The sequence below is a fragment of the Actinoplanes sp. NPDC049316 genome, assembly GCF_040677315.1.
In the GTDB taxonomy this organism is placed as follows: domain Bacteria; phylum Actinomycetota; class Actinomycetes; order Mycobacteriales; family Micromonosporaceae; genus Actinoplanes.
On the sequence record NZ_JBFAQM010000047.1, the window covers coordinates 1 to 43,565 of the forward strand.

The 43,565-nt window shown below is 73.3% G+C and carries 41 protein-coding genes and 1 tRNA gene; 21 read left to right on the plus strand and 21 right to left on the minus strand.

What is annotated here, in order from left to right; genetic code table 11:
• Window positions 1-52: 52 nt before the first annotated feature.
• Window positions 53-343 (minus strand): hypothetical protein, encoded by a 291-nt coding sequence (locus AB0K03_RS39025; protein WP_364696512.1) that lies wholly within the window; start codon window positions 341-343, stop codon window positions 53-55.
• 3 nt (window positions 344-346) lie between these two features.
• On the opposite strand from AB0K03_RS39025, the gene AB0K03_RS39030 reads away from it, so the two are divergent.
• Window positions 347-1,126 carry a recombinase zinc beta ribbon domain-containing protein gene (locus tag AB0K03_RS39030; protein ID WP_364696515.1) on the plus strand — a complete coding sequence of 260 codons (780 nt, stop codon included), beginning with the start codon at window positions 347-349 and terminating at the stop codon, window positions 1,124-1,126.
• Here the strand turns inward: AB0K03_RS39030 and AB0K03_RS39035 are convergent.
• Window positions 1,091-1,175 (minus strand) — tRNA-Leu (locus AB0K03_RS39035). The genes AB0K03_RS39030 and AB0K03_RS39035 overlap by 36 nt on opposite strands.
• A 654-nt stretch (window positions 1,176-1,829) precedes the next feature.
• On the opposite strand from AB0K03_RS39035, the gene AB0K03_RS39040 reads away from it, so the two are divergent.
• Window positions 1,830-3,443: an NAD(P)/FAD-dependent oxidoreductase gene (locus AB0K03_RS39040; RefSeq protein WP_364696518.1), complete on the plus strand. Its 1,614-nt coding sequence runs from the start codon at window positions 1,830-1,832 to the stop codon at window positions 3,441-3,443.
• A 12-nt stretch (window positions 3,444-3,455) separates the two neighbouring features.
• Window positions 3,456-4,406 carry an alpha/beta hydrolase gene (locus AB0K03_RS39045; RefSeq protein ID WP_364696521.1) on the plus strand — a complete coding sequence of 317 codons (951 nt, stop codon included), beginning with the start codon at window positions 3,456-3,458 and terminating at the stop codon, window positions 4,404-4,406.
• 48 nt (window positions 4,407-4,454) lie between these two features.
• Here AB0K03_RS39045 and AB0K03_RS39050 read toward each other — a convergent pair whose 3' ends face one another.
• Both AB0K03_RS39050 and AB0K03_RS39055 read right to left on the minus strand, forming a co-directional pair.
• Window positions 4,455-5,447 (minus strand): alpha/beta fold hydrolase, encoded by a 993-nt coding sequence (locus tag AB0K03_RS39050; protein ID WP_364696524.1) that lies wholly within the window; start codon window positions 5,445-5,447, stop codon window positions 4,455-4,457.
• 98 nt (window positions 5,448-5,545) lie between these two features.
• Complete coding sequence (locus tag AB0K03_RS39055) at window positions 5,546-5,791, minus strand: hypothetical protein (RefSeq protein ID WP_364696527.1); 246 nt, start codon at window positions 5,789-5,791, stop codon at window positions 5,546-5,548.
• A gap of 60 nt (window positions 5,792-5,851) precedes the next feature.
• Between AB0K03_RS39055 and AB0K03_RS39060 the strand changes: the two genes are divergently transcribed.
• Window positions 5,852-6,376, plus strand: coding sequence for a helix-turn-helix domain-containing protein (locus tag AB0K03_RS39060; RefSeq protein WP_364696530.1), 525 nt, complete (start codon window positions 5,852-5,854; stop codon window positions 6,374-6,376).
• 3 nt (window positions 6,377-6,379) lie between these two features.
• Here AB0K03_RS39060 and AB0K03_RS39065 read toward each other — a convergent pair whose 3' ends face one another.
• Window positions 6,380-9,595 (minus strand): heavy metal translocating P-type ATPase, encoded by a 3,216-nt coding sequence (locus AB0K03_RS39065; RefSeq protein WP_364696533.1) that lies wholly within the window; start codon window positions 9,593-9,595, stop codon window positions 6,380-6,382.
• A gap of 176 nt (window positions 9,596-9,771) precedes the next feature.
• Here AB0K03_RS39065 and AB0K03_RS39070 point away from each other — a divergent pair, with 176 nt between their 5' ends.
• From AB0K03_RS39070 to AB0K03_RS39080, 3 genes are read left to right on the plus strand one after another with little or no spacing between them, the layout of a single operon-like run.
• Entirely contained in the window at window positions 9,772-9,966 is a 195-nt protein-coding gene (locus tag AB0K03_RS39070) for a heavy-metal-associated domain-containing protein (RefSeq protein WP_364696536.1), read from the plus strand.
• Window positions 9,966-11,039, plus strand: coding sequence for an NAD(P)/FAD-dependent oxidoreductase (locus AB0K03_RS39075; RefSeq protein ID WP_364696539.1), 1,074 nt, complete (start codon window positions 9,966-9,968; stop codon window positions 11,037-11,039). The genes AB0K03_RS39070 and AB0K03_RS39075 overlap by 1 nt, the downstream gene beginning before the upstream one ends.
• A gap of 39 nt (window positions 11,040-11,078) precedes the next feature.
• Window positions 11,079-13,946, plus strand: coding sequence for a BTAD domain-containing putative transcriptional regulator (locus tag AB0K03_RS39080; protein ID WP_364696542.1), 2,868 nt, complete (start codon window positions 11,079-11,081; stop codon window positions 13,944-13,946).
• Here AB0K03_RS39080 and AB0K03_RS39085 read toward each other — a convergent pair.
• Window positions 13,943-14,143, minus strand: coding sequence for a hypothetical protein (locus tag AB0K03_RS39085; RefSeq protein WP_364696545.1), 201 nt, complete (start codon window positions 14,141-14,143; stop codon window positions 13,943-13,945). The two genes, AB0K03_RS39080 and AB0K03_RS39085, sit on opposite strands and share 4 nt — an antisense overlap.
• A 131-nt stretch (window positions 14,144-14,274) precedes the next feature.
• On the opposite strand from AB0K03_RS39085, the gene AB0K03_RS39090 reads away from it, so the two are divergent.
• The 3 genes from AB0K03_RS39090 to AB0K03_RS39100 are packed head-to-tail and all read left to right on the plus strand — an operon-like array spanning window position 14,275 to window position 17,774.
• Window positions 14,275-14,433, plus strand: a complete 159-nt coding sequence (locus tag AB0K03_RS39090) for a hypothetical protein (protein WP_364696548.1) — start codon at window positions 14,275-14,277, stop codon at window positions 14,431-14,433.
• 12 nt (window positions 14,434-14,445) lie between these two features.
• Window positions 14,446-15,237 (plus strand): ABC transporter ATP-binding protein, encoded by a 792-nt coding sequence (locus AB0K03_RS39095; protein WP_364696551.1) that lies wholly within the window; start codon window positions 14,446-14,448, stop codon window positions 15,235-15,237.
• Window positions 15,238-15,242: 5 nt separating this feature from the next.
• A complete protein-coding gene (locus AB0K03_RS39100) occupies window positions 15,243-17,774 on the plus strand; it encodes an ABC transporter permease (protein ID WP_364696554.1) in 2,532 nt (843 codons plus the stop codon).
• A gap of 40 nt (window positions 17,775-17,814) precedes the next feature.
• Here the strand turns inward: AB0K03_RS39100 and AB0K03_RS39105 are convergent, their stop codons facing one another.
• On the minus strand, window positions 17,815-19,371 hold the full coding sequence (locus AB0K03_RS39105; protein ID WP_364696557.1) for a GGDEF domain-containing protein: 1,557 nt from the start codon (window positions 19,369-19,371) through the stop codon (window positions 17,815-17,817).
• A 238-nt stretch (window positions 19,372-19,609) separates the two neighbouring features.
• Between AB0K03_RS39105 and AB0K03_RS39110 the strand changes: the two genes are divergently transcribed.
• Window positions 19,610-20,620, plus strand: coding sequence for a polysaccharide deacetylase family protein (locus AB0K03_RS39110; protein WP_364696560.1), 1,011 nt, complete (start codon window positions 19,610-19,612; stop codon window positions 20,618-20,620).
• Between the two features lie 153 nt (window positions 20,621-20,773).
• Window positions 20,774-21,082 carry an EAL domain-containing protein gene (locus AB0K03_RS39115; RefSeq protein WP_364696563.1) on the plus strand — a complete coding sequence of 103 codons (309 nt, stop codon included), beginning with the start codon at window positions 20,774-20,776 and terminating at the stop codon, window positions 21,080-21,082.
• Here the strand turns inward: AB0K03_RS39115 and AB0K03_RS39120 are convergent.
• The 4 genes from AB0K03_RS39120 to AB0K03_RS39135 all read right to left on the minus strand — a co-directional run bounded on the left by AB0K03_RS39120 (window position 21,073) and on the right by AB0K03_RS39135 (window position 25,406).
• The gene (locus AB0K03_RS39120; protein WP_364696566.1) at window positions 21,073-21,771 is read right to left on the minus strand and encodes a response regulator transcription factor; all 699 of its coding nucleotides are present in this window, start codon (window positions 21,769-21,771) and stop codon (window positions 21,073-21,075) included. The genes AB0K03_RS39115 and AB0K03_RS39120 overlap by 10 nt on opposite strands.
• Before the next feature lie 355 nt (window positions 21,772-22,126).
• Window positions 22,127-22,591, minus strand: a complete 465-nt coding sequence (locus AB0K03_RS39125) for a DUF6098 family protein (protein WP_364696569.1) — start codon at window positions 22,589-22,591, stop codon at window positions 22,127-22,129.
• 69 nt (window positions 22,592-22,660) lie between these two features.
• Window positions 22,661-22,987, minus strand: coding sequence for an STAS domain-containing protein (locus AB0K03_RS39130; protein WP_364696572.1), 327 nt, complete (start codon window positions 22,985-22,987; stop codon window positions 22,661-22,663).
• A gap of 40 nt (window positions 22,988-23,027) precedes the next feature.
• Window positions 23,028-25,406: a PAS domain S-box protein gene (locus AB0K03_RS39135; RefSeq protein WP_364696575.1), complete on the minus strand. Its 2,379-nt coding sequence runs from the start codon at window positions 25,404-25,406 to the stop codon at window positions 23,028-23,030.
• Window positions 25,407-25,505: 99 nt separating this feature from the next.
• Here AB0K03_RS39135 and AB0K03_RS39140 point away from each other — a divergent pair, with 99 nt between their 5' ends.
• Window positions 25,506-26,312, plus strand: a complete 807-nt coding sequence (locus AB0K03_RS39140; protein ID WP_364696578.1) for an SAM-dependent methyltransferase — start codon at window positions 25,506-25,508, stop codon at window positions 26,310-26,312.
• Between the two features lie 99 nt (window positions 26,313-26,411).
• Window positions 26,412-27,575 carry a non-homologous end-joining DNA ligase gene (gene ligD, locus AB0K03_RS39145; protein ID WP_364696581.1) on the plus strand — a complete coding sequence of 388 codons (1,164 nt, stop codon included), beginning with the start codon at window positions 26,412-26,414 and terminating at the stop codon, window positions 27,573-27,575.
• On the opposite strand, the gene AB0K03_RS39150 is transcribed toward ligD, so the two are convergent.
• From AB0K03_RS39150 to AB0K03_RS39160, 3 genes are all read right to left on the minus strand, one after another.
• Window positions 27,554-27,724 (minus strand): hypothetical protein, encoded by a 171-nt coding sequence (locus tag AB0K03_RS39150; protein WP_364696583.1) that lies wholly within the window; start codon window positions 27,722-27,724, stop codon window positions 27,554-27,556. The two genes, ligD and AB0K03_RS39150, sit on opposite strands and share 22 nt — an antisense overlap.
• 71 nt (window positions 27,725-27,795) lie before the next feature.
• Complete coding sequence (locus AB0K03_RS39155; protein WP_364696585.1) at window positions 27,796-29,040, minus strand: MFS transporter; 1,245 nt, start codon at window positions 29,038-29,040, stop codon at window positions 27,796-27,798.
• Window positions 29,041-29,150: 110 nt separating this feature from the next.
• On the minus strand, window positions 29,151-30,326 hold the full coding sequence (locus AB0K03_RS39160; RefSeq protein WP_364696587.1) for an erythromycin esterase family protein: 1,176 nt from the start codon (window positions 30,324-30,326) through the stop codon (window positions 29,151-29,153).
• Window positions 30,327-30,385: 59 nt separating this feature from the next.
• On the opposite strand from AB0K03_RS39160, the gene AB0K03_RS39165 reads away from it, so the two are divergent.
• Window positions 30,386-31,099, plus strand: coding sequence for a TioE family transcriptional regulator (locus AB0K03_RS39165; protein ID WP_364696589.1), 714 nt, complete (start codon window positions 30,386-30,388; stop codon window positions 31,097-31,099).
• Here AB0K03_RS39165 and AB0K03_RS39170 read toward each other — a convergent pair.
• On the minus strand, window positions 31,068-32,519 hold the full coding sequence (locus AB0K03_RS39170) for an MFS transporter (RefSeq protein ID WP_364696591.1): 1,452 nt from the start codon (window positions 32,517-32,519) through the stop codon (window positions 31,068-31,070). The genes AB0K03_RS39165 and AB0K03_RS39170 overlap by 32 nt on opposite strands.
• Before the next feature lie 49 nt (window positions 32,520-32,568).
• Between AB0K03_RS39170 and AB0K03_RS39175 the strand changes: the two genes are divergently transcribed.
• Entirely contained in the window at window positions 32,569-33,180 is a 612-nt protein-coding gene (locus AB0K03_RS39175) for a TetR/AcrR family transcriptional regulator (RefSeq protein WP_364696593.1), read from the plus strand.
• Window positions 33,181-33,247: 67 nt separating this feature from the next.
• Complete coding sequence (locus AB0K03_RS39180; RefSeq protein ID WP_364696595.1) at window positions 33,248-34,807, plus strand: serine hydrolase domain-containing protein; 1,560 nt, start codon at window positions 33,248-33,250, stop codon at window positions 34,805-34,807.
• A 6-nt stretch (window positions 34,808-34,813) separates the two neighbouring features.
• Here AB0K03_RS39180 and AB0K03_RS39185 read toward each other — a convergent pair whose 3' ends face one another.
• Window positions 34,814-35,038, minus strand: coding sequence for a hypothetical protein (locus AB0K03_RS39185; RefSeq protein ID WP_364696597.1), 225 nt, complete (start codon window positions 35,036-35,038; stop codon window positions 34,814-34,816).
• A 47-nt stretch (window positions 35,039-35,085) separates the two neighbouring features.
• Here AB0K03_RS39185 and AB0K03_RS39190 point away from each other — a divergent pair, with 47 nt between their 5' ends.
• Together AB0K03_RS39190 and AB0K03_RS39195 are read left to right on the plus strand one after the other, a co-directional pair.
• Window positions 35,086-36,060 carry a lipoprotein gene (locus AB0K03_RS39190; protein ID WP_364696599.1) on the plus strand — a complete coding sequence of 325 codons (975 nt, stop codon included), beginning with the start codon at window positions 35,086-35,088 and terminating at the stop codon, window positions 36,058-36,060.
• A gap of 97 nt (window positions 36,061-36,157) precedes the next feature.
• Window positions 36,158-36,784 carry a DoxX family protein gene (locus tag AB0K03_RS39195; protein ID WP_364696600.1) on the plus strand — a complete coding sequence of 209 codons (627 nt, stop codon included), beginning with the start codon at window positions 36,158-36,160 and terminating at the stop codon, window positions 36,782-36,784.
• Between the two features lie 74 nt (window positions 36,785-36,858).
• Here AB0K03_RS39195 and AB0K03_RS39200 read toward each other — a convergent pair whose 3' ends face one another.
• The 5 genes from AB0K03_RS39200 to AB0K03_RS39220 all read right to left on the minus strand — a co-directional run bounded on the left by AB0K03_RS39200 (window position 36,859) and on the right by AB0K03_RS39220 (window position 42,207).
• A complete protein-coding gene (locus AB0K03_RS39200) occupies window positions 36,859-37,890 on the minus strand; it encodes a LuxR C-terminal-related transcriptional regulator (protein WP_364696602.1) in 1,032 nt (343 codons plus the stop codon).
• Between the two features lie 109 nt (window positions 37,891-37,999).
• Window positions 38,000-39,031, minus strand: coding sequence for a GAF domain-containing protein (locus tag AB0K03_RS39205; protein ID WP_364696604.1), 1,032 nt, complete (start codon window positions 39,029-39,031; stop codon window positions 38,000-38,002).
• A 46-nt stretch (window positions 39,032-39,077) separates the two neighbouring features.
• Window positions 39,078-39,275, minus strand: a complete 198-nt coding sequence (locus AB0K03_RS39210; protein ID WP_364696606.1) for a hypothetical protein — start codon at window positions 39,273-39,275, stop codon at window positions 39,078-39,080.
• A 2-nt stretch (window positions 39,276-39,277) separates the two neighbouring features.
• Window positions 39,278-39,751 (minus strand): hypothetical protein, encoded by a 474-nt coding sequence (locus AB0K03_RS39215; protein ID WP_364696608.1) that lies wholly within the window; start codon window positions 39,749-39,751, stop codon window positions 39,278-39,280.
• Window positions 39,751-42,207, minus strand: a complete 2,457-nt coding sequence (locus tag AB0K03_RS39220) for a molybdopterin oxidoreductase family protein (RefSeq protein ID WP_364696610.1) — start codon at window positions 42,205-42,207, stop codon at window positions 39,751-39,753. The genes AB0K03_RS39215 and AB0K03_RS39220 overlap by 1 nt, the downstream gene beginning before the upstream one ends.
• Window positions 42,208-42,388: 181 nt before the next feature.
• On the opposite strand from AB0K03_RS39220, the gene AB0K03_RS39225 reads away from it, so the two are divergent.
• Both AB0K03_RS39225 and AB0K03_RS39230 read left to right on the plus strand, forming a co-directional pair.
• Window positions 42,389-43,111, plus strand: coding sequence for a hypothetical protein (locus AB0K03_RS39225; protein ID WP_364696612.1), 723 nt, complete (start codon window positions 42,389-42,391; stop codon window positions 43,109-43,111).
• Entirely contained in the window at window positions 43,108-43,527 is a 420-nt protein-coding gene (locus AB0K03_RS39230) for a phage holin family protein (RefSeq protein WP_364696614.1), read from the plus strand. The genes AB0K03_RS39225 and AB0K03_RS39230 overlap by 4 nt, the downstream gene beginning before the upstream one ends.
• Window positions 43,528-43,565 lie beyond the last annotated feature (38 nt).

Below are 43,565 nucleotides of genomic sequence, written 5' to 3' on the forward strand. Positions count from 1 at the left end.
ACCAGCATCGCCCGGGCCAGCCGCCGCGCCAACCACCGCCCACACGATCTCATCACAGCCGTGACCAGCAGTAACGGGACAATGCAATGACCCTGCGTGCCCGGTAGATCTCAAGGTTCGTGACGGTGCGTAGCAGGTCCGGGAAATCGGAGATCCGGCCGCGGTAGCCGAGGTCGAGGATCTTCCAGTTGACCAGGTGCGAGATGGCGCGTTCGACGAGGTCGCCGCACTGCTCTTCCCGGCCGCCGAGGCCGGGCTCCGTAGTGGTGAGAGGATGGTCAACGATGACCTGGACGCCTTCCTCTGCCCAGCGCCCAAGGGCCGGGCTCCGCAGTAGCGACATGCGATGCGCTCGCGGTCATCTCGTAGGTCAGTTCGCCGTACGCGGGTAGCTGGCCGCCCCCCGGGGCAGGGCCGAGCGCCGCGCCGCAGCACTTGCCCGTACCTGTTCCGCGGGCTCATCAACTGCGGGCTCTGCGGACGCCACATGGTCGGCAACCTCAACCACGGCCGCCTGTACTACCGGTGCAAGGCGTCACGCGACTTCGTGCGCCAACACGAGGTCGCCCACCCGCCGATGCTGTACCTGCGTGAAGACGCCATCACCGATCCCGTTGACCGGTTCCGTCGCCAGGAACTCAACGGGCGCACGCTGGCCGCGAACCTGCGCGCCCTGGCCGACGCTCACCACCGCGCCGAGCTGGCCGCCTATCGCGCGAATGACGAGACGGGGCGACTCCGTCAGACGATCACTGATTGCGATGCCAAGATCGGGCGCTACCGCGCGGCGCTGGACGCTGGGGGAGACCCCGCGCTCATCGCGAGCTGGATCCGCGAGGCGTCGACCGTTCGGGTCACCGCAGAGGCCGCGCTACGCGTGAGCGAGGCACCACCGCAGCGGCTCAATGATGATCAGATTGCGGCGATCGTCGACGGCCTGGGCAGCTTGCTCACCGTCCTGCGCGGCGCAGACCCCCGGGACAAGGCGGAGCTGTACAGCCGGATCGGCCTGCGGATGACCTACAAACCAGGCCCGAAGACGCTGAAGGCCGAGATCGTGTCTACCGATCTCGGCCGTGTGCTTAATGTGTGTCCGAGGGGGGACTTGAACCCCCACGCCCGATAAAGGGCACTAGCACCTCAAGCTAGCGCGTCTGCCATTCCGCCACCCGGACCTGCTCCGTACAGCCTAGCCGGGCCGATCCGCGGTTGGCATCCGCGTTCGGTAGGCCCCGGTGGGCCGCACAGGAGAGAACTTTACACGGCGCTGTTCTGGGGTCGCATGCACCCCACCCCGGCGCGCCGGTGGGGGGAGCGAGGTGGCGGGGCGCCACCTCGGGAGGGATCTTGAGCTGGGGTTTTACCGGCGGGAAACATTGACCGAACGCAGAATGCATCCTATGTTGTGGTGCAGGCCACTCATTCCGCGCCGCCCTCCGATCTCCCGGGGCGGCCCGTGGGATCGGGGTGGGTGGGCCTTGCAGATGCGCTTGCGCCGGCTCCCCACCGGCTTTCCCCGACCCGTCCTGTAGTCGACAGAGTTGACCGCCTTCGGCAGGCCGGACGCCGACCGGCCGGATGGACGGCGACCACGTGTACGGCCCGCATGGCCGCGGCATTGCGGGTTCACCTCTCTCAGTCAGCCATCACGCTGCACGCCGGCGGCATGCCGGTCGGCGGCCCGATGACGCCTGGGCTCACGGAGCCCCCGCCTGGCCTTTGGCCGGGTGGTCATGGAGGCCGGAAGCAGGCCAGACCACCGGAAGAACGGCCCGAGGAAGGGCGACCCGGCGAAACCCCCGGAAGCAGGATCATCCCAGGAGGCCATCATGAGCCACCCCCGTACCGTCCCGCCCTCCGTCGACGTCGTCATCGTCGGCGCTGGGTTCTCCGGCATGTATCTGCTGCACAAGTTGCGGGAACTGGATCTGACCGCCGTCGTTTTCGAGGCCGGCGCCGATGTCGGCGGGACCTGGTACTGGAATCGGTACCCGGGAGCTCGCGTCGACGTCGAAAGCCTCGCCTACTCGTATTCGTTCTCCGACGAGTTGGAGCAGGAGTACGAGTGGCAGGAGCGTTACCCGACCCAGCCCGAGATTCTCAAGTATGCGCGCCACGTCGCCGACCGGTTCGACTTGCGGAAGGACATTGTGTTCCGTACGCGGGTGAGCGCCGCGACCTGGGACGAGGGTGCGAAGTCGTGGCTGGTGCGTACCGAGCACGAGGATGCGGTCACGGCCCGGTTCCTGGTCATGGCCACCGGGTGCCTGTCCGCGTCGAAGATGCCGGAGATTCCCGGGCTGGACACCTTCAAGGGCGCGACGTACCACACTGCGCACTGGCCGCACGAGGGTGTCGACTTCTCCGGGTTGCGGGTGGGGATCATCGGGACCGGTTCCTCCGGGGTGCAGTCCATTCCGGTGATCGCCGAGCAGGCCGCCGACCTGACCGTCTTCCAGCGCACTCCGGCTTACTCGTTGCCGGCTCGGAACCGGCGGTTGCGGCCTGACGAAATCAAGACGATGAAGCTGAACTATCGCAAGTTCCGGCAGGCTCAGCGCGAGTCCGGGTTCGGGGTGCCGACGCCGGTTCCGACGAAGTCCGCGCTCGAGGTGTCGGAGGCCGAGCGGGATGCCGCTTTCGAGGTCGCGTGGGAGAGCGGGAGCCTCGTGAACCTGCTGACCGCGTACAAGGATCTGGCCGTCGACCAGGCCGCCAACGACACCGCGAAGCGGTGGATCCACCGCAAGATCCACGACATCGTCTCCGACCCGCAGGTGGCCGATGATCTGAGCCCGGAGTATCCGGTCGGGACGAAGCGGCCGTGCCTGGACACCAACTATTACGAGACGTACAACCGGCCGAACGTGCATCTGGTGAATCTGCGGCGTACGCCGTTGGTCGAGGTCACCGAGAAGGGCATCCGGACCTCCGAGCGCGAGTACGAGTTCGACGCGATCGTGTACGCGACCGGATTCGACGCCATGACCGGCGCGCTCACCAACGTGGACATCCGGGGGCGCGACGGATTGTCGTTGAAGGAGACGTGGAGTGCGGGGCCGCGGACGTATCTGGGGATCGGCACCGCGGGTTTCCCGAACTTCTTCATGATCACGGGGCCGGGCAGCCCGTCCGTGCTCTCCAACATGGTCGTGTCCATCGAGCAGCACGTCGACTGGGTGACCGACGCGATCGCGCATCTGCGGGAGCAGGGGCTGCGGGTCATCGAGCCGGTCCGGGAGGCGCAGGACGCCTGGGTGGACCACGTCAACGAGATCGCGAGCTACACCCTCTACCCGAAGGCGAATTCCTGGTACATGGGCGCCAATGTGCCCGGCAAACCGCGGGTGTTCATGCCGTACGCCGGCGGGGTGGGCGAATACCGGAAGAAGTGCGACGAGGTGGCCGCGAAGGGCTACGAGGGCTTCGAACTGACCGTCTGAGAGGAGAACACCATGTCCCGTCGTGACCTGATCGACCCCGAGGTACGCGTACCCCTGGATCAGTTGCTCGAAGCGATGCCCGGCGGTTTCAACGCCATCGCCGACATCGTGCAGCGCCGCGCCGCCGTCACCGAGATGCTGAGCGCCATCGAGGTGCCCGAGAACCCGAATGTCGTCAAGGAGGATCGGACCGTTCCGGGCCCGCAAGGCGAGCCGGACATCAGCGTACGGATCTATAAACCGGTCAATGTCGCGGCGCCGCTGCCGGGCATCTTCTTCATCCACGGCGGCGGGATGATCCTCGGGTCCGTGGAGGGCGAGGACCCGGTCGCGACGCTGATCTGCGACCAGGTCGGCGCGGTCGTGGTGTCGGTGGAGTACCGGTTGTCGCCGGAGAACCCGCACCCGGCGCCCGCCGAGGACTGCTACGCCGGCCTGCGGTGGACCGCCGAGCACGCCGAGGAGCTGGGCATCGACCCGCAACGGCTGGCGATCTACGGCGCCAGCGCGGGTGGCGGGCTGACGATCGCGACCGCGCTGATGGCGCGGGACCGGGGCGGCCCGGCGCTCGCATTCATGATGCCGATCTACCCGATGGTCGACGACCGGAACGAGACCGCGTCGAGCTACGAGATCACCGACATCGGGATCTGGGACCGGGCCGGCAACCTCGAGGCGTGGGCCTGGTACCTGGGCGGCAAGCCGGCCGACCAGTACGCGGCCCCCAGCCGCGCCGAGGACCTGTCGGGGCTGCCGCCGGCGTTCATCGACGTCGGCACCGTGGACCTGTTCCGCGACGAGGACATCGCGTTCGCGCAGCGGCTCATGGCGGCCGGGGTGCCCACGGAACTGCACGTGCACCCGGGCAGCTACCACGCCGCGGAGACGTTCGCCGCGGACGCCGCGCTGGCGCAGCGGATCTGGGCGCTGCGCATCGACGCCCTCAAGCGGGCCCTGGCGTAGCGCCGGATCAGGCGGCGGCGAGCCGGTTGCGGCCGGCTCGCCGCCCGCTCAGGAGGCCGGGGCCTGGTCGGTCAGCCACGTGGCCACCCGGTCGAGAAGGCCGGGGTCCACCGGGCGGCGGACCTCCTCCTTGTAGGCGCGGAGCGAGGGCGGCCCGGGCTGCGTACGCAGCATGTGCGTGACTTCCGGGGCGAGCCAGGTCTGCACCGGGCCGGGCACGATCTCGGCGATCGCGGCCAGGTCCGCGGGATCGACCTGCAGGTCCTTGCTGCCGGTCACGGCGAGCACCGGGATCCGCAGCCGGGCCAGGTCGGCGCGCGGGTCGTAGCCCAGGTATTCGCGGAACCATTTCGCGTTGAGCCGCGCGCCGCCGACGCGGGCGATGTCGGTGCTGGTGGCTCGGATCTTGTCGTGGTTCCGGCCGACCTGGCGGACCAGGTCGGTGCGCAGCAGCTTGAGCAGGCCGCGGACCGGCGCCGGCAGGGTGGGAGCGAGCATGCCGGCCTGCCGGCGGAGGACGGCGTCGCCGGGCCGGGCGGCGCCGGCCAGAAGCACCACCGCGGCCGGGCGGGGGCCGGTCGCCGCGTCCGCCATCCGGGCCGCGGCGATGGTCACCAGGATCGCACCCTCGCTGTGCCCGACGAGGAACAGCTGCCCGGCTCGGACGTCGGGACGGGCCGCCAGCGCGGTGAAGGCGGCGGCCACGTCGTCGGCGTTGTCGAACAGTCCGACCCGCATCCAGCCGTTCCTGCCCTCGGTGGCGCCGTCGCGCAACAGCCGGCTCTGACCGACGCCCCGCTTGTCGTAGCGCAGCGTCGCGATGCCGGCGCGGGCCAGGGCGTGCGCCAGCTGCCGGGTGGAATCGATCGCCAGTCTCGGCGCGTTCGAGTCCCGGTCGACCGGCCCGGACCCACTGACCAGCACCGCCGCGGGGAACGGGCCGGCGCCGCCGGGCAGCGTCACGGTGCCCGCGAGGTCGCGGTCCACGCCGGGGAAGCGCAGCTCGATCTCGCTGACGGCGGTCGCGGCCGGGGTGGTCATCGGGCGCTCCGGATCCGCTCGGCCAGCGACTCGGCGTCGTCGTCGCCGATCAGCACCGAGGCGAGCCGGTGGCCGGTGAGGGTGAGGCGCACCCCGGCCTAGCCGCGGCCGGCCAGGACGAATTCGGCACCGCTCCTCGTGCGCCAGGTGCCGATCTTGCGCCGCCCGGGCAGCGCCAGGCCGGGGGCGCGCAGCCCGCGTGCGGCCGTCAGCGCGTCCGGCACGACCTCGACGGAGGTGATCGCGGTGAGCGGGACGGTGACATCGCCGCGGAGGCCGGCGACCTTCTCGGCGGTGGTGAGGCCGATGGTCAGGGTCGACGGGGTCATGGACACAACGCTCATGGATTCAGTATTCTCATGTCTGAGAATGATGTCAAGCATGAGAATGATCTAGGGAGCGTGATGGCGACGACGCCGGAGCTGCTGCTCCACCCCGTACGGCTGCGAATCGTGCAGGCGTTTCTCGGCGACCATGAGCTCACCACGCTGCGACTGCGCGAGCTGCTCCCGGACGTGGCGACCGCCACCCTCTACCGGCAGGTGGCCACCCTGGCCGAAGCCGGCGTGCTCGAGGTGGTGGGGGAGCGACGGGTACGCGGCGCCGCCGAGCGCACCTACCGGCTGCGCACCGGAACCACGGTCATCGGCCCCGAGGCGGCCGCGCAGCTGACCGTCGAGCAGCACCGCGCCGCGTTCGCCGCCTTCGCCGCCGGGCTGCTCGCCGACTTCGACCGCTATCTGGCGCGCGGCGACGTCGACCTGGGCCGTGACCTGGTCGGCTACCGGCAGGCGGTGCTGCACCTGACCGACGACGAACTCACGGAGCTCATCACCGAACTCCGTGAGCTGGTCGCCCGGCGGATGTCGCTACCGCCCGAGGGTCGCACCCGCCGCCTGCTGTCCACCGTCCTGATGCCGGCGGACTGAACCCTACCGACCGACCTCGACGGTGAACGCCGTCGTGCGTACGGTCCCCGAAGGGTCCCGGAACTGCCCCCACATCCGGTAGAGGCCCGGCCGGGGCAGGTCCGCGTGCACCGTCAACTCCGGACCGAACCGCGCCGACGGCAGCGCGAACACCGGCCTGCCGCGCCCGTCCTCGGCCTCGGCGTGCTCGTGGGCGAAGCCGGAGCCGTCCAGCGGCATCACCACGACGTGGCCGGCCGCCCCCAGGTACGGCCGCAGCCCCGTCACCGGAGCGCCGGTCGCGGCGTCGGTGAACGTGTACGAGAAGGTGTTCTCGCCCAGCTTCGCGTCGCCGTCGAGGGTGACGCGCAGGCCGCCGGCGACCTGGGTACGCGGCGACGGCCCGGTCTCCGCGGCCGGCCGGGGCCGCAGACCGTCCACCACGACCTCGTGCCGTTCGATCAGGTCGCTCATCGCGCCGCGGCGGCGGAACTCGGTGTGGATCAGGTAGCGGCCGGCGGTGGGGAACGTCAGCCCGGTGCGGAAGACGCCGGGGATCCCGGTCGGCTCCGGGTGGATGTGCAGGAACGTGCTCAGGTCGTCGCGCGTGACGATGAAGTGCATCCACGCCGCGTGGCTGCGTCCGACGTCCTCGATCGGGCGGCCGGTCGCGGCGTCGGTGATCCGGATCAGCGCGGTGGCCGGCTCGCCCGGCAGCGTGCCGGCCGGCACGTCCAGCAGCACCCGGACGCCGTCCTCGGCCGCCGGCCGCGGCGGGGTGTCGGTGGTCATCATGACGCTCATCGCCGGCCGCATCGGCATGCCGGTGCTCTGCACCCAGGCCAGCACCCCGTTCATGCCCCGGCTCGCGGCCTCGGTACGGCTCAGCGCGGTCAGGCCCGCGCCGACGGCCACCGCCAGCAGGGCCACCCCGAGCAGGTACGCGTAGTCGCCGATCCGGGCGTGCGCAGTGCCGTCGAAGCGGCGCAACCGGACCGCGTTCGTGATGACGCTGACGGAACTCATCGCCATCGCGGCGGCGGCCAGCGACGGGTCGAGCAGGGTGCCGGTGACCGGGTACAGCAGCCCGGCGGCGATCGGGACGAGCAGCACGTTGTAGGCGAACGCCCACACCAGGCCCTGCTTGATGGTGGTGACCGTACGCCGGGACAACGCGATCGCCTGGACGATGCCGCGCAGGTCCCCGCCGACCAGCGTGATGTCGCCGGCCGCGATGGCCACGTCGGTGCCCGTGCCGATCGCGATGCCCACGTCGGCCTGGGCCAGCGCCGGCGCGTCGTTGATCCCGTCACCGGCCATCGCCACCACCGCGCCCTGTTCCTGGAGCCGGGCGATGTGCGCCGCCTTGTCCTCGGGCCGTACGTCCGCGATGACGTGCTCGATGCCGACCTCGCGGGCCACCGCCGCGGCCGTGAGCCGGTTGTCCCCGGTGAGCATCCACACGTCGAGGCCGTGCTCGCGCAGCTGGGCGATCGCCTCGCGGGACTCCGGCCGTACCGTGTCCGCGACCGCGATGAGACCGGCCAGGCTGCCGTCGACCGCCACGTACATCGGGGTGCCGCCCTCGGTGGCGATCTCGTCCGCCTCGGACCGCAGCGCCGCGATCCCGATCCCGTTGCGGCTCATCAGCGCGGCGTTGCCGATCAGGACGGCGTGCTCCCCGACGACCGCCTCGACGCCGTGACCCGGCAGCGCCGTGAACGACCGTGCGGCCGGTACGGTGATCTTCCGCTGCCGTGCGTGGACGACGATGGCCTCGCCCAGCGGGTGTTCGGATCCCGCCTCGGCCGCGGCGGCGAGGGCGAGCATCTCGTCGGCCGCGAGCGCGCCGGCGGCGCTGCGGACCCGGGTGACGGCCGGACGGCCGCGCGTGATCGTGCCGGTCTTGTCCAGCACCACCGTGGTGAGCCGCCGTGCCTGCTCCAGCGCCTCACCGCCGGAGAGCAGGATGCCGAGCTCGGCCGCCTTGCCGGTGCCCACCATGACGGCGGTCGGGGTGGCCAGGCCCAGCGCGCACGGGCAGGCGATGATCAGGACGGCGATAGCCGTGCCCAGGCCCAGCGTGATCCCCTCGCCGTCGGGACCGAAGACCGCCCATCCGGCGAACGTGAGCAGCGCCGTGGCCATCACCGCGGGGACGAACCAGGCCGACACCCGGTCGACCAGCCGCTGCATCGGCGGCTTGGCCCCCTGCGCCCGCTCGACCAGCTGCACGATCTGGGCGAGCGTGGTGTCGGCGCCGACCGCGGTGGCCCGCATGAGCAGCGACCCGGTGCCGTTCATGCTGGCGCCGATCAGCCGGTCGCCCGCGGTCTTGTCGACCGGCAGGCTCTCGCCGGTGACGACGCTCTCGTCCACCGCCGACACTCCCTCGGTCACGACGCCGTCGACCGGCACCTTCTCGCCGGGGCGCACCCGTACCAGGTCGCCGACCACGACCTCGGCCAGCGCCACCTCGGTGTCGACGCCGCCGCGCACGACGCGGGCGGTGGGCGGCTGCAGATCCATCAGCGCCCGGATCGCGGCGCCGGCCCGGCGCATCGCCCGCGCCTCCATCCACCGGCCCAGCAGCACCAGCGCCAGCACCACCACGGAGATCTCGAAGTAGACGTGCAGCGGCAACCCGGCGCGTTCCGCGGCAGCCGGCCAGAGCGTGACGAAGGCGCTGTAGGCGTACGCGACCGTGGTGCCCAGGGCGACCAGGGTGTTCATGGTGACCGCGCGGTGCCTGGCGGCGGCCCAGGCGGCGGCGTACAGCGGCCCGCCGGCCCAGACCTGCACCACCGACGCGACGACCAGCAGCAGCGGCATCAGCCAGTCCATCGTGTCGATGGGCAGCGGCACGTACATCAGCACCATCATCGCCAGGCCGACCGGCAGCGTGATCTGCCAGCGCCGGCGCAGCGCGGCCAGCTCCCGGTCGCGGTCGCCGGCCGGCTCAGCGTCGCGGTCGCCGGCCGGCTCCCGCGTACGCCCGGCCGGCCGTTGCGCCGCCGGCGGCGTCGCGGTGTACCCGGCGGCCCGGACCGCCTCGGTCAGCTCGGCCGTGCCGACCCGGACCGGGTCGTAGGTGACGGTGGCGACCTCCGTGGCCAGGTTCACGGCCGCCGCCTCGACACCGTCGAGGCGGATCAACGCCTTCTCCACCCGGCCCACGCACGAGGCGCAGGTCATCCCACCGATGTCGAGCCGGCACGAGACCGCTGTCGGTGTCGTCATGTCGTCCTCCCTCGTCGGGTCCGCCGCGCGGACCGATGCCGCAGAGGTTGCCGGGGGGCGCTGTCCACGCTCTGGCCGTGGCCGAGAGCGGACGGACAGCGCACGGACAGCCGCGGCCCGCACGGTGATGTCACATCCGGCGCCCCACCCCGGAGCGCCACCCGAGAGGAGTCACCATGAACGACCAGCTGTTCTCCGTGCCCGGCATCTCGTGCGGCCACTGCGCCACCGCCATCCGCCACGAGGTGGGTGCCGTGCCCGGCGTCCGCCACGTCGACGTCGATCTCGCCGGCAAGACCGTCCGGGTCACCGGCGGCGAGGAACGGGCGATCCGCGCGGCCATCGCCGAGGCCGGCTACGAGGCCGCCTGATGGGCACCGACGTGCACACGGTGGTCGTCGGCGGCGGCCAGGCCGGCCTGGCGACGGGCTACCACCTGCGCCGGGCCGGCATCGACTGCGCCGTCCTCGACGCCCACCCCCGGGTCGGCGACGCCTGGCGGCGGCGCTGGGACTCGCTGACGCTGTTCACCCCGCGCCGCTACGACGCGCTTCCCGGCCTGGCGTTCCCGGGTGACCCGGACGGTCACCCCGGCAAGGACGAGGTCGCCGACTACCTGGCCGGATACGCCGAGCACTTCGCGCTGCCGGTGCACACGGGCTGCTCGGTGACCGCGCTGCGGGCCGACGGCGACGGCGGGTTCATCGCGGACACCACGACCGGGCAGTGGACGGCGCGGCAGGTCGTCGTCGCCGGCGGCGCCTTCCACACCCCGAGCGTCCCGGCGTTCGGCGACCGGCTCGCGCCCTCGGTCGTGCAGGTGCACAGCGCCGCGTACCGCAATCCGGCCCGGATCCCGGACGGCGACGTCGTGGTCGTCGGGGCCGGCAACACCGGCGTCCAGATCGCCGCCGAGCTGGCCGCGTACGGCCGGCGCGTCACCCTCGCGTGCGCGCAGCTGGGCCCGGCGCTGCCCCAGCGGCTGCTCGGGCGCGACATCTTCTGGTGGTTCTCGCGGCTGGGCACGATGGGCCTGTCCGGGCAGCGTGGGATCGGCGCCCGGATCCGCGCCCGGAACCCCATCATCGGTACGGACGTGCAGGCGCTGATGCGTATGGTCCGCCGTACGGGTCGCGTGGTCGGCGCCGAGGCGAACGCGCTGGTGGCCGAGGACGGCACCCGGCATCCGGCCGCCGCCGTGGTGTGGGCGACCGGGTTCCGGCCGAGCTATCCGTGGCTGCGGGTGCCGGTGCTCGACGATCGCGGCGCCCCGGTGCACTGCGGCGGTGTGACGGACTGGCCCGGCCTGTCCTTCGTCGGGCTGCCGTGGCAGCGTACCCGCGGCTCGGCCGTGCTGGGCTGGGTGGGCCGCGACGCCGAGGTCATCGCCGGGCACGTCGCCGCGACGGCCGGCCGGGCTCGGACGGGTGTACGAATCGGTTGACCTGCCGGCGCGTATGATCGCGCGCACGATGGGTGAGACATGTCAGGACTGCTGATCCGGGTGCTCGGACCGGTCGAGGTGCAGGCACCCGATCGTCCGGCGGTGTCACCGGCGCCCTCGGTGCGCGCGCTGCTGGCGCGGCTCGCCGTGTCGCCGGGGCGGGTGGTGCCGGTGGACGCCCTGACCGACGCGCTGTGGGGCGAGGAGCTGCCCGCCGACGCGGCGAACGCGCTGCAGATCCGGGTGTCGAAGCTGCGCCGTGCCCTGACGGCCGCGGGGCTGCCCGCCGACGTGCTCGTCACCCGCGCTCCCGGATACCAGCTCGCCCTGCCGCCGGAGGCGGTGGACGCGTACCGCTTCGAGGAGGTGGTCGCTCGGGCCCGGGCGACCGGCGACCAGGGTGCCGCCCTCGCCGCGTACGACGAGGCGCTCGCCCTGTGGCGCGGCCCGGCGCTGGCCGACTTGGGGCAGACCGACTGGATCCGCGCCGAGCGGGTACGCCTGGAGGAGCTGCGGTTCGCCGCGCTGGAGGACCGGCTGGAGCTGCTGGTGGACACCGGCCGGCACGCCGCGGTGGTGGGCGAGCTGGAGTCGCTCGTGGCCGAGTACCCGCTGCGCGAGCGCCTGCACCGGTTGCTGATGCTGACGCTGTACCGGGCCGGCCGGCAGGCCGACGCGCTCGCCGTCGAGCAGCGGCTGCGGCACCGCCTCGCCGAGGAACTCGGGATCGACCCGTCGCCGGATCTGCGGGCGCTGACCGAGGCCATCCTGCGACAGCAGATCCCGGCGGCCGCGCCCACCCCGGCGGCTGCGGTCACCCCGGCCGGCGCGGCGGCCGCAGCCGTGGGCGTACCCGCTCGGCTGTCGTCCTTCCTCGGGCGCGACGCGGACCTGCGCACGACGCTGCAGGAGTTGCGGGCCGCCCGGCTGGTCACGCTCACCGGCCCGGGCGGAGTCGGCAAGACCACCCTCTCGCTGGAGGCCGCGCGGCACCTCGAGCCGGCGATCGCCGACACCGTGCACATCGTCCGGCTCGCCGCGCTCGCCCCGGACGCCGACGTGGCGGGGGCGTTCGCCGCCCAGCTCGGCGTGCAGAGCCCGGGCCCCGGCACGCAGGCCGCCGAGGCCGTCGCCGAGCACCTGCGGGACCGGCGCGCGCTGCTCGTGGTGGACAACTGCGAACACGTCGTGGACGCCGCCGCCACCGTCGTCGAGCACCTGCTGGCCGCCACCACCGGCGTCCGGGTGCTGGCCACCAGCCGGGAGGCCCTGGCCGTGGCCGGCGAGACCCAGCTCGCCGTGGGCCCGCTCGCCGTGCCGGACGAGACCGCGGATCCCGACGACATCGCCGCCTCCCCGGCCGTACGCCTGTTCCTGGACCGTGCCCGCAGCGTCCGGCCCGGCCTGCAGCTGGACGCCGGCGCCGTGCGGGCCGTGGCGTCGATCTGCCGCCGGCTCGACGGCATGCCGCTGGCCATCGAGCTGGCCGCCGCGCGCGCCAAGGCGCTGCCCCCGGCCGAGATCGCGGACCGCCTCCGGGACCGGTTCGCGCTGCTGACCGCCGGACCGCGCAGCAGCGAGGCGCGGCACCGCACACTGCGCGCCACCATCGACTGGAGCCACGACCTGCTCCCGGAGGGGGAGCGGCGGCTGCTGCGCCGGCTGGCCGTGTTCCGCGGCGGCTGGACGCTGGAGGCGGCCGAGCAGGTGTGCGGCTTCGGCGACAGCGAGCCGGCCGGCGTCGCCGACCAGCTGTTCCGGCTCGTCGACCGGTCCCTGGTCAGCGCCGATCCGGGCACCGGGCGGTTCCGGCTGCTGGTGACCATCCGCGAGTACGCCGCGACGAAACTGCGCGAGGCCGGCGAGGAGGACGGCTGCCGGGCACGGCATCTCGCGTACTACATCGCGGTGGCCGAGCAGTACGGCCCGCTCGTGCGATTCACCGGCCCGGCGTGGGACCTGCTCGCCGAGGAGCAGGACAACCTGCGAGCCGCCGTGGAGTTCTGCGTCGAGCGCACGAGCGAGCCGCCGGAGCCGGGGCTGCGCCTGGCCGCGGCGCTCGTGCCGTTCTGGAACTACGGTCCCCGCTACGAGGGCGTCCGCGCCATCACCGCGCTGCTGGAGCGGGGCGGATCCGACGCCGCGCGCGCCCGGGTGCTGCAAGGGCTGGCGCTACTGTACGTCTACTACCCCACGCCCGCGTCGCGCGCCGCCGCCCGCGAGAGCCTGGCGCTGTTCGAGCACCTCGGCCTCGACGACGAGGCGGCCGTCTCCCGCCTCATCGTGGCCTTCGAGGGCCAGTACGGCGGCGACCCCGAGGAGTACCGGGCGCTGGTCCGGCAGAGCCGCGAGGATCTCGGCGACCGGGACCGCGGCTGGTGGCTCGCCATGACGTACTACGTGGAGGCGCTGATCAACCTGCGGTGCAGCGAGTTCGAGGCGTCGGCGCGCGACTGGCAGCACTGCCTCGGCCTGCTCCGCGCCGCCGACGACCGGATGATGACCAGCGCCGCCCGTGCCCACCTGGGCATCGCGCTGCGCCAGACCGGCCACCGCGAGGAAGCCCTGGCCCACCTGCGGTCCGCGGTGGACGAGTGCCGCGCGCACGGCTCGTTGCACGGCCTCGCGTTCGCCCTGGTGCACCTCGCGCACACCCGGCTCGACCTGGGCGAGACCGCGACCGTGCGGGCCGAGCTCGCCGAGGCCGACGAGGTCGCCCGGCGGGTCCGCAACCCGCGCAACCCGGCGTGGGCGGCGTGGGGACGGGCCCGGCTCGCCCTGCTGCGCGGCGACGCGGCGGCCGCGGTCGACGACCTGCGGCAGGCCCTGGAGCTGCTCGAGGACCGCGAGTTCCCATGGGCCCGCGACCAGCTGCGGGCCGCTTACGCCGAGGCCGCCGGCCGCTAGTCTCCGGGCACCGCGAAACCGGCCCGGTCACGGGCCGCCCGCAGCGCGTCCGCGTCCACATCGCCGCAGACCGCCAGCACCCCTTGGTCCACCTGCAGGGAGACCACCCCCGGCACGTCGCTCACATGCCGGCTGAGCAGCCGTACGCAGCGCCGGCACAGGTCGGGCGGTACGGCGACCGTCACTTCGTCACGCATGGGGAAAGGGTGGCGCTGTCCGCTGTCCGTTCGCTGTCCGCCGCCGCCCAGCCGGCGGCCAGGGCACGGACAGCCGTGCCCGCGACGCTTCGGCAGGTCAGAACACCACCGAAGACGCCAGGAGGCCCGTCGTGCACTCGCTCTACCTCACCGACTACGTCCGCGAACGCCACACGGACCTGCTCCGCGAGGCCGAGGCGTACCGCTTCGCCGCCGGCCGCAGAACAACCCGCGCCCGTGTCCGCATCCCGATCCGCCGGCGCACCGCCCCGGCCGGATTCTCCAGCTGAGGAGCCACGTTCATGAGCATCAGCACCGCACCCGAGCACACCGGACAGAAGCCGGCCGTGATCGCCGTCGAGGCCCGCGACGTCGTCAAGACGTACGGGCGCGGCGACACGGCGGTACGGGCCCTCGACGGCGCCGGGCTGACCATCCCGGCCGGGCAGTTCGCCGCCGTCATGGGCCCCTCCGGCTCCGGCAAGTCCACCCTCATGCACATCCTCGCCGGACTCGACGACGCCGACGCCGGCCGGATCCTGCTCGGCGGCACCGACGTGACCGGCCTGAGCGAGCGGCAGCGCACCCTGCTGCGCCGCGACCGGATCGGCTTCGTCTTCCAGAGCTTCAACCTCGTGCCGACGCTCACCGCGGCCGAGAACATCGAGCTGCCGCTGCGGCTGGCCGGCCGGCGACCGGACACCGCCTGGGTGGACCGGCTGGTCACCGCCCTCGGCCTCGCGCAGCGGCTGCACCACCGGCCCGCCCAGCTCTCCGGTGGCCAGCAGCAGCGCGTGGCGGCGGCCCGGGCGCTCGTCACCCGCCCCGAGATCGTGTTCGCCGACGAGCCGACCGGGAACCTGGACTCCGGCTCCGGCGAGGCGCTGCTGGCCTTCCTGCGCCATGCCGCCCACGACCTCGGGCAGACCATCGTCATGGTCACCCACGACCCGCATGCGGCCGCGTACGCCGACCGGGTGATCTTCCTCGCCGACGGCCGCGTCGTCGACGAGCTCGCCGAGCCCACGGTGGCCGCCGTGCTGTCCCGCATGACCGGCCTCGACAGTCTCATCACTGCCCGGAAGGACGGCTGACAGCCATGTGGCGTCTCATCTTGCGCAACACCCTGGCCCACCGCGCCCGGCTGGCGTTCACCGTGCTCGCCGTCGTCCTCGGCGTCACCTTCGTCAGCGGCACCCTCGTGCTCACCGACACCTCCCGGCAGGTCCTCGACGATCAGTTCCGGACCGCGACGGCGGGCACCGACCTCACCGTGCGGACCGCCGCCGCCTTCGAATCGGCGATGGGCGTCGAGGTGGAACGCGACCCGCTGAGCCCCGCGACGGTCGATCGGGTCCGGGCCCTGCCGGGCGTGGCCGCAGCCGCACCGATCGTCCGCGGGCAGGGCCTGCTGGTGAGCGGGGGCAGGGCGATCGTCCCCGCCGGACCGTCCCTGCTGCAGTCCTGGACCCCGCCGCCGGTCGGCGCGTTCACGCTGCGCTCCGGGCGCGCGCCGGCCGCCGACGGCGAAGTGGTCGTCGACGCCGCCACCGCCGGGCGGTACAGCATCACCCTCGGCCAGTCCGTCACCGTGCGTGCTGATGCCGACCTGACCGCCCGGGTCGTCGGCCTGGCCGGGTTCGGTGACCGGCCCGGCCTGCCGAACAGCACGGTGGCCCTGGTCGGCCTGCCGGCCGCACAGCGGATGCTGGGGTTGGGCAGCGGCGTCACCGAGCTGGCCGTGACCGCGGCCGACGGCGTGGACCCGGGTACGCTGCGACGCGGCGTAGCCGCCGCCCTGGGCGCCGGCTACGAGGTGACGGCCGGCCGGGACGTCGCGGCCGCCTCCTCCTCCGCCGCCCAGAACCAGCTGAACTACCTGCAGGCGATGTTGCTGGCGCTGGCCGCCGCCGGGCTGCTCGTCGGCGCCTTCCTCATCGCCAACACGTTCTCCATCGTGGTCACTCAGCGCACCCACGAGCTGGCCGTGCTGCGGGCCACCGGCGCCACCGGCCGCCAGGTCCTGGCCTCGGTGCTCGGCGAGGCGCTCCTGGTCGGCGTCCTCGCGTCGGCACTCGGCCTCGCGACGGGCATCGGCGCCGCGAGCGGGCTGCGCGGCCTGGCCGGCGCGTCCGGCATCGCGCTGCCGGACGGCGCGATGGTGATCACCGCGCGTACGGCGGTCGTGTCGCTGGCCGTCGGCGTGTTCGTCACCGTGCTGGCCGCGTTCGGGCCGGCCCGGCGCGCCGCTCGTGTCGCCCCGGTGGCGGCGATGCGCCGGTCGGCGGCCGCCGAGCCGATCGGCACCGCCCGGGCCGTCACCGGTGCCGTCGCCGTGGCCGCCGGCGCCGCCGGGGTCACCGCCGCCATCGCGGGCACGGGCGGCCTCATGCTGCTCGCCGCGGCAGCCGTCCTGCTGATCGTGGGCCTGACGCTGGCCGGGCCGGCTCTCGCGCCGGCGGCCGTACGGCTGCTCGGCCGGCCGCTGCACGCCCTCGGCACCCCCGGGCGCCTGGCCCGCGAATCGGCGGCGCGCACCCCACGCCGTACCGCCGCCACCGCGCTGGCGCTCGCGCTCGGACTGGCGCTGGTCACCTTCACCGCCGTGCTGGCCACCTCGGTGAAGCAGTCGGTGCAGCGTACGTACAGCGAGACGATCAGCGCGGACTTCGTGGTGGAGAGCGCCCGCAACGAGATGCTCGGCGGCCTGCCGGCCAAGGTGCACCACCACGTGGCCGAGCTGCCGGAGGTCGCGGTGGCGTCGCGGCTGCGCTACGGGCACTGGAAGGACGGGCAGGCCACCTCCGCCCTCACCGCCGTGGACCCGGCCACGCTGCCCCGGGTCACCGCGCTGAAGCTGACCGCGGGCAGCCTCGGCGCCCTCGACACCGGTGGCGTCGTCCTGGCGGCGCACGTCGCCGCCGAGCGCGGGCTCACCATCGGCGACCCGCTGCCGATGACGTTCTCCCGCACCGGGACGGAGAGGCTCCCCGTCGTCGGGCTGCTGCGCGACCGCGACGCGCAGGCCCTGCAGACCGACTACATCATCTCGCTGGACACCTACGCGAAGCACTACGCCGAGGACGTCGACGCGAGCGTCTTCGTCAAGCTGGCCGACGGCGTGAGCCTGTCCACCGGCCGGCGTGCGCTCGACACCGCCCTGGCCGACCTGCCCACCACTCAGGTTCGCGACCAGGCGGCCGCCGTCGCCGGTCGTACCGCCACCATCGATCAGGTCCTCGGCCTGGTGACCGCGCTGCTGTTGCTCACCGTGGTCATCGCGCTGCTCGGCATCACCAACACCCTCGCCCTGTCGGTGTCCGAGCGAACCCGCGAGATCGGCCTGCTGCGGGCGGTCGGCATGAGCCGGGCGCAGGTGCGCACCATGATCCGCGGCGAGGCCACGCTCATCGCCGCCCTCGCCACCCTGGCCGGGGTGGGTCTGGGCATCGCGCTCGGTGCCGGCGCGGTCAGCCGGCTCGGTGCGGCTGCGGAGGCGGTGGTGGTCCTGCCGGCCGCCCAGCTGGCGGTGATCGTCACCGTCACCCTGGCCGCCGGCCTGATCGCCGGTGTGCTCCCGGCCCGCCGGGCCGCCCGCCTCGACGTGCTCACGGCGATCGCCCAGTCCTGAGCCGTCCGCTGTCTCGAGCGGGTCCCGGCGTACGGACGGATCAGGCGGCGGCGAGCCGGTTGCGGCCGGCTCGCTTCGCCGCGTACAGGTGGGCGTCCGCCCGGTCGTAGAGGTCGCGTCCGCTCTCGTCCGCGCCGCAGGTGGCCAGGCCCATGCTCAGCGTCACGCGCAGCCCGGGCGCGATCGCCGACCAGTCCCGGGCGAGGATCACCTGCCGGAGCCGTTCGGCGATCTGGCGGGCCTCGACCGCGCTGGTGCTCAGGAACATCGCGAACTCGTCGCCGCCGAAGCGGATGGCCACCTCGTCGTGGCGGCAGTGCGCGCGCAGCACCGCCGCGATCTCGGTCAGCACGCGGTCGCCGACGCCGTGGGAGAACTCGTCGTTGATGGACTTGAAGCGGTCCACATCGATCAGCAGCAGCGTGCCGGATCCGGACACCGCCTGGATGCGCCGGTCGAACAGGCGCCGGTTGCCCAGCCCGGTCAGCGCGTCCGAGGCCGCCGCGTGGTCCGCGGTGCTGCGGGCCGCCTCGAGCTCCACCCGGCGGTACGCCTGCTGCAGCATCGTGCGCCGGTCCAGCCGCAGCCTCCACAGCACGCGGATGTGGCTGTGCAACGCGTCGAGGATCGTCCGGGTGGCCTCGCCCGGGCTCTCCAGCGTCGCCGTGAGGGCGAGCTCGTACTGGAAGACCAGGCTTTGCGCCGGCAGCACGCACAGCTCGAGCGCGGCGAGGAACTCCCGCCGGGCCGCGCGCAGCTCACCGCCCGCGCGCAGGCTCAGGCCGTGGGCGAGGTGCAGGAGCCGGGCCTCGTGGTGCTGCCCGGCTGCCCGTACGGTCGGCAGCAGCCGGCCCACGACGGCCGCCGCCTCCTCGTGGCGGCCGGTCTTCGCGTGCCCGACCGCGAGCAGGGCGGCGCCCAGCGGCGAGTCGATGGCGCGGGCCGTCCAGTACTGCAGCAGCGTGACGCTCTTGTGGACCAGGACCGCCGCCTCCTCGGGGCAGCCGACTTGTTCCAGGCGCAGCGCCCATTCCAGCAGGAGTTCGGCGTACTGCAGCTCGGCGGAGGCGCGGTACAGGTCGTCGGGGGAGTCGAAGGCGTCGATCGCGTTGAGCATCGCGACCTCGGCGAGCTCGAACAGGTCGGCGGCGCGGGCGGAGTCGGCCAGCGAGGCCATCGCCGAGAAGTAGCGCAGGCTCTTGCGGGGCACGACGTCGAGCATCGTCATGGCCCGGGCCAGGTGGTGCAGCCCGTCGTCGACCCGGCCGACCTGGATGAGCATCCGGCCGGTGTCGGCCAGGATCTTCGCGTCGGTGGTGCGGGGCCCGGTGAGGTGGCTCGGCCCGGCGACCAGCTCCTCGCCGACGACCAGGGCCTCGTCGAGGCGGCCCAGCGAGCTCAGCGCGTACATGCGGCCCAGCCGGGTGACCCGGAGCGTGCGCTCGTCGCCCAGGATCCGCAGCACGGCCTCGGCCTGGTCGGCCGCGAGCAGCGTCTCGCCGTGGTGGCCGCGGATCGTCAGGTCGTGGACGTGCAGACCCATTCCCGCGTACGGACCGTACGGGGACACCACGGCGGGCAGGCGATCGGAGGTCACGAGGTATAGGTCGGTCGCTGGGGGAGGGACGTGAGCGTTAGCAGTCGTACCGGAAAGAGGCCGATAGTTACGGATCATCAAGTCGCTCAGCGATTCTGTCAGGAAGCCGAGCTCATCGCAAAAGAGCGTGTTAACAGCTCTGAAAACTTCCGGAAATTGCCTGTTGACGTCCGGCGCGCCGGGTTCCCAGAATGGTGTGCAACGACGGCCGTCGATCCCCTACGGAAGGTGAGCAGTCATGATCAACAGAGCTGTCCGGTCCGCGCTCGTCGCCTGCGCGGCCGGCCTCCTGACGGCCGCGGGCGTGGTCGCCGGCACCGCCGGAGGACCGGCCACGGCGGCCGCCGCCGCGGACTGCAGCAACGGCTACGTCGCCCTGACCTTCGACGACGGGCCGAACCCGAGCAACACCAACAATCTGCTCAACACGTTGCGGCAGGCGGGGGTCCGGGCCACGCTGTTCAACATCGGGCAGAACGCCGCGAGCAACCCGTCGCTGGTCGCCGCCGAGAAGGCCGCCGGCATGTGGATCGGCAACCACAGCTACACCCACCCGCACATGCTCAACCTCAGCCAGAGCCAGATGTCGTCGGAGCTGTCGCGCACCCAGTCGGCGATCCAGAACGGCGGCGGCGGCACCCCGCAGCTGTTCCGGCCGCCGTACGGCGAGACCAACGGCACCCTGCAGTCGGCGGCGTCCGCGCTCGGCCTGCGTACGGTCACGTGGGACGTCGACTCGCAGGACTGGAACGGCGCCAGCACCGCGCAGATCGTGCAGGCGGCGAGCCGGCTCACCAACGGCCAGAGCATCCTCATGCACGACCAGTACGCGACCACCATCGCGGCGATCCCGCAGATCGTCTCCGGGCTCAGCAGCCGGGGCCTGTGCGCGGGCATGATCTCGCCGTCGACCGGGCGGGCCGTGGCGCCCGACGGCACCAGCACACCGCCGCCGACCGGGCCGACGACCCCGCCGCCGGGCGGCAGCTCCTGCACCGCGACCCTGTCCGCCGGCCAGCAGTTCGGCGACCGGTTCAACCTCAACGTCGCGGTCAGCGGCACCAGCAACTGGACCGTCCAGCTCAACCTCAACGGCGGCCAGAGCCTGCAGAACAGCTGGAACGCCTCGGTCAGCGGCACGACGGGGACCGTCACCGCCCGGCCGAACGGCTCGGGCAACACCTTCGGCGTAACGATCATGGCCAACGGCAACTGGACCTGGCCGACGACGTCCTGCCGGGCAGGCTGACAGCAGCGATCCGGACGCGGCCGGGCGGGGACATCACCCCCGCCCGGCCGTCTTTCGCTCCGCAAGGCGGACCGCTTCTGCTCCCGGGCGGCACCTGTACGCCCCCAGCATGATTCTCTCCGGACAGTCCCCACCCGGCGAGAACGCGGCCCCATGACGATCCTGCAGCGCGCCCGCAGCGGCTTGCCGGCCGCCGTGGGCGAGGGGGAGCTGGTCCGCACCATCGTCGGCCTGGCCCACGACCTGCGGCTCGCCACGGTCGCCGAGGGCGTGGAGACCCTCGAGCAGGCAGCCGTGCTGCAGACGCTGGGCTGCGACGAGGGGCAGGGCTGGCACTACGGGCGCCCGGCGCCTGCCGACCGGATCGCCGCGCTGCTCGCCGGTGCCGGGCCCGCGGCAGAGGGCGGTGGCCCGGGCACGACGCCGTCATCGTGTGCCGACCCGTACCCCGCTCACCGCTGAGCTTCGACGTCACCATGGAAGGAAGGGCCGGCATCGTCGGCCCTCTCCCACAGGATCCCGGCGCTCCCGGCGAGGGCGGCGGCCTCCGTACGGCTGGACACCCGCAGCTTGCGCAGCAGCGAGGCCGTCAACCGCTTCACGGTGCGCTCGGAGACGTGCAGCCGACCCGCGATCTCGGTGGTGGTGGCCCCGGCGGCGATGAGCTGGAGCAGCGTGCGGTCCCGGTCGTCGAGCTCGACCGGAGGAGCGGGCCGGGAGCTGCGGGCCGAGCCGAGCACCGCGCCCAGCAGCTCCGCGGGCATCACCGACCAACCGTCCAGAATGGCCAGCAACGGCTGCAGCAGGCGTTCCGGCTCGCTCGTCCTCGGCAGGAAGCCCTCCGCACCCGCCCGCAGCGCCTCCACCGCGGGCGCCGGGTCCTCGTCGCCGGACATGGCCACGATCCGGGCCCGGGGCGCCGCCCGGCGTACGGCGGCGATCGCCGGGATCCCGCCGGGCGCCGGCACGTGCAGATCCACCAGGACGAGGTCGGGCTCCCAGTGCCGGACCAGGCTCGCGGCCGAGGAGGCGTCGCCGGTGCTCGCCACCACCGTGGCATGCCCGTCGCTCGCCTCGTGGAGCACGAGCGCGAGGCCGCTGACGAAGTGGGGGTGGTCGTCGACGATCACGATCCGGACAGATGTGCGCACCCGCCTCGGATGCCCCGGCCGGGCGGGGTCATGCATATCAGTAGGAGTACACGGCTCGTTTACCCCCGGCGGCCGGGGGAACGCTCTCGGCCATGACCGATGAGACCCCAACCGACCGCCATGCGACCGACGAGCCGGACGGCTCCACCGCGTACGAGGCCTCGCTACGCGCGCCCGGCGACTCCGTCACGCCGACCGGCGACGACACCTCGCCGGCCTTCGACGCGGACGGCGGCGAGACGCCGGGCGGCGGCGAGACGCCGGGGGTGGACCCGCGCGGGCTACGACCCCGAAGCCGTCTCCGGAGGGACACCGGAATACCGTCCGGAGCGGTGAGCGGACCGCGGTGCGCCGCTCAGGCGGCGCCTCGCGGTGGCCGGGAACCCGCCCGGTCCAGGGGTCCCCATGCCGCCGCCGGCTGCTCCTCGACCAGCGTCTGGGCCTGCGCCAGCGCCGTGTCCGACACCCACGCCAGCGGCCTGCGGCAGCGCACCAGGGGCTCGTTGTCCGGCCCGCGCCCACACGCCTCGCCGAGCAGCACCCACGGGCGTACCCCGGGTTTGTGCAGGTGGCGGTAGTCGTACAGGCGGCGGGCCGCCCAGAGCCGGCGCGACCGGGCGCCCCACCACCGCTCCACGGTGAGCGGGTTGGCCGACAGGCCGGGCAGGGCGATCCCGGTGAGCGTGTCCCGGCTGGACCCGCCGGGGTTCTCGGCCAGATCGACGGCTGGTCCCTGGGACCAGCGCAGGAACAACTCGCCTCCGGCGGGTGGCCGCTCGACGAGGTCGGTGAGCCCGTCGAGGTCCGCGATCGTGGCCATTGACTCGTCTGGCTCGTACACGAATGCGGCTTTCCCATCGCGCGGGCGCTCAACCATCGGCAGCCGCGCTCACGACTCCGCGGTGGCCTCCGGGGCGAGCACCTTGTCGAGGTTGGTGACCTCGAGGACCATGCGTACCATCGGGCCCGGCTCACGCAGTTGCAGCGTGATGCCCTGTGCGGCGGCGGCCCGGTGCGCGGCCACCAGCATGCCCAGACCCGAGGAGTCCAGGAACGTCACCGCGCTCATGTCGATGTCCAGCCGCGTGCAGTCGCGGCGCTCGACGACCTGCTGCAGCACCTGGCGCAGCACCGCGGCGTTCGCCACGTCCACGTCGCCCTCGGGTACGACGACGATGGTCTCGCCCTCCCGCTCGATCGTACAGTCGAAAGGCATGGCCGATCAGTCCTCCCCAGGATTACGCGCTGGAGCCGCGCTACCCCGGGAGCGGCCGGTCGAAACCTGCCGCGGCCCGCCCGTGATCCGCACCGGGCGGCGCGTGCCGCTGGGCGTGCAGGGCCTGCAGCAGCTCCGTGCCGGTGAACGGCTTCTCGAGCAGGTGCACGTCGGCGGCCAGGGTGCCGTGCGTGGTCAGCACGGGCTGGGCGTACCCGGACATGAACAGCACCCGGATGCCCGGGCGCACCTCGGTGACCGCCTCGGCCAGGTCCTTGCCCAGCATGCCCGGCATGATCACGTCGGTGAGCAGCACGTCGATCGTGCCCTCGTGGGTACGGCTGATGCGCAGCGCGTCCAGCCCGTCGGTCGCGGTCAGCACCGTGTAGCCGCCGCGGCGCAGGATGCGTTCGGTCACCTCGCGCAGCGCCGCCTCGTCCTCGACGACCAGCACGGTCGCGCCGTGCCCGCCGAAGTCCCCGGGCGGCGCCGACGGCCGGGCGTCCTCGGCGACGGCGTCGGTCACGGGCAGCAGGATGGTGATCGTGGTCCCGTACCCGGGCTCGGAGTAGATCTGGACCGTGCCGCCGGCCTGCGTGACGATGCCGTAGACGGTGGCCAGGCCCAAGCCGGTGCCCTGCCCGCTCGGCTTGGTGGTGAAGAAGGGGTCGAACGCCTTGTCGATCACCTCGCGCGGCATGCCGGTCCCGGTGTCGGAGACCCGGATGCGCACGTACGGGCCGGGTTCCAGCCCTGTCCGCGCGGCCGGATGGTCCGCGTCGACCTGCACCGCCGCGGTGTCGATCGTGATGTGCCCGCCGGAGGGCATCGCGTCGCGCGCGTTGACCGCGAGGTTGATGAGCACCTGTTCGAGCTGGCCCGGGTCGGCCATCACCGGTGGCGCCGGCGAGGTACGGGTCACCAGCGTCATGTGCTCGCCGATCGAGCGCTGCAGCATCTGCTCCACCTCGGCGACGACCGCGTTGACGTCCAGCGGCCGCGGCCGGATCACCTCCCGGCGGGCGAAGGCCAGCAGCTGGTGGGTCAGGTCGCTGCCCCGGCGGGCCGCGCGGGCGATCTGCTCGGCGTCGCGCGCGAACGGCGTGCCGGCCGCGTCCTCGGCGATGAACGACGCGTAGTTGAGGATCACGGCCAGCAGGTTGTTGAAGTCGTGCGCCACGCCCCCGGCGAGCTGGCCCAGGCTCTCCAGCCGCTGGGTGCGCTGCAGGCGGGCCTCGACCCGTTGCTGCTCGGCCTCGTCGCGCAGGGCCTGCTGCTCGGCCTCGGCGGTCAGCCGCTCGGTGATGTCGCGTACGGCGGCCACGACGATGACCCGGCCGTCCGCGTCGAACGCGCTGCACGAGATCTCCACCGGCAGCTCCCTGCCGTCGCGGCGGCGCGCGGTGCGCGTGGCCCAGCGGGGCGCACCCTCCGCGGGGTCATGGGACCCGTCGATGCGTTCGGTGTCCAGCGGCGTGGAGTCCCCGCCGGTCCGCAGCATCGCGGCCGCCGGCGGCAACCCGTCGGGCAGCAGCCGGCGTACCCCCATCTGGACGAGGTCGTAGCGCGGCAGCCCGAACAGCCGTTCCGCCTCGGCGTTGACCAGCACGATCGCGCCGGCCTCGTCGACGCCGAGCAGGGCGTCCGGAGCGGCGTCGAGGACGGCCTGCACCTGCGCCTCGGCGCGTTCCCGCTCGCTGATGTCGCGGGCCGTGGTGGTCATGCCCACGATCGTCCCGGCGGCGTCGCGCAGCGGGCTGACCAGCACCGACACGGCGATGACCGAGCCGTCGGAGTGCAGCTTCGTGGTGCGGTACCGGTCCATGCGGCCGCCGATGCGAACCAGCGTGCGGACCTCGTCCTCGTCCACGCGCCGCTCGGGCGGGACGATCCGGTCGACGTTCTGCCCGACCATCTTGGCGGCCGGGTAGCCGTACAGCAGCTCGGCGCCGGGGTTCCAGGTGAGCACGACGCCGTCGAGGTCGGTGGTGACGATCGCGTCGTGCGACGACTGCACGATCGAGGCCAGCAGGGCCCGGGCCTCCTGGGCCTCCCGGTTGAGCGTGTCGTCGCGCAGGATGGTCGTCACCAGCATGTCGCCGCCGGGCATGCTCACCGCGGCGAGCGAGATCTCCACGGGGAAGACGTGACCGTCGCTGCGTACGCCACGCAGCGGCAGCCGGCGCAGCGGCGGATGTTCGCTGGTGAGGTATCCGGCGCGGTCGCCGGGGTGCCGGGCGCGCACCTCGTGCGGGACGAGATCGTCGACGGACATCTCGAGCATGCGGCCCGGTTCGTACCCGAACATCTCGTGCGCGCGGCGGTTGGCGATGACGATGGTGCCGTCCGCCCGGCTGACGATCACCGCGTCGGGTGCCTCGTCCACCAGGAGTCCGGTCAACGCATCGGTCGTCGGCACCATTCCTCGCTTCCGGCGGCTCGGCCACCTGCACTGCCTTACTCAACGTAGAGTGACCTGAACGGTCAGTGGTTGCGGTTCGCCGAAACTGGGGGTGCCATGACGGGGGAGCACCATCTGCCGACCGGGATCGATCCCAACCGGCCCAGCGCCGCGCGGATCTACGACGCCTTCCTCGGCGGGAACCACAACTTCGCGGCGGACCGGGCGGTCGCCGACCGCGCCCGCGAGCTCGTCCCCGAGCTGCCCCGCATCGTGCAGGCCAACCGGGCGTTCCTGAGCCGCGCCGTGCGCTTCGCCGCCGCGCGGGGCATCCGCCAGTTCCTGGACCTCGGCGCCGGCATCCCGGCGAACGACAACACGCACGAGGTGGCCCGCGAGGTGCAGCCCGACGCCCGGGTCGTCTACGTGGACATCGACCCCACGGCGGTCCTGCACGCCCGGGAGATCATCGGCGCGGACCCCCGTACGGTCGTGGTCCAGGGCGACCTGCAACGGCCCGAGACCGTCCTCACCGACCCGGACCTGCGCGGCCTGCTCGACCTCGGCGAGCCGGTCTGCGTTCTCATGATCGCCGTGCTGCATTTCGCCCCGGACAGCGCGGAGCTGACCGCGGCCCTGCGGCACTACCGCGAGGCGGTGGCTGCCGGCAGCTGCCTGGCCATCTCGCACGCCACCGGCACCGCGCGCGCCGAAGAGATGGAACGCTTCGTCGACCTCTACAACCGCACGGGTACGCCGCTCGTCCCGCGCGACCGGGAGCGCGTCGAGGCGCTGCTGGAAGGCTGGGACGTCGTCGAGCCCGGCGTGGTGCACAGCACCGAGTGGCGCCCCGACCCGGGCGGCGACCTCTCCGGCGACCCGGCCGCGACCCTCACCTACGTCGGCGTCGGCACCAAGCCCTGAGCCGTTTGCCCGGATCGCTCCCGAACGCCATCGGTGTAGTTCGCTCGATTCCCGCCGCCCGGCTTGACGGTCGCGGCAGCAGGGAGGTCACTGGAGATCATGGAACTGCCCGAGTCGATCGCGCCGATGCTCGCCACGCTCGGCGAGCCGTCCGCGGAGCCCGGGCAGGCGATCGAGTACAAGTGGGACGGCATCCGGTGCGTCGCGTTCGTCGAGGGCGGCGGCGTACGCCTGCAGACCCGCAACGGCAACGACGTCACGGCCGCGTACCCGGAACTCGCCGGGCTGCCGGAACTGACCGGTGACCGGCCGGTGGTCCTCGACGGTGAGATCGTGGCGCTGGACCCGGCCGGCCGGCCCTCGTTCGCGCAGCTTCAGCAGCGCATGCACGTGGCCGATCCGGCGCCCGCGCTGGTGGCGGCGGTGCCCGTCGGCTACTACGTGTTCGACCTGCTCCACCTCGGCGGGGTCTCGACCATGCCGCTCCCGTACGCCGAACGCCGCGACCTGCTCGCCGGGCTCGCCCTGAGCTCCGCGGCGGTCCGGGTCCCGCCGCACTTCGTCGGCGCCGACCCGCAGGCGATCATGACTGCCGCTCAGGCGCAGGGCCTCGAGGGCATCGTCGTCAAGCGGCTCGCGTCGGCGTACCAGCCGGGACGGCGGTCGCCCAGCTGGATCAAGGTGCCGGTCTCCGCCACCCAGGAGGTCGTGATCATCGGCTGGAAGCCGGGCCAGGGCCGCCGCGCCGGCACGATCGGCTCGCTGCTGACCGCGGTGGCGGCCCCGGACGGGCGGCTGTCGTTCGCCGGCGGGGTGGGCACGGGGTTCACCCACGAGATGCTCACCCACCTGCAGGACGTGCTGCGCCCGTACGCCCGCCGCACCGCCCCGGCGCCGGGGATCCCGCGGGAGTTCGCCCGCGGCGCGCACTGGGTCGAGCCGCTGTTCGTGGGGGAGGTGGCGTACCGGAACTGGACGCCCGACGGCCGGTTGCGGCATCCGTCGTGGCGCGGGCTGCGGCCCGACAAGACCCCCGCCCAGGCCGTACGGGACCGTGCCGCGGCGGAGGCCGTGGTGAAGGGGCGCATGGTGACGCCGGACGGCGGGTGGCGGGTGGAGGTCGTGAGCCGGCACGGCGTCGAGTCGTTCCGCATCGTGCACGGGGACAACGTCGTGGAGGGGCTGGACCTGGCCGCGGTCGAGAAGCTGCTGACGGCGCAGGGTATCGACATGCGCAGCCTTCAGGCCGGGCCGGCGGCCTGATCTTCCGCGCCGGTCATCGGTACGGGTCGGTTGATCTCGCGCAGCCGGGTGAGGATCTGGTGCAGGCGCACGGTGGTGCGGCGGCCGAGGTGCCGGGTCCACTCCTCCTGGACGACGGCCTCGGTCCGGCGGCCACCTGCGGACGGCATCCCACGAGCACGTCCGCGCTGTCTGCGCCCGTGGAGTGAAGGCGCCCGGCGCAGGAGGGTGACATACGGGATCACCTGCGGTGGGTCTCGTACATCCGGACCCAGACCAGCAGGCCCGAGACCGCGGTGAGGACGGCCACGACCGCCACGGCCGTCCGGATCCCGGCGAGGTCGGCGATGATGCCGGCGAGCAGGGCGCCGACGGCGAAGCCGCCGTCGCGCCAGAGCCGGTAGACGCCGACCGCGCGGGCCCGCCAGCCGGGATGCGCGACGTCGGAGACGGCCGCCAGCAAGGTCGGATACACCGCGGCCGTGCCGGCGCCGAGCAGGACGGCCGCCGTCGCCCACAGCGCAAACGTGTCGGCCGCGGCGAACAGCGCAAGGGCGGAAGCCTGCATGAGCATGCCGGTGACGATGAACGGTTTGCGGCCGTAGCGGTCGCAGGCGGGGCCCGTGACGAGCTGACCGAGCCCCCAGACCGCGGGGTACAGGGCCGCCAGCGCGCCGATCCGGGTCAGACCCAGCCCGGCCGTGGCGAACAGGACCGGGAACAGGCCCCAGGCCAGGCCGTCGTTGAGATTGTTGACCATGCCGGCCTGGCTGGCCGAGCTGAGAGCAGGTTCCCGCCAGCTCGTCACGGCCACGACCTCACGTGTCGCCATGGCGGCCGCCGCCGCGCCGCTCCGGGTGGTGGCCTCGTGCCGGGCGTGGCCGTGGGTCTCGCGGACGAAGACGGCCGACAGGCCGAGGCCGACGGCGATGTAGGCGGCGGCGAGCAGGAAGGGGGCCGGGCGCAGGCCGTGTGCCGTGGCCAGGGCGCCGGTGACGAGCGCGGTGGCGGCGACGGCGAGATAGCCCGCGGCCTCGTTGAGGCCCATGGCCAGCCCCCGCCGGGCGGGCCCGGCGAGGTCGATCTTCATGATCACCGTGGTGGACCAGGACAGACCCTGGTGGACGCCCAGCAGCACGTTCGCCGCGACGATCCAGCCCCAGCCCGGCGCCCAGATGATCATGGCTGGGATCGGCACGGCGACGAGCCAGCCGGCGACCAGCACGGGCTTGCGGCCGTAGCGGTCCGAGAGCGTGCCGGCGAAGAAGTTCGTGGCGGCCTTGGTGATGCCGAAGGCGAGGATGTACGTCAGCGCGGCGGTGTAGCCGTCGAGGTGGAACTCCCGTTCGGCGAGCGGGGTGAGCACCGTGCGCTCGGAGCCGAGCACGCCGCCGACCAAGGCGTTGATCACGACGAGCAGGGTGAACTGGGCGGCGTTGACGGCCAGCCCCAGCCGGGGCGCGACGGGTGCGGGCCTCGGCTCCATCGTTCTACGATATTGCGGCTGGAGCGCCAGGCCGGGCTGCTCCTGACGCGCCGTGCTCGTGGACGGCATGCTCGAGTGGCGGCTTGCCGGCCTGCCGGTCGCCGCCTGAGCTACCCGGCCGGGCTCCGGCGGGCGTCCTTGACGAACACGAGCCCGTCCACGCGGGTCACGTGCTCCGGGTCGAGCGGGGCGTAGCCGTACCAGGGGGAGACCCGGGCCGCCGGCGTCGCGTCGCCGAGGTCCCGGGGGTCGAGGAGGCAGGTCTCGTCCGGACGGGCGTACAGGACGCCCTCGATGGTGTCCGGGGGTGGTGTGCCGACTCCGCGGTGCTGAATCGTGCCGACGGCGGAGGCGAGGAAGGCGTACGCCTCGCCGAGGTGGGCGTCGACGAGCGCGCCCGCACTCCACCAGTGCACCGGAAGGTCGCCCAGGCGCATGCTGCTCTCGGTGCGTTGCAGGTGCGCGTTGTGCGCGGTCACCAGCGTCGGGCCCTGGCCGGCGACGGCCAGGAGGTTGGCGGCCATGATGGAGTCGCGGACGCCGAGCAGCCGGGCCATGCGGCCGGGTGACGTGTCGGCCATCCAGTAGTGGTAGCGCAGCAGCCCGGCGGCGGTACGCCCGTACAGCCGCGCCCGGTGCCAGTCCTCGCGCGACGACGTCTCGATCAGGTGGGGGGTCTGCGCCTCGAGCAGGGACACGAGGTCGTCGGCGAGCACCCGCAGCCGGTCGGCGCCGGGCGATCGCCCCACCGACGCGGCCGGGTCCATCATCGCGGCCGGGTTCGGCCACCGGTCGTCCTCGCCGAGCAGCCGGTCGAGCGTCTGCCCGGTGCACGGCAACAGGTCCGCGTCCACCGCCGCGGCGAGGTATGCGTGCAAGGCGGTGAGCGCCTGCCGGGGGCTCGCCGCGCCGGTGATCTCGAGCGGGCCGTCGAACCCGGCGAAGCGCACCCGGTCGCGTGCGGGCCGGTCCTCGTTGTACGCGCGCATCCAGCGGACCAGCTCGCGGTTGCCGGGGAAGGCGCCCCACTCGTGGCTGAAGCCGCGCGCCATGGCCTCGTCGAGGGTGCCCGTGCCGGACCTGACGTAGTCGTCCACGACCAGCCCCATGAGGCAGTCGCTCTCGATGGCGATCGCCCGGTAGCCCTCCCGCTCCACGAGCTGCCGGAACAGCGTGTTGCGGACCTCGAGCAGCGATTCCTCGCCGTGGGTGGGTTCGCCGAGGGCGAGCAGGCGCGGGCGGCGGGACAGGAGCCGCAGGACGGCGGCGGCGTCGACGTTGGTCATTCCCTCAACGGTATCTTTGAACCATCGGTGGAAACTTCTGCGCGAATGCGGGCAGGAACGTGGGGCAAAAGCTTCAAGACGGTGAGCGGCTCCGGCCGGTCGATCTGGCGCGCGGGCACGGCCTGTCCACCCAGGCGGTCCGCAACTACGAGGAGGCGGGGATCCTCCCGGGCGCCGCACGCTCGCCGTACGGCTACCGCGTCTATACGCCGCTGCACGCGTACGCGCTCCGGGCGTTTCTCGCGCTGCGGCCCGGGTTCGGCCATGCCACGGCCGCCTCGGTCATGCAGGCGGTCAACCGGGACGCGACCGAGGAGGCCCTGCGGCTCGTCGACGAGAGCCACGCCCAGCTGCTCGCGGATCGCCGTACCCTCCGGGCCGTCGAGGTCGCCCTGCGCGACCTGGATCCCGTACGCCCGGAGCGCGGCGACACGTTCGTCGGCCCGCTGTCGCGACGGCTCGGCATCCGCCCGGCCACCCTGCGCAAGTGGGAACGGGCCGGGGTGGTCCGGCCGCGCCGCGACCCGCGGACCGGCTACCGCGTCTACGGCGAGGCGGACGTCCGCGACGCCCAGCTGGCCCACCAGCTGCGCCGGGGCGGCTACCTGCTGGAGCAGATCGCCCCGGTGATCGAGCAGGTGCGCTCCGCGGGCGGCGTCGCGCCCCTGGAGTCCATGCTGCGGGACTGGCACGCCCGGCTGTCGGCCCGCAGCCGTGCCATGCTCGGCGGCGCGGCGGCCCTCAACGCGTACCTGGAGCATCGCGGGCAGTGACGCGCCGCGAACGCGCGATGCCCCAGCCGACGAGCGCCGCGGCCACGACGGTGAGGGCGAGACCCCCGATCGTCACCGCCTCCCGGAACTGCGCGGTCTGCTCGGCGCTCCACTGCGACGTCGCGAGGTCCCCGGTGAACAGCGCCGCGAGGATCGTGCCGGTGACCGCGATGCCCGCGCCGGACGTGACCTCGGTGGCCGTGTCGGTGAGCGCCGCGCCGATCGTGGTGCGGTTCTTCGGCAGCCCCCGGAGCACGTTGACGCCGGCGACGACGCCCACCACGCGCATCCCGGCGGCCACGAGCACCAGCGCGAGCGCCACCCATCCGTACCCGAACCGGCCGAGCAGGCCGTAGACCGCCAGGCCGGCCACGACCGCCGCGGCGCTGAGCCAACCGGCCCGCTCCAGGCCCACGCGCCGCACGAACGGGCTGATGAACGCGCCGCCCGCGATGAGCACGACCACCTGCGGCAGCATCCCGAGCGCGGCGAGCGCGGGTGTCCAGCCCCAGTCCAGCTGCAGCTGCAGCGTCACCAGGTAGCCGAGCCCGGCGGTGGCCAGCCCGGCCGCGGCCTTGAACGCCAGACCGCTGGAGACCAGCGGGTGGGCCACGAGCCGCAGGTCGAGCAGCGGGTGGCGCGCCGACCGCTCGCGCAGCACGAAGAGGACCGCCCCGGCGCCGGCCGCGACCGTGCCCGCCCACGGCAGCCACGACCCGGCACCCCGGTCGACGAACAGGGTCGGCGCGACGAGCGCGAGCATGATCGTCGCGGTGCCGAGCATCGCGCCGGCGACGTCCACCGGGTCGCGGTGCAGCCCGGCCGGGACGTCCGGGGCGACGCCGGACCGTACCGCGAGGAACGCGAGCCCGGCGATCGGCACGTTGACCAGCAGCAGCACCTGCCAGGGGGCGGCCGCGAGCACGAAGCCGCCGGCGGTCGGGCCCACGGCGAGGCCGGCCAGGCCCACGGTCGAGATCAGGGTGGTCGCGCGCACGCGGAGCCGGTCGTCGTCGAACAGCCGGAAGGCGAGCGCCATGGACCCCGGCGTCGTCATCGCGGCCGCCACGCCCATCGCCACGCGTACGGCGATGAGCTGGCCCGCGGTGCCGACGGCAGCGGTCGCCAGGCTCGCCGCGCCGAGCAGGAGCAGCCCGGCCAGCATGACCCGCCGGGGTCCGTACCGGTCGGCGACTGCGCCGGAGGCGAGCATCAGCCCGCCGAACACGACCGCGTACGCCCCTGTCACCCACTGCAGGGCGGTGGTGGACGCGTGCAGCTGCCGCCCGATCGTGGGCAGTGCGACGGTGAGGATCGAGGTGTCCAGCATCTCGACCAGGAAGACAGCGGACAGGCCGGCGAGGGCCACCCACGCCTCGCGTAACGACCGTGGTGAGGTTTGCTGGAAAGCGGTGGTCATGCCACTAAGTTAAGTGACTAAGTTTAGTTACGCAAGGAAGTGAGGCCCGATGCCCAGGACCGGCGCCCGAGGCGGCCCGCAGACGCGCGCGAAGATCTCCGAGGTCGCGACCCGGTTGTTCCTCGAGCGGGGCTTCGACGCGGTCACCGTCGCCGAGGTCGCGCGCGAGGCCGGTGTCTCCAGCGTCACGGTCTTCAAACACTTCCCCCGCAAGGAGGACCTGCTGCTGGACCGCGAGGCCGACGCCGCCGACCTCCTGCGCTCGGCGGTAAGCGACCGCGCCCCGGACGTCGACGTACTGACCTCGCTGCGCGACGCGGCCCTGCGTCTCGTCGACGAGCGGCACGCGCTGTCCGGCGTGAAGGACGGCTCCATCCCGTTCTTCCGTACGGTCGCCGCGTCGCCGGCGCTCGTCGCACGCCTGCGGGAGATCGCCGCGGAGCTGCAGGACACCCTCGCCGGGGAGCTGGAGCGGGACCCGGCCTTCGGCGGGGACGCCACCCTGCTGGCCGCCTTGCTCATCGCCGGGTACGCCACCGTGATCGTGGAGACCGCCCGGCGGCTCACCGCCGGCGAGCCGCCGGACGCGGTGGCCGACGACCACCGGGCACGCCTCGAGCGGCTCTTCGCAGCCCTCCGCAACGGTGTCCCCATCGGATAGCGACAAGGGTCGATACTGGGGGCTCGGTCCGCGCCGTGTCGGCGCGCGGAGAACAGGGGGTAGGCCGATGTCAGTGTCGATGTCGCGGCGTACGTTGCTGAGCGCCGCTGCGGGCAGTGTCGCCGCCGTGGCGGCCGTGGCGGCCGGGGCGGAGGCGGGCGCCGCGCCCGCCGGCCGGACGCCGATCTCGCCGGCGTTGCGGGAGCTGGAGGACAAGATCCGCGCCGGCATGCAGCGGTACGCGATCCCCGGCGTGGCGGTCGGCGTCTGGCACCGCGGCACGGAGTACGTGCGCGGCTTCGGTGTCACGAACGTCGACGATCCGGCGCCGGTGGACGGCGACACCGTGTTCCGCGTCGCCTCCACGACGAAGACGTTCACGGGGACGGCCGCGATGCGCCTGGTCGAACGCGGCCGCCTCGACCTCGACCGTACGGTGCAGAGCTATCTGCCGGGCTTCCACACCACCGACCCGGCCGCGTCGGCCCGCGTCACCGTGCGGCAGCTGCTCAACCACAGCGCCGGGTGGCTCGGCGACTTCTTCCTGGACACCGGTACGGACGACGACGCGCTCGCCCGCTACGTCGAGGCGATGTCCCGGCTGCCCCAGCTCACGCCGCCGGGGAAGGTGTTCTCGTACAACAACGCCGCCCTGTCGCTCGCCGGGCGGCTGATCGAGGTGGTCACCGGGTCGTCCTACGAGGAGGCCGTACGCACCCTCGTCCTCGACCCGTTGCGGCTGAAGCACAGCGCCTACTTCCTGGACGACATCCCGGGCGCGACGGTCGCCGTGCCGCACGGCGTGGGCGCCGACGGCAAGCCGTTCGCGGCGCCGGAGGCGTTCGCGATGCCGCGCAGCATCCATCCCGCCGGCGGCCTCATCTCCAGCGCCCGCGACCAGGTGCGGTGGGCCCGGTTCCACCTCGGCGACGGCCGTACGCCCACGGGCCGCCGCCTGCTCACCCGGCGCTCGATGCACGAGATGCAGTCGCACCCCGGGCCGGGCGGCACGCTGTTCGTGGAGCTGGACGGCTACGGCGTCACGTGGATGTTGCGCCCGACCGCCGAGGGGCCCAAGGTGGTGCAGCACGGCGGGGACTGGGCGGGCCAGCACTCCGGCTTCCTCATAGTGCCCGAGCGCGGGTTCGCGCTGACCGTGCTCACGAACTCCGAGGGCGGACCGCTGCTCACGGCCGAGCTGTTCGCCGACGACTGGGCGCTGCGCCGCTTCGCCGGCGTGCGCAACCTCCCGGCGGTGTCCCGGTCGCTGCCGGCCGGCGCGCTGGCCGCGTACGAGGGCCGGTACTCGGGGTCGCAGATCGGGTTCGAGGGGGAGACCGCCACCGTCGAGATCGACCTCGTGGCGGCCGCCGGCGGGCTCAGCGTCCAGGTCGACGGTCAGGAGGCGCTGCGGCTGGAGTTCTACCGCCGCGACTACGTGCGGGTTCTCGAGCCCGGGGGAGCGGACACGTTCTTCCGCGCCAACTTCGTGCGCGGCGAGGACGGGAAGATCGCCTGGCTGCGGTACGGCGGCCGGCTCTACCGCCGGGGCGCCGCGACCCTGCGTACCGCCGGCAGGTCGTTGCCGCTGCAGCGGTCCACGTTGCCGTACCCGGGAATCCGGTAGCGGCAGTCACCGGGTGCGGCCGCTCTCAGGCCGCACCCGGGACGCCCGCCGCCGGTGGTCGTGCCGTTCCGGCACCGGGTCGAGCCGCAGCCGGTCGCAGGCGGGCTCACCGGTCCAGTTCGCGGTGACGGCGCGGTATCCGTTCTGGTAGTCGCCGATCGCGCGGACGCACGAGCCGGCCGGCAGCAGCATCCGCAGGCCGCGGCCGGGCGCATCGCGCGATCCCCGCATCCGGCGGGGCAGCGCGGCTGACCGTTTCCCCGTACAGTGCTCGCCTTGTGATCAAACATTTCCATCTGTCCGCTGTGGCCGCCGGTCTCGGTCTGGTCCTGTTCACCGGCGCCTGCGGCGCGAAGGACGGCGGCACGGCGGCGCCCGCACCGGCGTCCTCCGCCCCGGCCGCGGCCGGCAACACCGCCGAGATCTGCGCCTCCGGCGGCAGCGCCGCCCGCGACGTCGTGGTCGGCCTGTTCTCGAAGCTCGGCGCGGCCGCGAAGGACGGCAAGCCCGACGAGGCCGCGCTCACCCGCATCTACCGGGACACCTTCGGCAAGCTCGGCGACGACCTCGAAGCCCACGCCGCCCGGGCCACCGACCCGGGTCTCGCCGCGGTGCTCCGGGAGATCGCGGCGGAGGCCGACAAGGTGGCCGCCGCACCGGACGCCGAGGCCGGCACCAAGGGCTTCCAGGCGGCGCTGGGCAAGCTCGAGCAGTACTGCCCCGACGGCGAGCCCGGCACCACCTCGTCCGCCGAACCCGGTGCCCCCGCTGACGGGGTCGTCGGGGCGAAGGGCAGCGCCTGCGAGCTGCCGGTGACCTTCCCGGTCGCGCCGAAGTGGAAGCCCAAGGCGGTCGAGGTCGCCGACGACGACCCGCTGGCCGAGCTCGCGCGCAAGGGGCCGCTGCGGATGGTCTGCGAGATCGACGCCAAGCCCGCCGGACACGTCGGCTTCCTGCGCGTCTGGTCCGACCCGAAGGGCGGCGAGCCGCGTGCCGCGCTGCAGCCCCTCGTCTCCGGGAAGAAGACCCGCAACGTCACCTACAAGCCCTTCACCGCCGGCGGGCAGGGCGCCGTCGAGGTGTCCTTCGAGCAGTACCAGGAGCTGCTCGAGGAACACGTCAAGCGGCGGGCGTTCGCCGTACGCACCCCGGGCGGCGCGGTCGTGGTGGAGCTGGGCACCCTCGACAGCTCGGAGTTCGAGGCCATGCTGCCCGCGTACGACCTGGCCAAGGGCGGGCTGAAGGTCGGCTGACGGGCGTCGGCGGGGTCCCCCCGGCGGGGGCCGAAGGTCCCGGCGGGGTGGGGCCCCGCGGCACTGATCATCGGCGTGGCGGCGGGATGGAATGTAGGTGCCACGACGAACCAGGAAGGACGTGGACGCCATGACCGCCGTCCCGCACGCCGACGCCCCCAGCACCATCAGCACCGAGATCAACGGCACCAAGGTGTCGATCGGCGCCTCGGGTGCGACCGTCACCGAGACCACCCGCCGCAAGGCCGCCCGTTACACCCTCGCGGGGCTGCGCCTGGCGCTCGGCTGGATCTTCCTCTGGGCCTTCATCGACAAGCTCTTCGGCCTGGGCATGGCGACCCCGGAGAAGGGCGCCTGGATCAACGGCGGCAGCCCGACCAAGGGCTTCCTCGGCAAGGCCGTCGCCGGCCCGTTCGAGGGCTTCTACCACGGCATCGCCGGCGCGGCCTGGGCCGACTGGCTGTTCATGATCGGGCTGGCGGCCATCGGCACCGCGCTCATCCTCGGCATCGGCCTGCGGGTCGCCGCGGTGGCGGGCAGCCTCCTGCTGGTCATGATGTGGTCCGCGGTGCTGCCCCCGGAGAACAACCCGTTCATGGACGACCACCTCGTCTACGCCGGCGTGCTGGTGCTGCTCGCCCTCACCTCGGCGGGTGACACGCTCGGCCTGGGCCGGCTGTGGAGCCGCCTCGCGATCGTCAAGCGCCTCCCCTGGCTGAAGTAGCCTCAACGAACGGAAGTGCGAGGGCCGCACCCACCGGGTGCGGCCCTCGCGTTGCGCCGGGTGGAGAGGCAGCCTCAGCGGAGCGTCTCCGGTGGCCCGGTGGAGAGGTCCACCGGTATGTACAGGCCCTGCCGGCTGGCCCGCATCGCTGCCATCGTGCGCGACTCGGCGCCGAGCTTGGCCATGACGTGCTCCACGTGCGACACCACGGTGCGAGCGGCGACGAACAGGGTGGCGGCGATGCGGGCGTTGGACCAGCCCTCGACCAGGCCGCCCAGCACTTCCAGCTCGCGACGCGTCAGTCCGTGCAGCGGCGGCGCGGCGCTGATGAGGATCACCGCACGCAGATTGCCGGGCGCGACCGCGGCGCAGGACAGCACGGTGACGCGCACGAGCTCGCTGGTGCGAACGCCGCCGTCCACGGGATACACGAAGCTGGCGTAGGCGCCGTCGCGGTGCAGCGCGGAGGTGGACACCCGCACCAGCGGGGATCCGGAGCACACCATCGGATGACCCGGCCGCCCCGGTAAAGCCTCGATCCGGCCGGAGCGGGTCAGCAGAGCGCCGGCGCTGACGTCGGCGACGATGTCCGCCATCGCGCCGACGGTGCGCAGCGGATCCAGCGCCGAAGCGATCAAGGGCATCACCCGGTGCAGTAGCGCGCAGACCTCGTCACTGGCCGGGGTGGCGTCGCCGCTGTTCATCCACAACAAACCCAGGTACCGGCCGTCCGGTGTGATCAACGCCGTACCCAGGCCCTCCCGGAAACCCGCAGGGCGCAGATGCTTCGCCCAGGTGGGCAGCTCCATCGGCGCCATCGGCAGGTCGATCACCCGCATCGGACGGGAGACGCGCAGCAGCGAAGCGCCGTCCAACTCGTCGACGAACGCGACGCTGTCGAGGTACGGGTGAATCGGCTCGTAGCCGCGCCGCGTGACCGGCACCTGCAGCCGCCGCTGAGCATCGAACAAGGTGATGAGGGCCGCGTCGTAGGGGTAAACGCGCCGCAGCTGCTCCAGGAAGTCCTCCGCGCGTTCTTCCACCCGCGCCGCGGAACCGGCCGCGGCGATCCGCAGCACGATGCCTTCCGGATCGACCGGTGCCACGCCGTCATCACCGTCCCAGGACAACCGTATCGTCGAGGGTCTGCGGCCGGTGGGAAGCCGGCCGGCAGAGCCCAAGCCTAGTGCCCGGCCTCGCCTCGGATGACCCCGATCAGTCGCGGTCCGGTGCGATCGGCGCGGGCAGGTACAGGCCGAGGGCGGCGGCACGGAGTACGGCGGCGTCGCGGGTGGGCGCCCGGAGCGCGGCGCGCGTGTGGTCGAGGGTGGTCATGACGGTGCCGGGGGACAGTCCGAGGTGGGCGGCGACGCGTCGCGGCTGCCAGCCGGCGATGAGCAGTCCGAGAACGGTCAGGTCGCGGTGGGTCAATGTGTGCAGGTCGGGCGCCGGGGACAGCAGCACGACCCCGGATCGGTGGCCGGGCGGCACTCCGTGGCAGGCGAGGACCGTCACTTTGAGGTAGTCGCGCCGCCGGCCGGCACACCGGGTGGTGGTGGTCAGCAGGACGGCGTGGCTCTCGGCGGCGCCCAGCCGTGCCGAGGCCTCGGCCAGCGCACGCGAGCCGGGAGCGAGCTCCGGGTGACCGGGCAGGCCGGGAAGGGGCTCGATCCCGCCTTCACGGGTGAGCACGACCCCGGCGACCGCATCGGTGACCAGGGCGGCCAGCTCGGTCAGGGCGCGCAGGGGGTCCACTGCGTCGGCGATGAGCGGGGCGAGCCGTTCGAGCAGGTGACAAGTGTCCTCGTCGAGGGGGACGGTGGTCTCCGTGCTGGCCGCGAAGACGCCGAGGTAGCGGCCGTCGAAGGTGTGCAGGGGCACGCCGACGCCCTCGCCGAAGCCGGCCGGGCGCAGGTACTCGGCCCACACCGGTACCTGCTCGGGCGGAACCGGGGAGTCGCAGACCCGCCGGGGCTTGCGGCCCAGCATGCCGACCTGTTCGAGGTCGTCGATCATCGCCGGACCGTCGAGGTACTCCTGGACGCGGCCGGGGTAGCCCCGGCGGGCCAGGGCCGGCACCACCCGGCGTTCCGGGTCGAGCAGCACCAGGTAGGCGGCGTCGGAGTGGATCACCTGCTGCAGCACGGTCAGCAGCGCACCGGCCCGCTCCGGCAGGGGGCGGGGCATGGCCGCGATCGCGGCGACCTCGTCGATCACCCCGACGCTTCGGCGGCTGCGGTCACTCATCGGCGGCCGCGGCGATCCTCACCACGGTACGACAGTAGCGCCTTCGTCAGTCGTCGCTGCGCCGGCGGTCGCCCACGTACGCGAGCAGCTCCGGGTCCGCGGAGGTGAGACGGTCCATCTCCTCGCCGGCGTCGCAGCTCAGCAGCGCGATGACGATCCCGTCGGCGCCGCGGGCGAGCACCTCCCAGGTCGCGCCGGAGTCCTCCCAGCGGCGCAACCGCTCCACCTTGTCCTGGCCGGCCACGATCAGCTCCCGGTCGCGACGATCAGCGCCTGCGGGGCGGCGGCCTTCATCCGGGTGTTGAGCCACGACAGCTGGCGTGAGGTCTCGCCGTTGGCGTCCTGCGCCACCTGCAGCAGGTCCCGGTCGCGCAGGCCCTGGGCGGCCTGCGCCACCACGGTCCAGGTGGTCTGCACCAGCGTGCCGAGCACGTGCAGGTCCTGCAGGTCGCGCAGCAGCCCGACCGGGCCCGAGCGCACCTCGGCGAGGCCGGCGGCGTGCAGGCGTTCGGGCTCGTCGGCGCCGGCGTCGGCGCGTTCGCCGTAGCGCCGCACGATCGGGGTGAGCCGCCGGACGTGGTCGTCGCTCATCCCGGCCAGCTCGCGGCAGACGAACAGCACGTCGGGATGCTGCGCATGGCCTTCCCCGACGACGCGGAACGAGTCCGCGAGGGTCTGCTCGCCGCGGTGCGCGAGCGCGAGATAGGTGGCGAGCTGCATCAGGACGCTCCCGGGTCGTTCGGGTACGCGGGCGTGGGCACCGGCCGGCTCGTCGTGGCGGCGCCGCCCCGGGTCGGCGGCACCCCGGCACCGGCCGGGGCGGACGCGGCAGTGGTGGGCGCCGGGGCGGGACCGTCGCCGTCGCGTACCTTCGTCACCCGGCACGCCGCGGTCTTGAAGTACGGCTGCTTGGACACCGGGTCCCACACGGTCATGGTGAGCTCGTTCGCCTGACCCGGCGGGTCGTCGCCGGCCGAGCCGTAGTGGAACGGCGCGAACACCGCGCCCCGCATGACCTGCCCGACGCGCGCCTTCACCTCGATGGACCCGCGGGGCGACTCGACCCGGACGAGGTCGCCCTCGGCGATGCCCAGGCCGGCGGCGTCGGCGGGGGACAGCTCCACCCAGGCGTCCGGCGCGGCGTCGTTCAGCGAGCGGGACCGGCTGGTCTTGGTGCGGGTGTGGAACTGGTAGACCGTACGGCCGGTGCTGTAGAGCAGCGGATACTCGTCGCTGGTCTCCTCGTGCGGCGGCGTCCACTTCGCACCCTTGAGGAAGGCGCGACCGTCGGGCCGCAACGCGCGGTGCTCCTGCTGGGTCACCGCCGCGCCGGTCAGCAGGTCGTGGCCGTACGTCTCGCAGTAGTCGGTGGCGGTGGGGAACACCGCGTCGGCGTAGAGGCGGTCGGTGCCCTCCGGCGCGCGCTCGTTCACCGGCCACGGGATGCCGGTGGGGCCGCGCAGTTTCGCGTACGACAGCCCGGTGTAGTCGACCGGGCGGCCGCGGGTCGCCTCGCACCACGCCTCGAAGGCCTCCTCGGCGGTGCGCCAGCGGATCAGCGGCTCACCCGCGGCGTCCCGGAAGTCCATCGCTTTCGCGTACGCCAGGAAGATGTCGAGATCGCTGCGGGCCTCGCCGGGCGGCTCCACGGCCTTCTCGGACAGGTGCACCGTACGGTTGACGTTGGTGAAGGTCCCGGTCTTCTCGCCCCACCCGGCGGCGGGCAGCACGACGTCGGCCAGCCGCGCGGTCTCGGTCAGGAACAGGTCCTGCACGACCACGAAGCACTGGTCGCCGCCGAGGATCCGGCGGATGCGCGCCGACTCCGGCATGGACACCGCGGGGTTGGTCGCCGAGATCCAGAGGAAGCCGATCGAGCCCTCCTCGGCGTAGCTCATGATCTGCATGGCGTGCGTGGGCGGGGCCCAGTGCGGGATCGTCAGCGGATCCACGTTCCACAGCCCGGCGAGCTCGTGGACGTGCTCCTCGTTGTCCCAGTTGCGGAAGCCGGGCAGGTCGCCGTCCGCACCGGTCTCCCGGTTGTTCTGGGCGGTGGGCTGCCCGTTCATCTGCAGGATGCCGGCGCCGGGGCGGCCGATCAGCCCGCGCAGCAGGTGCAGGTTGTGCACGGCCACGGCGGACGCGGTGGCCTGGTGCGACTGGTAGAAGCCCTGCAGCACGGTGGAGAGCACCGCGCCGCTGGTGCCGAAGATCCGGGCGGCCCGGCGGACGTCTGCGGCGGCCACACCGCAGATCCGCGCCACCTCGTCCGGGGTGTACGGCTCGACCACCGCGCGCAGCTCCTCCCCGCCGAGCGTGTGCTGCGCGACCCACTTCTCGTCGACCCAGCCGTTCGCGAACAGCTCGCGGGTCAGGCCGTTCATGAGGGCCAGGTTGGTGCCCACCCGCGGGGCCAGGTGCACGCCGCCGGTGCGTTCGGCCTCGGCCGCCACCGGCGTGCGGCGGGGGTCCACGCACACGATCACCGGCGGGTCGGCGGCCCGGGTGCGGTCCAGGATCCGCGCCCACAGCACCGTCTGCGTCTCGGCCATGTTGTGGCCGTACAGGAAGATCGCGTCGCAGTGCTCGATGTCGGTGTACGAGCCGGGCTGGCCGTCCGCGCCGAAGGACTCCTTGAACGACGCGGCGGCGGTCGCCGTGCACAGCCGCGTGTTGCCGTCCATGTGCGGCGTGCCGATGCCCGCCTTGCCGATGACGGCCAGCGTGTAGTACTCCTCCAGGAACAGCTGCCCGCTGGTGTAGAAGCCGTGCGACAGCGGGCCCTTCTCGTCCAGCAGGCGCCGGGAGACCTCGGTGATCCGGGCCATCGCCGTGTCCCAGTCGGTCTCGACGAGCTCGCCGTGCTCGCGCACGAGCGGACGGGTGAGCCGGTCGGGGGAGTGCGCCCAGGCGGTGCTGCCGTACAGGCCCTTGGGGCCGAGCCGGCCGTGGTTCACCACGTCGGTGGCCCGGCCGCGGACGCCGACCATGCGCCCGTCCTTGACGGCGATGTCGCAGCCGCAGCCGTTGCTGCAGAGCAGGCAGGCGCTCTGCACCCACCGGTCGACCTCGCTCTCGGTGATGCCGTCGGCGAGGTGCTGGTCGATCCGGGCCGGCCACACCGTGCCGCGCGGGTGCGGGGTCCGCGGTCCCCAGATGTCGGCGATGCGATCCATGGCGCCTCCGGTTCGTCCGGGAGAGATCCTAGGCCCGCGCGCCGTGCCGCGCCGGGCGAGAAAGACCCCGATACCCCGTCATGGGCCGTCCGAAAACTCCCGACCGGATGGATTGTGCCTGGTCAAAGCGGGTAGACGAGATCGCGACAGAGAGAGCCGATCCTGCTGGAGGAGGCTGGATATGACCGATCCACGCGCAGGCATGTACGCGTCAGGCGGCGCCCACGCGCAGGAGCCGTCCGCGGCCAGACAGGTGGCCGGGCAGAGCGCGGAGGCGGCGGGGCAGGCGGCGAGCGAGGTCGCCGGCACCGCGAAGGACCAGGCGCAGCGGGTCGCCGCCGAGGCCGCCTCGCAGGCCCGCTCGGTCGCCGCCGAGGTGCGCGACCGGGTCGGCGAGCAGGCCCGTACGCAGAATGACAAGCTGGTGACCACGATCCGTGAGACCGCCGACCACCTCGACGAGATGCGCGGCGAGCGGCAGGACACGCCTGCCGCTACCGTGGTGGCGCGGGTGGCCGACGGCGGCCGGCAGCTGGCCGACTACCTGGACCGTAACGGGCCCGAGGGCGTGCTGCGCGAGGTCAGCGACTTCGCCCGGCGGCGTCCCGGCGCGTTCCTCGCGACCGCCCTGGCGGCGGGGTTCGTGGTCGGGCGGCTGGGCAAGGGCGTGATGAAGGCCGACGACACCGCGGGCAAGCCCGCCGATGACACGTACACCTCGCAGGCCGGCGCGGCCGAGGACTACGGGACCACCGGATACACCACCCCGGCGGACGCGTACGACATCGGCGCCACCACCGCCACCACGGCGGTCTACGGCTCGACCTACGCCGCCACCGGCACCGGCACGCCGGTCGTCGCGGACCAGGGCTACCCGACCGACCTGCCCGGAGGCACCCGATGACGACCACCGCCAACCGCCCGGACCACCGCGAGCAGGCGGCCGAGACGTCCATCGGCGAGCTGATCGGCAACATCAGCAACGACCTGTCGCAGCTGTTCCGCCAGGAGGTGGAGCTGGCGAAGGCCGAGCTGAAGCAGGAGGCGACGAAGGCGGGCAAGGCCGCCGGGATGCTCGGCGGCGCCGCGTTCGCCGGCTACATGGTCATCGTGCTGCTCAGCTTCGCCCTCGTGGCCGCGCTGAGCAACGTCATGGACCCGGGCTGGGCCGCGCTCATCGTCGCCGCCCTGTGGGGCGCCGCCGGCGCGGTGCTGTTCCTCGACGGCCGCAAGAAGCTCAAGACCGTGGACCCCATGCCCCGCCGCACCGTCGACACGCTGAAGGAGGACGCGCAATGGCTGAAGAACCCGACCGGCTGAGGCAGGAGATCGAGGAGACGCGGGCCTCGCTGACGCGT

Coding starts and splice junctions, on each gene's coding strand:
- AB0K03_RS39175 (WP_364696593.1), top strand. CDS start 32,569: ATGCCCAGGACCGGCGCCCGAGGCGGCCCGCAGACGCGCGCGAAGATC.
- AB0K03_RS39055 (WP_364696527.1), bottom strand. CDS start 5,791: ATGAGCGTTGTGTCCATGACCCCGTCGACCCTGACCATCGGCCTCACC.
- AB0K03_RS39030 (WP_364696515.1), top strand. CDS start 347: ATGCGCTCGCGGTCATCTCGTAGGTCAGTTCGCCGTACGCGGGTAGCT.
- AB0K03_RS39100 (WP_364696554.1), top strand. CDS start 15,243: ATGTGGCGTCTCATCTTGCGCAACACCCTGGCCCACCGCGCCCGGCTG.
- AB0K03_RS39220 (WP_364696610.1), bottom strand. CDS start 42,207: ATGGATCGCATCGCCGACATCTGGGGACCGCGGACCCCGCACCCGCGC.
- AB0K03_RS39080 (WP_364696542.1), top strand. CDS start 11,079: ATGTCAGGACTGCTGATCCGGGTGCTCGGACCGGTCGAGGTGCAGGCA.
- AB0K03_RS39215 (WP_364696608.1), bottom strand. CDS start 39,751: ATGCAGCTCGCCACCTATCTCGCGCTCGCGCACCGCGGCGAGCAGACC.
- AB0K03_RS39065 (WP_364696533.1), bottom strand. CDS start 9,595: ATGACGACACCGACAGCGGTCTCGTGCCGGCTCGACATCGGTGGGATG.
- AB0K03_RS39075 (WP_364696539.1), top strand. CDS start 9,966: ATGGGCACCGACGTGCACACGGTGGTCGTCGGCGGCGGCCAGGCCGGC.
- AB0K03_RS39070 (WP_364696536.1), top strand. CDS start 9,772: ATGAACGACCAGCTGTTCTCCGTGCCCGGCATCTCGTGCGGCCACTGC.
- AB0K03_RS39225 (WP_364696612.1), top strand. CDS start 42,389: ATGACCGATCCACGCGCAGGCATGTACGCGTCAGGCGGCGCCCACGCG.
- AB0K03_RS39180 (WP_364696595.1), top strand. CDS start 33,248: ATGTCAGTGTCGATGTCGCGGCGTACGTTGCTGAGCGCCGCTGCGGGC.
- AB0K03_RS39115 (WP_364696563.1), top strand. CDS start 20,774: ATGACGATCCTGCAGCGCGCCCGCAGCGGCTTGCCGGCCGCCGTGGGC.
- AB0K03_RS39125 (WP_364696569.1), bottom strand. CDS start 22,591: ATGGCCACGATCGCGGACCTCGACGGGCTCACCGACCTCGTCGAGCGG.
- AB0K03_RS39185 (WP_364696597.1), bottom strand. CDS start 35,038: ATGCGGGGATCGCGCGATGCGCCCGGCCGCGGCCTGCGGATGCTGCTG.
- AB0K03_RS39045 (WP_364696521.1), top strand. CDS start 3,456: ATGTCCCGTCGTGACCTGATCGACCCCGAGGTACGCGTACCCCTGGAT.
- AB0K03_RS39170 (WP_364696591.1), bottom strand. CDS start 32,519: ATGACCACCGCTTTCCAGCAAACCTCACCACGGTCGTTACGCGAGGCG.
- AB0K03_RS39140 (WP_364696578.1), top strand. CDS start 25,506: ATGACGGGGGAGCACCATCTGCCGACCGGGATCGATCCCAACCGGCCC.
- AB0K03_RS39085 (WP_364696545.1), bottom strand. CDS start 14,143: ATGCGTGACGAAGTGACGGTCGCCGTACCGCCCGACCTGTGCCGGCGC.
- AB0K03_RS39150 (WP_364696583.1), bottom strand. CDS start 27,724: ATGCCGTCCGCAGGTGGCCGCCGGACCGAGGCCGTCGTCCAGGAGGAG.
- AB0K03_RS39155 (WP_364696585.1), bottom strand. CDS start 29,040: ATGGAGCCGAGGCCCGCACCCGTCGCGCCCCGGCTGGGGCTGGCCGTC.
- AB0K03_RS39050 (WP_364696524.1), bottom strand. CDS start 5,447: ATGACCACCCCGGCCGCGACCGCCGTCAGCGAGATCGAGCTGCGCTTC.
- AB0K03_RS39095 (WP_364696551.1), top strand. CDS start 14,446: ATGAGCATCAGCACCGCACCCGAGCACACCGGACAGAAGCCGGCCGTG.
- ligD (WP_364696581.1), top strand. CDS start 26,412: ATGGAACTGCCCGAGTCGATCGCGCCGATGCTCGCCACGCTCGGCGAG.
- AB0K03_RS39205 (WP_364696604.1), bottom strand. CDS start 39,031: ATGAGTGACCGCAGCCGCCGAAGCGTCGGGGTGATCGACGAGGTCGCC.
- AB0K03_RS39160 (WP_364696587.1), bottom strand. CDS start 30,326: ATGACCAACGTCGACGCCGCCGCCGTCCTGCGGCTCCTGTCCCGCCGC.
- AB0K03_RS39110 (WP_364696560.1), top strand. CDS start 19,610: ATGATCAACAGAGCTGTCCGGTCCGCGCTCGTCGCCTGCGCGGCCGGC.
- AB0K03_RS39025 (WP_364696512.1), bottom strand. CDS start 343: ATGTCGCTACTGCGGAGCCCGGCCCTTGGGCGCTGGGCAGAGGAAGGC.
- AB0K03_RS39230 (WP_364696614.1), top strand. CDS start 43,108: ATGACGACCACCGCCAACCGCCCGGACCACCGCGAGCAGGCGGCCGAG.
- AB0K03_RS39060 (WP_364696530.1), top strand. CDS start 5,852: ATGGCGACGACGCCGGAGCTGCTGCTCCACCCCGTACGGCTGCGAATC.
- AB0K03_RS39130 (WP_364696572.1), bottom strand. CDS start 22,987: ATGCCTTTCGACTGTACGATCGAGCGGGAGGGCGAGACCATCGTCGTC.
- AB0K03_RS39040 (WP_364696518.1), top strand. CDS start 1,830: ATGAGCCACCCCCGTACCGTCCCGCCCTCCGTCGACGTCGTCATCGTC.